We start from the raw sequence: 57,671 nt of genomic DNA on the forward strand, positions 1-57,671 counted from the left end.
CATCCGCTCGGTAAATGCCCCAACCTGTGCCAGAACCAGCGTGGCCCCACCGATTCCGGCGAGCACACCGCCAGTGACAACGGCTCCCGTCTGGCGCCAGCGAACCGACACGCCGGCGGCGCGCGCGGCCGACGCCTGCTCACCAACCGCGCGGAGTCGCAGCCCCGAGGTGGTTCGGAACAGGTACCACGTCATTGTCGCGGCGGCGAGCATGGCGAGATAGGTGAGCCACGGCTGCTGAAAGAGCGCCGGCCCGAGCCACGGAATCGACTCGAGCCCGGGAATGCTTGCCGGGGAGAAGGTTGGCACCGTGAGGCCGGCCGAGGTTCCGTGCGCCGCCTGACGGTACCACATGCCGGTCACCCCGATCGATGCCAGAGTCACTGCGGTACCGGCAATGATCTGATCGGTCCTGGCCCAGATCGCCGTTGCCGCAAAGACCGCCGCAACGGCGCCCCCGGCCAGCATCGCGGCCGCCACGCCAGCCCAGGGGCTGCCAGTGGTGGAGGCCACGGTCGCCGCCGCGAGACAGCCAGCGAGCATGGCGCCTTCGACAGACAGGTTGATCACGCCGGCGCGCTCGGCCAGCACCTCGCCCAGTGCCGCCCAGGTGAGCGGTGTGGCGATTCGAATCGCCGCGGCGACAAAGCCGATGATCGGATCCATTGCTTAGCCGCCCGTCTCTGCGCGCAGCAATCGAGTGCGACTGACGCTCAGCAGCGCCACCACGATGATCACTGCCTGAACCACATAGACCGCGACCGCCGGCACCCCTGCCTCACGCTGCATGCCCGCAGCGCCAGCCTCGAGTGCCCCGAACCCGAGCCCGGCCACGATGACACCCAGCGGATGCAACCGCGCAATCAGCGCGACGGCAATAGCCGTGAAGCCGTAACCGGGCGACAGGTTGGCATAGAGCGAATAGGTCACGCCCGACACCTCGAAGGCGCCCGCGAGGCCGGCCATCCCGCCGGCTATGGCCAGCGCGACAGCAAGCACCCTGGGCGAATCGATCCGGCCGGAAACCCACGACGCGCGGGGCGATTCACCAACGGCCCGAAGCCGGAAGCCCCAGGCGCTCCTGGTAAACAGGACCCAGAAGATGAGCCCCAGCGCCACCGCGACGAGCAGACCCAGGTGCAAACGCGAGCCCGGCAACACCGGCAGGCGCGCAGCGGCGGCGATCGGATCGCTCTGCGGGTACGTCCGGCTGGCCTCCTGGAGCGGCCCGTGCACCATGAAACTGACCACCGCCTCCGCCACGAAGTTGAGCAGCAGCGTGCTGATGACTTCGAGCACGCCGAACCGAAGCCGCAGCCAGATCGGCACCGCAATCCAGACCACCCCGGCCAGGCATCCGGTCAGCGCAACGGCAACGATCGCGAGCGGGCCAGGCCAGCTCGCCACCTGCACGGCCATCCAGGTGGCCCCGACTGCACCGACGGTGAACTGCCCTTCGGCGCCGATGTTGAGCCCGCCGGCGCGAAAGGCCACCGCCAGGCCCAGACCAATCAGGATCAGGGGAACCGCCCGCACCAGCGTTGCCGACCCGAAGGCATACCACGACCCGAACGCACTGCGCCAAAGCGCACCAAGCGCGAGTGGCGCGTCGTAGCCGAGTGCTGCCAATCCCACCGCCAGCAGCAGCAGCCCGGTAAGCACCGCAGCCACGGGAATCAGGAGCGGACGCAAGTAGCTCACTGAGCCCCCTGCAGCATCAGGCGTCCCAGCTCCGCGCGGCTAGCGCCTTGCGGGACCGGCAGCACGACGCCCCGGTGCACCACGACGACCCGGCTTGCCAGCTCGAGGATTTCGTCGAGATCGGCAGAGTAGACCAGGACACCAGCGCCTCCGGCGGCGGCGCTGCGCAGGCGGGCGTGCACCGCAGCCGTGGCCTGGAGATCGAGACCCCGGGTCGGATTCTCCGCCACCACGACGCGCGGAGCGAGGTCGAGCGCTCGAGCCAGGATCAGCTTCTGCTGATTGCCGCCCGACAGGGTTCGAGCCAAGGCGCCGGCGCCAGGCGCCCGTACGTCATGCTCGCCAAGCAGGCGACCGGTGCGGTCCGCCGCACCCCGCCAGTTGATCCAACCGCCGCGGCTCCAGCGGTCGAGCTGGCCGAGTACGAGATTCTCCGTCAGGCTGAAGCCCGGTATCAGACCCTCGGTAGTGCGATCACCCGGAATGAAGACCACGGGAGACGCCACGAGGCCATCGCTGGCCCGCGCCTCGACGCCCGCGATCGTCCGGAGCAATTCCCGCTCACCGTTGCCCTCGACCGCCGCAACCCCAACGATCTCTCCCGCGCGAACCACGAGCCCGGACACCTGGACCACGACGTCACCGGCGGGGCCGGGAGCCTGCGGTTGCTCCGACCGGTCGGTCCCAGCGCCAAGCATCGCGGCGGCCAGCGTGGTTGCGTTCTGGGCTGCGGCCGTTCCGCTCCACACGGTCTTGCCTCGGCGCAGCACGGTGACGCGGTCGGCCACCGCCAGTGCCTCCGCAAGCTTGTGGGTGATCAGGACGACCGCACCGCCCCGGTCGGCGAAAGCGCGGAGTAGTTGTAGTAACTCCGTCGTTTCATCCTGGGTGAGCAGCCCGGTGGGTTCATCGAGCAGCAGCACACTTGCGCCCGTGGCCAATGCCTGGAGTATCTCCAAACGCTGTTTGGCACCAACCCCCAAATCCTCCGCGCGAACCGACGGATCGAGCCCCTGCCAGAGTCGAGTTCGGGTTCCATCGAGTCGATCCGATACCGAACCCGGCGCAGGGGGGCTTCCTGCCGGGTGCCGGACCCTGCCGGCCGCGAGCCAGAGGTTTTCCCGCACCGTCATCGCGGGCACTGAGGTGAAGTGCTGATGCACCATGCCGAGCCCGCGCGCTTTGGCATCGCGCGGACCGGCGAGTCGCACGGCTTCGCCTCGGATTCGGATTGAACCCGTATCGGGCTCGACCAGGCCGAACGCCACCTGCATCAGGGTCGACTTGCCGGCGCCGTTTTCACCCAGGAGGGCGTGGACCTCACCCGGCGCCAGAACGAAATCGGCCCCGTCCAGAGCCTGAACGGAGCCGTACCGCTTGCCGATGCCGGCGAGTTCGAGGACGGGCGTCACAGTCCGGTAGGATGGTGATGGTACTCCCAGGGCAGCTCGAATCGTTCCGACAGCTGCGCAGCGAGGGCCTTCACCCCAACCTGTTCGGTGGCATAGTGTCCGGCAAAGATCACGTTCACCCCGAACTCGACCGCATCGAAGTAGGTGTAGTGCGCCCCCTCGCCGGTAATGAACAGGTCGAGCCCGGCGTCCCTGGCGGCGGCGATTCGCGCCCCGGCCCCACCGGTAATGATGCCGACCCGCCGAACTCGCTCGGGTCCGCCCGGAATGAGCCGGGCGTTGGTGTCGAGCAATCCGTTGAGCCGCACCACCATTTCCTCCCGCGCGGTCGGCTCAGCGAGAGAACCCTGCACCCCCATCGGGATTCCCTTGTAGCTGTCGAACGGATCGAGCTGTTCGACCCCGAGCAGGCGAGCCAGCACCGCGTTGTTGCCGACTTCGGCGTGCACGTCGAGCGGGATATGCGCCGAATACAGGGGAATGTCATGGCTCATGAGCGCGACCAGGCGGCGATACCGACGACCCGTGACGGGCTGGTTGCCGTCCCAGAACAGCCCGTGATGCACCAGGATAAGCGGCGGCGCCTCGAAACGAGCCGCTGCCGCAACGACGCCGTCGATAGTGGCCTGACTGGCATCGACAGCAGCCACGATGCCGCCGACCCAGCCGCGATTGGCGACCTGCAGACCGTTGACGGCACCGCTTTCATCGGGAACTTCTCGAATCCGCAGATAGCGGTCGAGGTAGTCGGTAACCGTCTCGAGAGCGACGCGCGGCATCTCAGTTGACCGGCACCGGCACCAGGGTGCCGGCCGCAATCGAGTCCGCTGCGGCTCGAACCCGCGCCTCCAACTCGGCGGGCACCGCGCCGGCCAGGGCCGGATTGGGCACGTAGCGGATTACCCCGCTCGCGATCCCGAACGATTCGACCTTCGGCACAAAGGTGCCGTCGGCAACTTCTCGCGCGACGGTGAGGAGTGCCCGCGGCAGATCGAGAATGACCGAGCCCTGGACCCGATCGGGCGCCAGCTCGGTCTGATCGGCGTTGGCGCCGAAGACGAAGATGCCGTTGCTTTCCCGCGCCGCCTGAAAGACCCCCTTGGCCGCTTCGTCGGCATTGTGGTGCAGCATATCGACGCCGAGTCGGATCATGGCCAGCGCGGCCTCACGACCGGCGGCCGCATCATCGAAGGTGTTGAGGTAGGTCAGCCGGGACTCTATTGCCGGGTTGATCCGCTGCGCACCATGCAGCCATCCGCGATAGCCGCGCTGAATCGGCGGCAGCTCGATCCCGCCGACGAAGCCGATCCGCCCGGTGCGGGACAGGCCGGCGGCGTACATCCCGGCCAGATAGGTCCCCTCCTCGATTCGGAACACCAGGGGCGCAACATTCCCCTCGACTCGCTCGCCAGAGGTCACGATGAAGATCGTCTCGGGGTACTCGCGGCTGACCCGTTCGGCCGGCTGCTGAAACTCGAAGCCGTGACCGAAGACGAGGCGGTACCCTGAGGCGGCGTAGGCCCGCAAGGCCTCTTCCTGCGCACCAGGCGTCCGCGCCTCCTGGTGACTGATCGACGCCTGGAGCGAGTCGCGAATCCACTGGAGGCCCTGGTACGCGCCGGCATTCCAGGAGGCGTCCGCCACTGAGCCGGGGGTGACCAGTGCTACCGTCAAACCGTCGCCGATTGCCGATCGGCCGCAGCCAGAGAGCAGCAGCGCAAGGGCGCCGAAGGCAAGGCTACGCATTGCTGCCGGCCGCCGCGGTTTCCATCTTGATGCCGCCATTGATGCACCCGCCCTCTTGGATTAGGAGTCGCGGCGCAACGATGTCGCCGTGGATCTGGGCGGTGGCCTGTACCTCGACTCGCTCGGTCGCGATGACCGGACCGAGGACCGTACCGGCAATGACCGCCTCACGGGTCTCGAGGCCACCTTCGACCACGCCCCCTTTGGACACCAGAATCTGCTGACCGGCCGCGACGTTGCCGGCGACTCGTCCTTCGACGCGAATCACGCCCTCGGAGCGCAGGTCGCCGGTAATGACGAGGTCGCTCGCGACAATGGAGAAGTTGGCAGATTCCGCGCGGCGACGCGAGGTGCCAGGGTCGGTTCCATTGGAGGAGAACATCCCCATGGTCAGCGTCCTTCCCGAATCAGAGTCAGCGGATCGACCGAGGTGCCGTCTCGGCGGATCTCGAGGTGGAGGTGCGGCGCCGAGGATCGGCCGGTGTTGCCGCTTCGGCCGATCACTTCACCCGCGGGAACCTCTCGACCGACGGTGGTAGTGATCCGCGACAGGTGACCGTACATGGATTCGTACCCGTTCGGATGCTCGAGCAGCACGAACAGGCCGTAGTGGGGGTCGTCGCCGGTTTGCCGAACGGTTCCCCCGCCGACGGCTCGCACCAGCGTCCCGACAGGCACAGCGAGATCGATGCCGGGATGCGCTTCGTCGGGGGCGCCGGTCGGTACCTGGCCGCGAGTCAGGTACCCTGCCTCGTCGAGCGGCCAGTGAGCCGGAACCGAGGGCCCGGGCTGGTACTGACGTTGGAGACCAGGGGGCACGACCTCGATGGCCGGTGCGACCGGGATTGCGCCAACGTAGCCGACCGGCTCGGGAACGAGGTCGGCGCCGACCATACTGCGAAGTCTCGAGTAGCTCGCCTCCATCGATTCGAGCGCCGCGGCCAGCTCGCGGATCCGCCCGGTTTCGAGCGTCAGGCGTCCGACCTCGCGTTCGAGGCCGGGGACCCGAGCCGCTTGGCGCGCAATTGGGGCGTAGAGTGCGATGCCGAGCACCAGCACGATCCCGATCGCAATGGCCCCGACCACGATGGCGCGAAATGCCAGCGCCGACAGGCGGTAGGTCGTGGAGGTGAGGTCGCCGTCGCGAACGACGTTGACCGTCACTCCACGGCGCGGCGGTTTCATCCGCCGAAGGGCTCGCCCAGAATCTTCTCGAGCACTCGTGCGAGATCGTCGTTGGAGAAGTAGCTGATCGTCACGAAGCCGCGGCCTTTGCGGCGTGCCGTGACCCGAACCTCCGTCTGCAATCGATCGCGGAGCGCTTCCTCGACGCGTCGCGTCTCAGCCGATTGGGTCCGCTCCGGCGTTTTGGACGCGCGCTTCCGTCCGCCCGGCACCTCGCCCCTGACTCGGCTCTCGAGGTCGCGGACCGACCAGCCGCCCTCGACCGCTGCCTGGCCCAGGCGAGCCATCTGGCGTTCGTCGGCCAGGCCGAGCAGCGCGCGGGCGTGCCCCTCGCTCAGCACCTTGCGCTGAACCAGAGCCTGGATGTCGGCGGGCAGCTTGAGGAGGCGGAGCGAGTTGGCAACGGTGGCCCGGTTCTTACCCACCAAGCGGGCAATCTCCGCCTGGCCGAGATCGAACTCGCGCACCAGGCGCTCATAGCCCACCGCTTCATCGATCGGCGACAGATCATCCCGTTGCAGGTTCTCGATCAGCGCGAGGGTCAGGAGCGCCTGGTTGTCGACCTCTTTGACGACGGCCGGCACCCGTTGCCAACCAAGTCGCTGCACCGCGCGCCACCGCCGTTCGCCGGCGATCAGCTCGAAGCGGCCGCCCGCCTTCGACCGCACCACGATCGGCTGCAGCAATCCTGATGCGGCAATCGAATCGGAGAGTTCCTGAATCGCTTCGGGTGCGAAGATCCGGCGTGGTTGGTACGGATTCGGCTCGATCACCCCGACGGGCAGCTCGCGCAAGGCGCCCTCCGCTTGCGCTTCTTCTTTCGAGATCGGGCCCAGCAGGGCCTCGAGCCCACGACCGAGACGACGGCCTGGCGTTTCGCTCATACGTCCTCCCGAGTGCCCGCCGCGCCGCGGGCCCGTTTGAGCAGCTCCTGCGCAACGGCGAGATAGCTCTTCGCACCGACCGACTGCACGTCGTACATCAGAATCGGCTTGCCAAAGCTGGGCGCTTCTGCGAGTCGGACGTTTCGTGGAATCACGGTCTTGAACATCTTGGCGCCAAAGTACTCTCGCGCCTCTTCTGCCACCTGGCGGCAGAGGTTGAGGCGGGCGTCGTACATCGTAAGCAGCACACCTTCGATGGCCAGGTCGGGATTGAAGTTCTGCTGCACCAGGCGCACCGTGTTGAGCAGTTGCGAGATTCCCTCCAGCGCGTAGTACTCGCACTGAATCGGGATCAGCACGCCATCTGCGGCCGTCAGCACGTTGAGGGTGATGAGCCCCAGTGACGGCGGACAGTCGATCAGTACGAAATCGAAGTCATCCGCTACCTGCGCAATGGCGCTGCGCAGTCGGGTTTCCCGGCGCGGCAAGCCGACCAGCTCCAGCTCGGCGCCAACCAGTTCCTGATTCGAGGGGATCGTGGCCAGATAGGGGAGTTCACCGTCGCGAGCGATGGCGTCGGCTGCCGGCCGTTCCTCGACCAGCAGGTCGTAGAGCGACGGCCGGTCGGCATTCTTGTCGAGACCGACCCCGCTGGTGGCATTGGCCTGCGGATCGGCGTCGATCAGCAGCGTCCGTTGCTCAGCAATCGCGAGAGAGGCTGCAAGATTGACGGCCGTGGTCGTCTTGCCGACGCCACCCTTCTGGTTCGCGACCGCGATGATCCTGGCCATACACCTCGCAAGTTATTGCAATCAAATCACTTACGGCAGAACACAACTGCCATGATCCCCGGGAGGGATACCGAATATACGACGCACCCGACCATCCGTAAATGCAGCAGGTACATGATGTTCCATCCGTCGTGCCTGGACACCTCGGAGCCGGACCGCAACCATACCAGCCCGGGCGTTCCTCCAGGCGTCCCGCGATGAGAAATGCAGGGATCGCCATGGTGCAAACGCGGGGAAAGAGAGCAGAACCGCAGGGCGGTGCTACGCGGGCAAGGGTATCGCGGACTGTGGAGCTCAAGGACAGGCCGAAACGATGCTTGGGGCAGAGCCGATCCATTTAGAGGACCGGGTTTCCGACAGAGGGGTGGAGGAACGAAGGGTAACATTGCGGGCCTATCAGGCCGCGGGGGGGGGCTTCGATCAGCGCAACACAACCCGCAACACCTTCCACAGTCGCGAGCGCCTCCACGCAGGGAAAGGCCATCCAACAGTGGAACCATGTCAACCAGCGGAATCGATGCTGCCCCTAAGCAAAGGACCCTCTACGCGACACCAGTCGCCCCGGCTTCGGCCAAGCACCAGGTTCGCACTCTTTCAATGGTGTCTGACTGACCACGCCGGAAGAGAGTCGCCGTCGGAGTTCGTGTCACGATGCCATCCCTGGGGACAGCGCTGTTTCACGTGAAACAGGGGGCAGAGTGGGCGCAGTGACGGCAACGGGGGGCAACGACAAAAGCGAGGGGGTGTTCTAGTGTTTCACGTGAAACAGGCGAGGCTGAGACGACGTGCTTTCCGATCGGAGACTATGCGTTCCGGCGACGCTTCGTCACCTCCATAGCCACAGAGTGAAGGTCGCTCGGCGAAACACCAGGAATCCGCGACGCCTGCCCCAAGGTAGAAGGACGACGGTCCGATAGCTTCTCCCGAGCCTCGTACGATACCGAAGCAAACGAACGATACTCGAGGTCGCCTGGCAGCTCGAACGACTCCAACTCTGACAGCCGACTCGCCATCTCACGCTCGCGCTCGAGGTATCCGCCGTACCGTAGCTCAATCTGAGCCCAACCCGCGTCATCTCCCTCAGGCCGCGCCCCAGCCGCGTCCAGGAGATCGACCAAAGATACCCCCGGACGCTTGACGAGATCCGAGATCCTCATCGCCTCCGCGATGGGACGCTCACCAGTCGCCTCAAGGACCGGATTTGCTCCACTCGGCTGGATCGTCGTCCCGAAGGCGCTCGCCAACACGCGCTCCTCGGCCTCGAGCCGAACCTCCGCGTTGCGACGCTCCTCGTCGGTCAGAAGGCCAAGACGAATCGCCGTCGGCAGAAGCCTCCGCAGGGCGTTGTCTTGCCGTAGCAGCAGACGGAACTCCGACCGCGAGGTAAAGAGCCGGTACGGCTCATCAACTCCTCGGGTCACGAGATCGTCGACGAGCACGCCGATGAACCCGTCCTGACGCCCGAAAATGACCGGATCGCGATCGAGCGCGTATAGCGCGGCATTGAGACCCGCCACGACACCCTGACCTGCCGCCTCCTCATACCCTGTCGTTCCGTTGATCTGTCCCGCGAAGTACAGCCCGGGAATCGACCGAACCGCCAAGGTCCGATCGAGCTGTGTCGGCGGGTAGTAGTCATACTCGATCGCGTAGCCCGGTCGAGTCATCTCGACCCGCTCGAGGCCCCGAATGCTCCGCAGAAACTCCAGTTGCACCGGCGCGGGCAACGAGGTCGAGAGGCCGTTGACGTACATCTCGTGGGTGTCGTGACCCTCGGGCTCCAGAAACACCTGATGCCGAGCAGCATCGGGGAAACGCTGAATCTTGTCTTCGATCGAGGGGCAGTACCGCGGCCCCCGACCGCTGATGGCTCCGCCATAGAGCGCAGACTGCATCAGCTGCGCAGTGATGATTTCCTTGAGCCTGTCACCCGTATGGGCCAGGTAACACGGCAGCTGCGCAGGATGGGGCTGCTGGACATGGTAGGAAAACCAGTACGGCGCCTGATCACTGTCCTGGCGCTCGAACGCACTGAGGTCAACCGACCGACCGTCGATCCTGGGCGGGGTTCCCGTTTTGAAGCGTTCGACGGTAAGTCCATGTGACTCAATATCTTGCGCTACATCAACCGCCGGGGGTTCCCCCGCCCTGCCCGCCGGAATCTGGGTCTCGAGACCCATGAATATCCGGCCCCGGAGAAAGGTGCCCGCTGTCAGGACGACCGCACGGGCCCGGTACTCACGGCCGTCCGTCGTCACCACACCCGTGACGGTACCCCGCGTGGTCAGGAGCCGGGCTACCGTGCCCTGGGCAAACCGCAGCCCCGGCAGGCGCTCGAGCTCGCTCCGCACGGCTCGCCGGTAGAGCCCCCGGTCGCACTGCGCCCGCGGCGACCAGACGGCCGGCCCTTTCGACTTGTTGAGCATCCGGAACTGAATCCGCGCCCGATCGGTCGCCCGACCCATCACGCCACCCAGGGCGTCGACCTCCCGAACCACCGTGCCCTTGGCAATCCCGCCGATGGCCGGGTTGCAGGACATCTGACCGATGGTCTCGAGATTCTGGGTCAGCAGTAGCGTCGGGGCGCCCAGGCGAGCCGCCATCGCAGCCGCCTCAGCCCCGGCATGACCCCCGCCAATGATCAGAACGTCGACCATATCCATGAGGGAAAAACTAGAGGCGCCCTCCCAAAACAGAAGGGCGCCCCAGACTTGTCCTGCTCCCGACCGGAATCCGGCCAGCCTTCCGTCCCGACCTTAGCTGGCGGGCTTGATCAACCGCTTGGCCAACCAGTCGGCCACGAGACCGAGCGCCCCTTTGTCCACCGCAAAGGAGGGCAGCTGGACATACCGCCCGGGGAACCCGTCCGGATCGTAGACAAAGAGATGGTTCAGATTCGGCAGGATTTTCGCTGTCACGTCTCGATTGCCCGCCGCTTTGAACGCCTTCTCGAGCAGCGGCACGTGATCGACCGTGACCTGCAGATCCGTTTCGCCGTTCAGAATCAGCACCGGCGTCGTAACTTTGCGGGCCGTCACACTCGGATCATAGTCGAGGAAGTACCGCATCCACGGCGACTGTGCCGCTCCGGCGTCAATCGTTGCGGGAAGCGCAGCCAGCGCAGAGTCGCGCTGCGTCGGCGTCAGCGACGTATCGTTCTTGATGGCGTTGGAGAGCTGAAACGTCAGGATCGGCCGGCCGGCGTAGGCCGTGCCGGCAAGCAACACGATGCCGGCAAGCTGTGGTTCTGCCAATGCCACCTTGGGCGCGATGATGCCACCCTCGCTGTGCCCGACCAGCGCCAGCTTGGCTGGATCGATCTCCGGTCGCGTGCGCAGATAGGCGAGACCGGCTTGGATGTCCTGCGCAAAGTCCGCACTGGTCGAACTCGCCGCATCGCCGCCAGACCCGCCAAAGCCACGGTCGTCCATGCGCAGAACGGCAATGCCCCGCCGGCCCAGCGTGTCCGCGATTTCGCGGAAGATGCGATACCCCTTGAAGAGAGGAATCGCTTCGTCCCGATCCTGCGACCCCGACCCCGTAATCGTGACAACGGCCGGAACCCGAGCCCGCGCGCTCGCACCCTTGGGAATCGTGATGGTCCCCGCCAGCGTGTGCCCCATTGGCGTCTGAATCACTACATCCTCCGCCGTGTACGGTGCGCCTGGCGGTGCTGAGTAGTCGGGCTTCTCCGCAACGAGCTGATCAGCCTGCGCCCGAACCCGCTCGATGGTCAGGCGCTGAACCGGAATCGTCCCGCCGAGAATCCGGCCCTCGGCGTCGACCCGCAGTCGCATGTCGCCCCCGGCCATCGACAGAATCACCGAGTCCGCCCCGACGCGCTTCGCGGTGATCGCGAGCGTCTGACCGCCCGCCACCATGAACCCCGGATACTCGGCCGAATCTGCCGCGGCGCGCCGAAAACGCTCGAGCAGCAACTCGAAGAGCGAGAAGGTCGGGTTGACCAGCGGCAGCGCGCCGGCACGGGTTCCCAGCCGCTGCTGCGTTTTCTGCTCCCCGGTGGTCAGGTCCGCGATGACCGAATCGCCCTGAAAGGTGAGCACCGCGACCTGGCGCGGAGGCGCATCCGCAGGGTCCGCCGCCATCCAGGCACGATTGGTCAGCGTCCGCACCAGTCCATCGGGCCCCACCACGGCCGACAATCCGATCCGGAGACCCATTACCTTGACCAGCGCCTCGGCGTCAACACCCTGCGCCGTCCGGGAGAATTGTTCGACTGCAATCGTGTCGGAGCCGCTCCGAAGCACGAAGGCATTGCGCTGCGCCGCTGCGGGCGACACCATCAGCACGAACAACAGGGAACTGCACAGCATGCGTGTCAACACGGCAACATCCTCACAAGAGCGTGAACCAACCCAGCCGCAGGGAGTCCGCCGAACCGGTGACTCCCTGCACCACAATCTTCATGTTTGCCTGACGCCAACCAGTCTCAGGCAGTCCGGATCCAGCGCCACATATCCTTGAACGAGGCCTGCTTCCCGTACATCAGGATGCCAACCCGATAGATCCGGGAGGTCAGCCACACGATCAGCACCAGCCCGGCAATCATCGTCAGGACGTACAGCAGCAACTCCGGCAGCGGAATCCGAGCGATCGAATAGCGCACCGGCACCACGAACGGTGCAAGCGGTGGAATCAGACTGGCCACCTGCGCATAGCTGCTCGTCGGATCCCGCAACAGGGCAAACCCGCTGAACCAGCCCGCGAGGGTCAGTACGATGACCGGCGTCTGGAGCTGCTGCGCCTCCTGAACCGTGTTGACCATCGAACCGATTGCGGCGTAGGCTGAGGAGTAGAACAGGAAGCCCAGCACGAAGAACATCAGGAACACCACGATGAGCAGCGGATCCATCGACGGCAGCAATGAGGCCATACCGCCCCCGGCCGCACCGACACCAACGAGACCGAGCAGCTGCCCCTGATACTTCTGGAAGAGAAAGAGAGCACTGACCCAGATCCCGAGTTGCAGCAAGCTGACGAGACCGACACCGAGCACCTTGCCAAGCATCATCTGGAACGGTGTCAGACTCGACACCAGCACTTCGACGATCCGGTTGGATTTCTCCTCGATCACCGAGGTCATGACCTGGGTACCGTAGAGCACGAGCGCCAGGTACAGGATGAAGCCCATGGCATACGCCAGGATGAAAGTGGACGCGCCGCTTTCCTCCGTCAGCCGACCCTCCGTCACCTTTCTCGTCTCGAGGTTGACGGGCGCCGAGGCCTTCATGGCGACCGCAGGATCGACCCCAACCGAACTGAGTCGTTCCGAAACCAGGACCGGTGTCAGGTTGCTGCGCAACTCACGCATGTCCTCCATGCTGCCGACGTTCTTGCCGAAATATCGGAGCCTGCCCGTCGTGACAGCCCCTTCATCGAGAATCAGCAGTCCGTCCAGCGCGTTGGCATTCTGCTTCTTCGACACACCGGTGAGCGGCACCAGCGAGTCGACCACGTCCTGGACACGACCGCCCGCCGGGATCCGGATCGGGGCGTAGGTCGCTTCCTGTGATTGCCGGTTCTGCACCGCACTCAGCGTCTGCTCGACCCGTGAGCCGAAGTCTCCGGACGCGCCGTCCACGATGACGATGCGCTGGCCGCTGCTCTGGCGACTGAGAATCAGCGACGGGAGGATCGCGAGGCCAGCGAAAAAGAGCGGCCCCAGGACGGTACCGAGAATGAACGCCTTGGTCCGGACTCGCTCCACGAACTCCCGGCGTACCACTGCGAGAATCTTTCCCATAATTCGAGTCCTCAGCCTTCCTCGGTGACGGCGTAGGGGCGGGCGCCCTCAACCCCGACCTTGGCAATGAAGATGGATTGCAGCGACGCCTCCGCGACCTCAAACTTGGAAAGTCCGACCCCGGCGCGAACCAGCGCCCCGAGCAGAGCATCCGGATCGCTCCCCGGGGCAAGCTCGACTTCCGCGCTCGCTCCCCGATCCTCCACGCGACTGACCAGGCTCCGATCAGCCAGCACCGGCACCGCACGATCCGCATCGCGGCTGAAGGTCAGGTTGATGTGTTTGCCACCAAACTCGCGCTTGATATCGGCGAGGGCGCCATCGACGACTTTTTTGCCGTGCGCGATGATCGCAATCCGATCGCACATCTGCTCCGCATGCTCCATGATGTGGGTCGAGAAAAGCACCGTGCGTCCCGTGCGGGCGACCTCGACGACGACCTCTCGCATGACCCGACTGTTGACCGGATCGAGCCCGCTGAACGGTTCGTCCAGAATGACGAGCTCGGGGTCGTGGAGCAGGGTGCCGATAAACTGGACCTTCTGCTGCATGCCCTTGGAAAGGTCTTCGACCTTCTTCTCGGTCCAATCAGCCAGGTCGAGCCGTCGAAGCCATTCGATCGACTTCTGACGCCCAACCCGTCGGGAAAGCCCCTTGGTCTCCGCCAGGAAGATCAGGTGATCGAGCACCTTCATCTTCTTATAGAGCCCTCGCTCCTCAGGCAAAAACCCGATTCGGCCCGATTGATCCCGGGCACCAGCCTTATTGCCAAACAGATCGATCCGACCCTCGTCTGGCACGATGATGTTCATCATCATCCGGATCGTGGTACTCTTGCCCGCTCCGTTCGGCCCGAGCAAACCGAAGATCCCGCCCTTCGGCACACTGAGCGAAAGGTTCTGAACCGCCACATGACCGGAAAACCTCTTGGTCACTCCGTTGACGGAAATCACCGTCTCGGCCATCGACCCGTCCTTCCCTGATAAGGTTCCAACCACACTACTCGGTGCTTGCACCATGATCCCCCAACGATCCGTTGCCGTTGGGGTCGAATATTTTCTCGATCGGCTGCCCGAAGACGCGGGCAATGCCAAACGCCAGCGGCAGGCTCGGATCGTACTTGCCGGTTTCGATGGCGTTGACCGTCTGCCGGGAAACGCCCAGCCGCTCCGCCAGCTCAGCCTGCGACCAGCCGCGTTCAGCGCGCAGCACCCGAAGACGGTTGATCACTGGTACTTGCGCCTCACGGCCCAAAGCCCAAAATGCCAAAAGACGAACATGCCGAGCCAGAGAAACGGAAAGACCTCCGTAAAACGGAAATCGGGCGCCACCCGGAGCCGAGCGAGCATGCCATAGGACATGATGAGCACACCCGTCAGCGCGAACTGCACCACCAGCGCCTCCAAGTGGATGGTCCGCTCGAGCTCATCGATCTCTTTGAGCCAGCGGCTAATCCGCAGGTACCAGAACACCAGCGGCACGCTGGGCACCAGACCAGCCACCAGTCGCAAGCTGGACGGAATCACACCAGCTCGGTCGAGGAGCGCGACGGCGACAATCAGGCCGGCTGACAGCAGGGCCAGGCCGATCATCCTGGCAGTGAAATCCGAGTTCCGCTGGCCCATGGCTTCAAGTCCAAGCGAGGATGTGTGCGTCAAGCATCATTTACGATATGTCAATCTTACTTGACACCCAGAACAGCGCAAGCCCCCTGTTTGGTCGTGGCAGAGTAGTTGTCATCAGGAATACCACGTGGTCGGGGTCAGACGGACCCAGCCGACGAATCCCAATATCACCCTGTCAGGCCGCTTGCCCTTTGGGAAGAGTGGAACTCTGGTGGGGCAGGCCGGCCCGTCAGTAGCGACGGACCGGTCAGATGGATCAGAGGTCGGAGAAGCGAGTGATCTCGCCAGCCTCACCCTCAGGAACGATCATGGTGCGCTGCTCGATCTGGATCCCGAACTTACGCTGCCGCTCGAGCCAAGCCTCGAGAGAGAGGTCAGAGGTCGCCGGATCGTGAACCCCGACATCCCGAAGCACCACTCCCTTGGGGCGCCGCTCATGGTAGCGACCCAGATAGGTTTTTCCCGACGCCCCGCCCACCAGGACGGTGACACCGTGGAGTTCCTCATGGCCGGGGTGAAAGACGTGCCCGGTCATCGTTACGAAGCGCAGTGCTGATCGAAGGCCGCCTTGAGGTCGGCCGCAATCGCGTCCGGGCCGCGCCCCTCGATCTGATAGCGGTGCATGAAGTAGACGACTTCACCATCCTTGAGCAACGCCATCGACGGCGAGCTCGGCTGGTAATCGGCAAAGTAGCTGCGCACCCGCGCCGTGGCGTCGAGGTCCTGGCCGGCAAAGACGGTCAGCGTCTCGGCGGGAAGCACCTCATGCTGAAGTGCTCGCGCCAGGCCCGGCCGCGCCGCACCGGCCGCGCAGCCGCAGACGGAGTTGACGAAGAGCAACTGGGTGCCCTTCGGATCGCCGAGCGCCGAGTCGACGTCTGCCACAGTGCGAAGTTCCCTCACATTGAGCCGAGTCACCTCGGCGCGCATCGGTGCCACCAAACGTTCATCGTACGGCATACTGGTTCAGATACCTTTCAGGTTCATTTGAGTCCCCTCACCGCTGGGACCCGGTCTCGTCGATTGCCTTGAGCATGGTGTGCCACGCCAGCGTCGCACACTTGACCCGGATCGGAAACGCGGCCACTCCCGCAAAGGCCCCCAAGCTTCCAAGGGGCGCGCGACCGCTGCTCCCCTCGACCGGCGGCGCGGCCGAACTGCCGGTCACCAACCCGTGAAACCGCTCGAAGAGGGCTTTCGCCTCCGTCACGCTCTTGCCCTTGATCGTCGTCGTCATCACGGAAGCCGATGCCTTCGAAATGGCACACCCCTGTCCCAGGAACGAGACGTCTGCCACCACCCCATCCTTGACGTCGACCCAGACTTCGAAGCTATCGCCACAGAGCGGGTTGCGGCCTTCGGCATGACCCGACGACGCGGTCAGAGCCCGAAAGTTCCGCGGCGAACGGTTATGATCGAGGATCACGCTCTGGTAGAGCTCGTCGAGTTCGCTCATTGTCCGAAGACCTGTCTCGCCCGTTCTACGCCCGCGATCAGCGCATCGACCTCGTCACGGGTATTGTACGGCGCAAACGACGCACGCACCGTGGCCGGTACACCCAGCCGAGCCATTAACGGCTGGGCACAATGGTGACCGGCGCGGACCGCAACACCGCCGGCATCGAGCGCCGTGCCAACATCGTGCGGGTGCACGCCGTCGACCGTGAACGTAACCAGGCCGACCTTGGTGCGACTCCGCCCATGGATCACGACACCCGGAATCGCCTCGAGCCGTTCCGTCGCGTAATGAACCAGCTCACGCTCGTGGCGCTCCGCCGCGCTCCGATCCCAGCCGCGCAGGTAGTCGATCACCGCGCCCAGACCAAAGACCTCCGCAATCGGCGGGGTACCCGCCTCGAACCGTGCCGGTGCTGGAAGGAAGGTCGAACGCTCGATCTCAACCTTGGCAATCATTCCGCCGCCGCCCATCCAGGGCGGCATCCGCTCTAACAAGGCGCGGCGCCCCCAGAGCACGCCGAGTCCGGTCGGCCCGAACAGCTTATGGACCGACAGCACGTAGAAGTCGCACCCCAGTGCGCGGACATCGACGGTCAGGTGCGGCGCTGCCTGCGCACCATCGACCACACAGACCGCCCCCATGGCATGCGCCAGCCTCGACACCTGGGCAATCGGCACCACGGTGCCCAGTACATTGGAAACGTGGCAGACCGCCACCACCTTGGTGCGATCGGTCAGGTGTCGCTCCAGCCACGCCAGGTCGAGGTCACCGGCGCCGGTAATCGGGATCCCTCGCACCCGGGCCCCGGTCCCCTCAGCGATCAGCTGCCACGGCACCAGATTGGAGTGGTGCTCCATCTCCGACACGAGAATCTCGTCGCCGGGCCGCAGCACCGAACGACCGTACGACTGCGCCACGAGATTGATGCCAGCGGTCGTCCCCGGCGTAAAGACGACTTCGTCGACGCTGGAATTGAGAAACGCGGCCGTCTGCTCCCGAACGGCTTCGAAGCGGGTCGTGGCTTCCTGACTGGCCGTGTGAACTCCGCGAGCAACGTTGGCTGTTACCTCGCGATAGTAGCGCGCCATCTCATCGATCACAGCCTGGGGCGTCAACCCGGTGGCCGCGTTGTCGAGATACGCCAACGGCGCCCCCCGGATCTGCCGTGCGAGCATCGGGAAATCCGGCCGGACCGCATCGGGGTTCCACCGCGCGGTTACAGGCACAAACGCCCCCGTCGAGTCGGGGGCGCCGTTGGCTATCGTCTCACTGGCCACGAATCCTCCTTCAGCGCACCGTGCCGAGCCTGGCGTGCACCAGGATATCGAGCGCGTTGCGCACCGGGGCGGATGAAATTTCTTCGAGCACTTCCGCGGCAAACGCGTAGGTCTGAATCCGCCTGGCCATCTCGGCGGGTACACCCCGACTCTGCAGGTAGAAACCCGAAAGCGGATCCAGGTTACCAACCGTGGCGCCGTGGGTGCACTTCACGTCGTCGGCAAAGATCTCGAGCTGCGGTTTGGTATCGATCTTGGCCGTATCCGACAGCAGCAGGGTCCGGTTGGTCTGCTTCGCATCGGTCTTCTGCGCAATCGGCTGCACGAAGATCTTGCCGTTGAACACGCCGTGTGACCGACCGTCGAGAATCGCCTTGTACACTTCCCAGCTCCGACAATCGGGCTGATCGTGGAACACGACCGTATGGTTGTCGATCAGCTGATCGCCGTGCGCCAGTGAGAGGCCGTACAGCAGGGCCTCCGTGTTCGGCGCGTTGAGGCGAGTGTGCAGGTTGTGGCGGGCAATGGCGCTGCCCATGGCAAGCGAGAAGGAGCGGTAGTGACTGTCCCGCCACTGATTGACTTGGGTAAAGGCGGTATGGTACGCCGCTTCACTCTCCCGCTGAATTCGGCTGTGCTCGATCCACGACCCTTCAGCCATCGAGATCTCGCAGACCGGATTGGTCCAGTAGCGCGCGCCCGGCGCGAGCGTCACATAACTCTCGACCAGCTGAGCCCGCGCCTCGCGTTCGACCAGCACCAGCGCCCGCGGGTGGATCGCCACACCGTCGGCCTCGGCGGTGCTGACGAACACCAGGTGAATCGGTGTCTCGATGACGGCGCGCGCTGCGATGCGCACCAGCGCTCCATCGCGGGACAAGGCCGTGTTGAGGGCAGTGAAGGGCGTTGCGTCCGGCGAGACATGCTGGCCGAGATGCCGCTCCAGAATCTCGGGCTCCGCGGCAAGCGCCACGGCCAGCGTCGTCGCCGTCAATCCCTCGGTGGCCGGACTGCTGGAGAGCTCAGGCGCAAACTGGCCGTTGACGAAGACCAGTCGAGTCCATTCCGGATGGCCAAACAGAAACGGCTCGAGGTCCTCGGCCCGGACGGTGGCCGCGCGACTCGCCGCGGCAAACTCCGCCCCTGCAATCGGGGCGACCGGCGTGAAGCGCCACTCTTCGTCCTTGGCCGTCGGGAAACCAGCCTGCTGGAAGCCGTCGATGGCCGAGCGGCGGAGCTGCTGAAGCCACGCTGGCAGCCCGGCGGTGCTGGCGCTCTGCGCCTCGTACTGCCGGAGGTACGTCTCGATCACGCGCTGGCCTCCACCACCCCGGTCAGCCACTCGTAGCCCTTGGCCTCGAGTTCGAGCGCCAGTTCCTTGCCACCGGAGCGAATGATCTGCCCGTCAGCCAGCACGTGCACGAAGTCGGGCACAATGTGATTGAGGAGACGCTGATAGTGCGTCACCACGATGTACGCGTTGTCGGGACGCCGGAGCGCGTTGACGCCGTTGGCCACGATGCGCAGCGCGTCGATATCGAGCCCGGAATCCGTTTCATCGAGCAGGGCCAGTTTCGGCTCGAGAACGGCCATCTGCAGGATTTCGTTCCGCTTCTTCTCACCGCCGGAAAACCCTGCGTTGACTGCCCGCTGCACGATCTCCGGGCCCCATTCGACCAGGTCCAGCTTCGACTCGAGCAGGTCGAGGAAATCGATCGGATCGAGTTCCTCCTCACCCCGCGCCTTGCGGATCTCGTTGTAGGCCGAGCGGAGGAAGTAGGCGTTGGTCACGCCGGGGATTTCGACCGGATACTGAAACGCCAGGAAGACGCCCGCCTGCGCCCGTTCCTCCGGCTCGAGCTCAGCCAGATCCTCACCCTGATAGAGGATTTCGCCGCCCGTGATCTCGTACGCGGGATGCCCGGCAATGACCTGAGCCAGAGTGCTCTTGCCCGAGCCATTCGGCCCCATGATGGCATGCACCTCGCCTGCGTTGACAGTCAGGGAGAGACCCTTGAGGATCTCTTTGTCGCCCGCGCGAGCGCGGAGGTCTTTGATTTCCAGTAACGGCGCCACGTGTCCACTTGCTCCGTAGTTATCCAACGCTGCCTTCGAGACTGATGCCCAGGAGCTTCTGCGCCTCGACCGCGAACTCCATCGGGAGCTCCCGGAAGACCTCCTTACAGAAGCCGTTGACGACGACCGAGATGGCGTGCTCCGTATTGAGACCACGTTGCTTCAAGTAGAAGATCTGATCCTCACCGATCTTCGAGGTCGACGCTTCGTGCTCCAGTGCGGCCGAGCGGTTCTGCACATCGATATATGGGAAGGTGTGGGCCCCGCACCGGTTCCCGATCAGCATCGAGTCGCACTGGGTGTAGTTCCGCGCGCGATGCGCCCGCGGCATGATTTTGACCTGACCGCGGTAGCTGTTCTGACCCTGGCCCGCTGAAATGCCCTTGGACACGATGGTGCTCTTCGTGTCCCGGCCAATATGGATCATCTTGGTGCCGGTGTCGGCCTGCTGCCGTCCGTTGGCCACGGCCACCGAGTAGAACTCGCCGATCGATTCGTCGCCCTGCAGGATGACGCTGGGGTACTTCCAGGTAATGGCGGATCCGGTCTCGACCTGGGTCCAGGAGATCTTGGAGCGGGCGCCGGCGCACTTGCCGCGCTTGGTCACGAAATTGAAGATCCCGCCCTTGCCCTCGTCGTCGCCGGCGTACCAGTTCTGCACCGTCGAGTACTTGATGGTTGCCCCTTCCAGGGCCACCAGCTCGACGACGGCGGCATGCAGCTGGTTTTCGTCGCGCTTGGGGGCGGTACATCCTTCGAGATAGCTCACCGTCGAGCCTTCATCCGCAATGATGAGGGTCCGCTCGAACTGCCCGGTGTTCTGGGCATTGATCCGGAAGTAGGTCGACAGATCCATCGGACAGCGCACGCCCTTCGGCACATACACGAAGGAGCCGTCGCTGAAGACCGCGGAATTGAGCGCCGCAAAGAAATTGTCGCTGGCGGGAACCACCGATCCCAGGTAGCGCTGAATCAGCTCGGGGTGCTCACGCACCGCCTCGGAGAAGGAGCAGAAGATGATGCCCATCTCGCCCAGCTGCTTCTTGTAGCTCGTCCCGACCGAGACGCTGTCGAAGACGGCGTCGACCGCGACACCGGAGAGGATCTTCTGCTCGGTCAGCGGAATGCCCAGCTTGGTATAGGTCTCGAGCAGTTTGGGATCGACTTCGTCGAGACTGCCGAGCGGCTTCTGGGTCTTCGGTGCGGAGTAATAGACGATCGACTGGTAGTCGATCGGCGCGTATTTGACGTTGGGCCAGTGTGGCTCGGTCATCTTGAGCCAGCTGCGATACGCCTTGAGCCGCCATTCGAGCAGAAACGCCGGCTCGCCCTTCTTTTCTGAAATGAAGCGCACAACGTCTTCGGACAGTCCCGGCGGAAGCGAATCCGCTTCGATGTCCGTAACGAAGCCCCATTTATACTCGCGGTTGACCAGCGTTTCGACTGAATCGCTCATTGCCGTCCTCGTTCGCTGCGCCGCATCCATGGACGCAACTCGCAATCCTAAGTGAAATAGTCGGGATTGTCAAATGAGAATGGAGCAAATGTAACCCGTTGTCCGGGCGGCACTTTGGCAAGACCGGTTGGGCCTGATTCTCATTTCCAAACCGACATCGCGATCAGAACATTTAGGAGTACTTAAGGATACTCCTATCTGCGCCTGCTCGACCACTTGGCCGCTGCACCGGAACATACAAGATTAGAAGGATGGCCGTCCATCGAATTCGCAGCCTCGGAGACCCTGTCCTCCGGACCAAATGTGAACCCGTTGCCAAGCCGGGCTCGGCTGCGGTTCGAATGGTGATCGACGACCTGCGCGAGACCCTGCGAGACTGGCAGTCACGTTTTGCAACCGGCCGGGCCATTGCGGCCCCCCAGATTGGTGCCCCGATCCGAATCGTCTACGTCGAGATGGACCGGCCCTGGGCCCTCGTCAACCCCGAAATCATCGACATCGGCACCGAGGATTTCACGGTCTGGGACGACTGCTTTTCCTTTCCCAACCTGATGGTTCGGGTCCAACGCGCCTATCGGATCCGGGTCCGGTATCAGGACACCAAAGGCGCCACCCACGAGGTCGAGCTCGAGGGCGACCGGGCCGAGCTGTTGCAGCACGAGATCGACCACCTGGACGGCGTCCTCTCGATCGATCGCGCGCACGGAGCGGACGCCTTCTGCCTTCGCGAAGAGTGGAGCCGCTGGTACACCTCGAACGACCGGTATGGCGAACCGGAGCCACGGCATATCCAGCTCGCTGCTCCGCTGCTCTAGCCCAGTCCCGCCGGTATCGCGAGCCAGAGAGCCCTCGGCTGGTAACCCGACGCGCTATGTTTCCTCCTCCGATCCCGGTATCACGGAGGACAGATGGGCACCATGGTGAGCTACCCGGCCAACGGGCACACGACCTCAGGTTATCTGGCGCTTCCGGAAGGGGGAACCGGCCCAGGACTGCTGGTCATTCAAGAGTGGTGGGGACTCGTCGACCACATCAAGGACCTGGCCGACCGCTTTGCTCGGGCCGGTTTCGTTGCGCTCGCCCCGGATTTCTACCATGGGGAGACAACCAAAAGTCCCGACGAGGCTGCCAAGCTCTTCATGGCAGTCAACATCGACCGCGTCGGCGCCGACCTCCATGGCTCGGCTGCGTACCTGCTGAGTCGCGCCGAGGTGAGCTCATCACGAGTGGGCGCGGTCGGGTTCTGCATGGGCGGCCAGCTCGCCCTCTTTGCGGGAATGCAGTATCCCCAGTCGATTGGTGCCGTGGTCGATTTCTACGGCATCCATCCGAAGGTCACGATCGACCCTGCTCGGGTTACCGTTCCTGTCTTGGGACATTTCGGCAAGCGCGACGGTTCGATTCCCGCAGCGACGGTTGAAGGCCTGGCCGACGGCGTCCGCAAAGCGGGCGGCACCTTCGAAGTGCATTGGTACGACGCCGATCACGCCTTCATCAACGACACCCGCCCCGCCGTATATCACCGGCCGAGCGCAGAGCAGGCGTGGGACCGGACTTTGCAGTTCTTCCAGCGGCACTTGACCTAAGGCGGGCAGCCGGGGGGCCCTTGCGCGGTTGTCGTCCCCCTCATACTGTGTCGGCTCGACCAATGCGGTTCATCTTGGAGGTTTTGTGGCGTACGTAATCACGGAAGCATGCATCGGCGTCAAGGACAGGGCCTGCGTCGACGTATGCCCGGTCGACTGCATCTACGAAGGCGCCGACCAGCTCTACATCCACCCGGACGAATGCATCGACTGCGGTGCCTGTGAGCCGGAATGCCCGGTCAGCGCGATTTACCCGGAAGAAGAAGTGCCCGAGAACCTGGCCACATATATTGCCAAGAATCGGGATTCGTTTTCGAGTGCCACTCCCCCCGGTCGGCCGCAGCGCTAGTTCTCCGGCAGTCGACAGTTCCGCGTCGGGCGGCTTCCTGCGGGAGGCCGCCTTCGTTGCGCTTGGGGTCGGCGGGGTCAGATGAGGCGAGCCCCAAGGGTGGAACCGCCACCCTTGGGGCCCGGGATTGGAGGAACTGCCAGACGGAGACTCGAGGGGAGAGTGAGTCAGGCCGCCTTACCAGATTAGACGCCTGAGCCCACCAGATGGTTTCACACCTCGTTTTCGGTCCTCCCCGCCAATCCGTTCAGGGGACGCCCGGCCCGACTGAAGGGCCCAACGTCGGTCGGCAGGGTCAGCGCAGCGTTTGTAGAAACTTGAGGATCCCGCGCGTCGTCGGTACCGGCTGCTCGACGCATGGCAGATGACCGGCGCCGGGCACTTCCACCAGCCGCGCATCGGGAATCGCCCCCGTCATGGCCTGCGAGATGGCGGGTGGCGTGATCACATCCTCATCGCCCACCATGACCAGGGTCGGCACCCCGACCAGCGTCGAGAGCAGCGGAGTGCTGTCGGGACGATCGCGCATCGAGGTCAGCGCACCCACGATGCCGGACACCGGGGTCCGAACGATCATGTCGCGCACCAACTGGATGATCTCCGGCGGCACGCTCGGCGTGAAGAAGCGCGGCAACATCGCCTCAGCGGCGGCGAGCGCTCCCTGATCCCGGACCCGGGTCACCAGCTGGTCGCGCGCCTTGCGTCCCTCGGCGCTGTCGGCCTCGGGTCGGGTGTCCATCAGCACCAGACCGCCAACGTGGCTCCGGTATCTCCGCAGAAACTCGAAGGCGATGTAGCCGCCCATCGAGTGCCCGATCAGAACCACCCGATCCTCGCCCAGCGCATCGATCAATGCGGCAAGATCATCGGCGTAGGTCGCCATCGAATAGCCCAGGTCGGGCGCATCCGACTGGCCCATGCCGCGCAGATCGGGCGCGATCCGGCGAAACCCGGTCAGCGAATCGATCTGATGGCGGAAGATGGTTCGGTCGAGCGGAAAGCCGTGTACGAAGACGAGCGCCGGACCTGAGCCTCGAATCTCGACGGCCAGACTGACTCCGTTGACGGTCAGACGATCAAGCATCTCGGCGCTCGGGCGGGCGTTGAAGAATCTGGCGACCTCGTCAGGAACCGGCTGCGGCAGGCCCTGACGATCCACACAAACAAAGACGAACTCCGCCGTCGCAATCGCACCGTCGTCGGCGGCCCGCCGCGCGTGCTGCCGGATTGTAAAGCTGGTGCGCCCGAGGTGGGTCAGGGTCTGGCCGAAGCGCACCACATCCCCGGCCCGAACCGGAGCATGGCAGTCGAGCACATTGCGGCGAACCACCGGCGCAAACCCATGTCGACCAAAAACGTCCACCCCTGGCCCACGCGCAAACTGATCCCACCGGGCTCGCTCGAACAGCCGCAGCAAGGCGGCGTGGCTGATCGAGCCAGCCGCATCACAATCGTCGGGAACCACGACGAACTCGACTTCGGCATCGCGCATCACGATTCGCTCGCTGGTTCGAACTGGTTGGCCGCCGCTCGGAAACTACGCCAGAGGGCCGTGCCGTCGCTACCTTTCGGGTCGTTCCTGACGACCCGCGACCCAACCCGGAGCAGGCACCATGCCGCCCCAGACCGACTATATCCGACACGCCGCCCGCCTGGCCCGGAAGGTTCATGCCGACGCCGCGCTTGGCGGCACCCCGCAGCCGGATGCCGACTTCTACAAGACCCTGGCAAAAGCGCTGGAGGAGATCGCTGTCGGCCTGGAGCAGTCGAGCCGACGCGAGTGACCCAAGACCCTGTTCGCCTGATTACCACGCCGGACGAGTTCAGTCGCCTGATCGAGCAGTGGGGGGACGAACCGGTCGTCGGAATCGACACCGAGGCCGCCAGCTTCCACAAGTACCGTGACCGCGTCTACCTGCTCCAGCTCTCGACCCCGACCGACACGGCAGTGGTCGACCCGCTCGGTACGCAGGGAATCACCCCCCTGCGCGACTGGCTCGCCGGCGGGAGAACCGAGTTCATCTTTCATGACGCCGACTACGACGTCCGTCTGATGCACCGTGAGGCGGGGTTGCGGGTGCAGCGACTCTTCGACACCCGCGTGGCCGCTCAGTTCCTCAACTTGCCCAACATCGGGCTCGCCGCCCTGCTCGCGCAGCGATTCGGCGTGGCAACCGACAAGCGCTTTCAGCGCGCCGATTGGTCCGCACGCCCGCTCTCCCCGGAAATGGTGGTCTACGCCGCCACCGATACCAGGTATCTGCCCCAGCTCCGCAGCCAACTGCTCGACGAGCTGACCCGGGCGGGGCGCGCGACCTGGGCGGCCGAGGAATGCGAGATCCTGGCTCGGGTCGAATGGCCCGCCCCCGACCCCCCGGAAGAGGCGTTCCTCCGGATGAAAGGGGCCCGCGATCTCGACCGACGGGGCCTGGCCGTGCTGCGCGAGCTCTTTGTCTGGCGGGACCGGACGGCCGCCCGACTCGACCGGGCTCTCTTCCGCGTGCTCGGCAACGAGCCGTTGCTCAAGCTGGCCGCGGCGCAGCCGCGTTCGATCGAGGAATTGGGCAAGATCCCCGGCGTTGGCGCCGAGAATGCGGCGCGACGGGGTCCGGAAATCCTCGAGGCGGTTGCGCGGGGCCTGGCCGTTCCGGAGCGGGAGCTGCCTGCCTTCGAGCGACGCCCGCGCCACCGTCCCGATCCGATCTTCGACACCCGAGTCGAGCGGCTCAAGGCGTGGCGGGTCGGCTTGGCCGAACGCTACCAGCTGCCGCCCGGACTCCTCGCACCGAACGGAATGCTGGAGGCGGTTGCCCGAGCCCTGCCGACAACGGTGGACAGCCTGAAAGCCGTTCCGGGGGTACGACGCTGGCAAGCGGATGAGTTTGGGACGGAGATGCTGCGGGTCCTCGCGGCGTAGCAACCACGGCTGCCGCCGTTCGATCGCCGAACGAGAGCGGGGTCGGCCCACCTCCGTGATGCCGACCCCGTCTCCGTTCAAGCGAGATGTTTGATCAGTTGTCGATCCGGGCCCCGGTCGTCGGGTGGTCGACCGAGTACTCCTTACCCGTCCCGCTGAAATAGTCCTTGGTGATCTTGCGCACCATGGGCAGCAGGATGGCCAAACCGATCAGGTTGGGGAACGCCATGAATGCGTTCAGCAGATTGCCGATTGCCCAGACAAGGGGAACCGAGATCACGGCACCAACCAGAATCAGCGCCGTAAAAACCAAGCGATAGAGCTTCGTATAGGCTGATCCGAAGATGTACTCGAAGCACTTCTCGCCGTAGTAGCACCAGCCGATCAGGGTCGAGAACCCGAACAGGAACGAGCAGATCGCGATGACGATCGGAGCAAACGGAATGGTCTGACTCATAGCCGCCGATGTCAGGTCCGCCGATTGGAACGTGCCTGCCGTCCAGAGACCGGACTCGAGGATGACGAACGCCGTCATCGAGCAGACCACGATGGTGTCGATGAAGACCTCGAACACGCCAACCACACCCTGCTCGGCCGGATGCCGGACGCTCGCGATGCCGTGGGCCATCGGCGCGCTGCCGAGACCGGCTTCATTCGACAGCACGCCGCGGCTCATGCCCATTGCGATTGCCTGAGCAACAGTGGCTCCGGCAAAGCCGCCGATGGCGGCAGTCGGTGAGAAGGCTTCCGAGAAGATCAGGGCAAAAACTTCGGGAAGCTTGTCGGCGTTCAGCACCACGTAGGTGAACGCGGCGCCGAGGTACAGCACGATCATCGACGGCACCAGCTTCTCAGCCGTCTTGGCGATCCGCTTGATGCCTCCCAGGAGGACGAGGCCAACCGCCACCATGATCAACAGCCCGGGAATCCAGGTGCCGATGGTGACCCCAGTCAGGCTGCGCACTGCGGCAACAAACGACACGGCCACGGTGTTGGACTGGGCCATGTTGCCCGTACCGAACATCGCAGTGGCCATACCGAAGAAGGCAAAGAGCCAGGCCAGCGTCTTGCCCAGCTTGCTGCCGCCGAGGCCGCGGGTGATGTAGTACATCGGACCGGAGGCGAGTTCGCCATTCTCGCGGGTCACGCGATAGTGAACGCCCAGGACGGCTTCGGCATACTTGGTGGCCATGCCCACCGTCGCGCAGACCCACATCCAGAAAATCGCGCCCGGGCCGCCGATCAGGATGGCGGTGGCGACGCCGCCAATGTTGCCGTTACCGACGGTCGAGGCCAGCGCGGTCGAGAGGGCCTGAAACGGCGTGATGGTATTGGAGTCCGCAGCCTCCTTCTTGAAGGCCCCCTTGAACACCGTGCGCAGGGCTGCGGGAAAGCGACGGATCTGAACGAAGCCGGTGGCGACGGTCAGAATACCACCGACAACCACCAGAACCAGCGGCATGAACTTCCAATGCCAGACGGTAGCCTCAATCGATTCGAACCAAGCGGTCAGACTTGCTGCGTCCATCGGTGCTCCTGCGGGAACGGCGGAAGTGAAGGGCGCTCGCCATCGAGCGTCCGGCGGTTACGGGTTGTCGAGTCCTTAATGGGAATCAGGCAGGCGCCACACCGCACCAATGGTGGGTGGACGCCAAGGTCGATCCGCGGCTAGCCCAGAAAGGCGCGAACGCGAGGGTCCATCTTGTCCGGGGTCCAGTATGGCTCCCAGACCAGTTCGATCGAAGCACTGTTGACGCCCTCCATCCCCTCGGCAACCAGGCGGGCGTCTTCCAGCATCTCCGGTCCCGACGGACAGCCGGGAGACGTGAGCGTCATCTTGATGTGGACGTCGTTGGCCTCGGAGACCTCGACATCGTAGATCAGACCGATGTCGACGATGTTGAGCCCGAGCTCTGGGTCCTTGACGGCCCGGAGGGCCTTTTTCACGGAATCCGACGTCACCATCACGATGCCTCCAACTCGAACGACCGGGAAGTTACCGGGAGGCCGGAAGCCGGGTCAACCAACCCGGCCGAATTCAGGGGAAACGAAGCGGACCTGGAGGCAGCTGGTAGAGCAACCGAACCGTGGCGCGGTCGCGGCCAGACGGACCGGGAACCTGGACCGTAGGGTACATCACGTCCCGCGGATCAGGCGAATGGGGCAGGCCAAGCACGTGCCCGAGCTCGTGCACGGCAACGGCCCGGAGCTCCTCGGGCTCCAGCACGCGGGTCTCATGCAGTCGCGCGAGCGTCACGACCGCCTTTACAATGACGCCGTGCCCGTCACCCTGCATCTCCGCCCAGCCGGTGCGGGATCCGCCGGCGCGGGCACTGTCACCGGCCTCCGGCTCGAAGCGCTCGACCCATCGGACCTGGACATCGGCCGTCGCAGTGTCAGCCACGGTCACAAATCGGACGCCCGCGCCCAGCGCCTCCCAGGTGCGCATGGCGGCATCAACCGCAGCCACCTGCTCCGACCGCGCACTGTCTCGCACGAGCGCGACTCGGATGGTGGCGTCGTCGGGCCACCGTCGAATCACCGAGTCGGGCGAGGTGAAGACTGAATCCAGGTAGGTTGCCCGCACCGAGTACTGGAAGCGACGGCGGGCTTCGAGCAGGGCACGCTGAGCCAATACCGGAGTGCGAGCCGCTGACCCGATCGTGTCGGGCCCCGGCCACGCCATGCGAACCGGCTGGTTGATTGGCAGGGGCCCCGAGAGGCCAGCCGAAGCCTTGGACGCGGTAGTATCAGCAACTACGATTGATCCGTTCGTTGGAACGACGGACTCGTTACCGGACCAGCGAGCATTGGCCAGCAGCGCGAAACAGACTGCCGCGAGCACCAGGAAAACCCGACTCATTGGCCTGGCAAGCCGCAAGATGGACGCCCGTCCCGACCGCGCTGGCCAGCATCCAACCCCTCCCTTACATTTGCCCCGGTTCGATTCCGTCAGGACAGAGGCTAACTAGTTGTCGCACGAACAGATGGAGCGTTGGTGATCCTGGCGTCCCTGACTCGAGCCCTGGTTCGGTGGCGCGCCTTTGTCATCGCCATCTGGGTCATCCTGGGCGCCTTTGCCTTCACCCAAGCCCCCAAGACGCCTGAACGCCTGGCGCTTCGAGGCGGCAGCGCGCAGCCGTCCGAAGCCCGCCTTGCCGACCGAATGCTCACCGAGCGGTTTGCCCGCCCCTTCGGTGAGTTCTTTGCGGTCACGATCGAAGGACCCAGTTCGTTCCGGGACGGCTCGGCCCGCGATGCGCTCGATTCTCTGACCAAAGCCGCCGCCCGCCTTCCCTACGTTCAGAGCGTCGTCTCATACCTGACCCAGGCCGATTCGACGTTCCTGTCGGCCGACGAGCGATCGACCTTCTTTCTCGTCTCCTTCACGGCCAACATCGACAGCATCGGCAACCTGGTGGAGCCGTTCCGTGCCGAGATGCATCGGGTGCTCGATCATACACCCAACCGACCGGCGTATACGCTCCTCGTCACGGGCCGATCGGCGCTCGACCTCGACATTCGGAATGTCAGCGCTGCGGACGGCAAGCGGTTCGAGCTGATGCTGATGCCGATCACGCTGGTGATCCTGGTCCTGGCCTTCGGCGCGCTGGTGGCTGCGCTCTTACCGCTGGCGATCGGCGTCCTTGCCATTGCCGTATCTCTGACGGCTATCGGGATCATGACCGAGTTCACCCCGATGTCGGTCTTCGTGCTCAATCTCACCACGATGATCGGATTGGGTGTCGGGATCGACTACTCGCTGCTGATGGTGACCCGGTTCCGCGAGGAAATGGCCCGCGGCCTGCGTCGACGTGAAGCCGCGGAACGCACCGTTCTGACCGCCGGCGTGGCGGTCTTCCACTCGGGTGTCACGGTGGTGGTGGGGTTTGGGGCGCTGCTGCTGACCCCGATGGTGGAGACTCGGAGCGTGGGCATCGGCGGACTGCTGGTGGTCAGTACCGCCGTACTCCTCTGCCTGACCCTCCTGCCAGCCCTGCTCGCGACGCTGGGCCAGAGCATCGACCGCCCCCGCTGGCTGGCGCGCCGGCTGAGCTGGTACCATGCTCCGCAGATCTGGGAAAAGTGGGCCAGGTCGCTCGCTCGGCATCCGGTGCGCGCGCTGATCCTGGGCGGTGCCACCATGGCCGTGCTCACCTTGCCGCTTCTCTGGATCAAGATTGGGCTGCCGGCGCGCCACTGGTGGCCCAGCGCCACGGAGGCCGGCGCAGGTGTCGACGCACTCGCGCGGATGGGTGTGTCGGGCTACATCACGCCGGTACGAATCCTGGTCGAGTTTCCCGAGGATCAGCCGGCCACGCAGGCGGTGTCGCTCCGCGGACTCCGGGCCCTGTCCGACTCGATGCGGGCCGATCCTCGGGTGCGCGACGTGCGCAGCATGGTCGACCTGCAGCCTGGGACATCGATCCTGGCGTACTCACTGCTCTATGCAGACCTGGATTCCGCACGCGCCAGCCAGCGCGAGTTTCTCGACGCTTATCTGAGCCGCGACAGCCGAGTTGCCCTGGTCGACGTGGTGCTGCAGGATACCACCTCGCTGACCTCGGCCATGGACGTAGTGGCCCGCGCCCGGACCCTGGCGGCCTCCGACAGCATACGTCAGCTGCGCATGCGGAGATCCGGGTCGGCGGTTACATCGCCGGCAGCGTCGACCTGCAGGAAGAGATGCTCGACATCTTCCCGCGGTTGATCGTGCTGGTGCTGACCGCAACTGCCGTGATGCTGGCGCTGGCGTTCCGATCGATCCTGGTGCCGCTCAAGGCGGTCCTGATGAACTCGCTCTCGGTGGCGGCCACCTTCGGGCTGATCGTGCTGGTCTTCCAGAAGGGGTACGGCGCCGGCCTCTTTCATCTGACCGGACCAACCGAAGCGATCTTCGTGCTGATTCCGGTGCTCGTCTTTGCCGTGGTGTTCGGGCTCAGTATGGACTACGAAGTCTTCCTGCTGAGCCGGATCAAAGAGGCGTTCGACCGGACCGGTCGCAACGGCGAAGCGACCATGGAGGGCCTGAGCGCCACCGCGTCGGTGATTACTTCCGCCGCGCTGATCATGATCTTTGTCTTTGGGGCGTTTGCCTTTGCGCGGGTCATCGTGATGCAAATGCTCGGTTTCGGACTGGCCGTGGCGGTCCTGCTCGACGCCACCATCATCCGCATGGTCCTGGTACCAGCCTTCATGCACCTGATGGGCCGCTGGAACTGGTGGCCGGGGTCGCGCCGAATCGCCCCTCCGGCCCGCTGAGCTGCCTATTGCTTGGCGTCGAGCCAGTTCACGCCAACGCCAATGTCGACCACGAGCGGCACCGACAACTCCGCGACCCCTTCCATGCACGACCGAACCAACTCCCGGACCGGCTCGACTTCACCGGCCGGCGCCTCGACCACCAGCTCGTCGTGAACCTGCAGCAGCAGGCGTGCCTGGTAGCCGCCTTGGCGCAGCGCATCGTGCAAACGGACCATGGCAATCTTGATCAGGTCGGCGGCCGAACCCTGCAGCGGCGAGTTCTGACTCAACCGCTCTCCGAAAGCCCGAGTGTTGAAGTTGCGGTCCTTGATCTCGGGGATGTAGCGTCGTCGCTTGAAGAGCGTCTCGACATAGCCCTGCGACCGCGCCAGCTCCACCTGACGATCGAGATAGGCGCGCACGCCGGCAAACCGGGTAAAGTACGACTCGATGAAGCCACGGGCCTCTTCCATCGAGATCTTGAGCTGTTTGCTGAGGGCAAAGGCGCCCTGTCCGTAGATGGTGCCGAAGTTGATCGTCTTGGCACGCGACCGCATCTCACTGCTGACCAGGTCGGGCGACACGCCGAAGATCAGTGAGGCCGTCTGCCGATGGATGTCCTCGCCGCTCCGAAAGGCGGCCACAAAGGCGGGGTCGGCCGAGAAGTGCGCCATCAGCCGCAGCTCGATCTGGGAATAGTCGGCGACGACGAACTGCCATCCGTCGGTCGGCACGAAGCCGCGACGGATCTCCTCACCGCGCTTGGTCCGGATCGGAATGTTCTGGAGATTGGGATCCGACGACGACAAGCGCCCGGTCGCGGCGCCGGTCTGATTATACCGCGTGTGGATTCGACCGGTCTGCCGATTGACCCGTGCGGGCAGCACATCGACATAGGTGGACTTGAGCTTCTGAAGCTCACGATACTCGAGCAACAGACGGGGTACCTCGTGTCCCTGCTCCGCCAGCTGTTCGAGCACATCCGCGTCGGTCGACGGGCCGGTCTTCGTCTTCTTGAGCACGGGCAGGCCGAGCTTCTCGAACAAAACTGCAGCGAGCTGCTTGGGGCTGTTGAGGTTGAGCGTGGCTCCCGCGGATTGGGCAATGGCCGCTTCGAGCCGAACGAGATCGGCCGTCAGTTCCCGTGAGAGCCGCTCGAACACCGTCGCATCGATGGCAATACCGGTCCATTCCATGTCGGTCAGGACTTCGACGAGCGGCATCTCGATGGTGTCGAGAAGCGGCAGCAGCGACGCCTCCGTCAGGCGCGGGACGAAGTTGGCCTCGAGCGCAAGCACGGCCGAAACCGTGGCCGCGCCATGTCGCGCTGCGGCGTCGACCTCGACCTCGGCCATCGGGATCTGACGCCGGCCGTTCCCCGTCAGATCCGTGACCGACGACAGCGGGCGATCGAGATAATCGAGGCAGAGTACGTCGAGCGCCGTGGAACGCCGTCCCGGGTCGATCACGAAGCTCGCGATCATAGGGTCGAACCGTCCACCCGCGAGCTCCGCCCCGGCGCGGCGGAGCAACTGCCACTGGAGCTTGAGATCGTGCGCAGCCTTCGGCACCGTGGCATCCTCGATCAGGGCAACCAGGTCGGCACACGCCGGGTCGGCTAGCGGGGGCAGGTTCTCAACCGGCGCGGGCGCTGCGAGCGCACCATCCGCCGGCCGATGACCAAACGGCAGGTACCAGGCCTCGTTTGGAGCCAGGGCCAGGCTGATCCCGATCAGCTCGGCGTCATGGGGTTCGGCGCCGTCGCCGCGAACCTCGAGCGCCACGAGCGGTGCCTGGCGAAGTCGCGCGACCAGGCCGGCAAGCTCGCCCGCCGCCGACACCACGACGGGCGCTGCAGCCGCTATCGCAGTTACCGACGCAGTCGGGTTCGAGGCAGCCTCGGTCGGCTCCCCGAGGTCGAGGCGATTGACCAGCGAATGAAACTCGAGCCGGGTCAGGATCTTGCGCAGCTGCTCGGGGTCGGGGTCTGCGGCGACAGCCGTCGTGAGGTCGAGCGTCACGGGAACATCGGTCTGGATCGTGACCAGCCGGCGGGAAAGCCGCGCCGCCTCGGCCTCGGCGAGCAGCGCCTCCCGGGGCCGCTTGGCCTTGATCTCGCCGGCCTTGGCCAGAATCGTGTCGAGCGTACCGTACTCCTGCAGCAGCTGGGCCGCGGTCTTGTCACCAACGCCACGGACCCCAGGCACGTTGTCCGAAGAATCACCAACCATGGCGAGGTAGTCGATGACCTGGTGCGGCGGAACGCCGAGCCGTTCGGCGGCGTTGCGCTCGTCGACCCAGAGCTCATCAACCCCGGCCGGTCCGCCGCGACCGGGATTGAGCAGGGCCACCTGCGGACCAATCAACTGGTAGAAGTCCTTGTCGCCCGAGACGATTACGACCTGAAGCCCCTGCTCCGCCTCGCGCCGCGCCAGCGTGCCGATCACGTCGTCGGCCTCATAGCCATCGAGTGCGACCCGCGGGATGCGAAAGGCGTCGAGAATGTCGCGAACATGCTCCAGCGCCAGGTCGAAATCCTGTTGCAGCTCCACGTCGAGCTTCTGACGGGTCGACTTGTATTCGGGAAAGAGCTGGGAGCGGAAGGAGTCGCCCTTGTCGAGGACCCAGACGAGGTAGTCGGGCTGGTACTTGGACCTGAGCCGGAGCAGGAAGTTGACCACACCCCAGGCGGCCGAGGTGTTCTCACCGCGAGAGGTCCGAAGCGGGCGACTGATCAGCGCGAAGAACGCGCGGTAGATCAGCGCGTGGCCGTCGACCAGAAACAGTTGTGGCGGATCATGATGAGCCATGCCGGTAACTTAGCTGCACCGACGGCCCCGCGGGTGCGGCCAGGAATCAGCGACCGGCCCGCGGGTTGCGCGGAATCATCGCACGGGCGCGGCTGAACTCCGAGCGCGACTGCTGAGTAAGGCGGAGTCGGGAAAAGCCCAGCGTTCCCTCGAAGTCGATCACCGCGCGATACTCATTGTACACCCAGCGGACGTAGCGGCGGTCAGCGGCCATCGAGTTCTCATACACCTGGTCCGGCTCACCGAGCGTGATGAACACTTCTCCGCGATCGGTGCGCCAGCCTTCCCCGCCCTCTTCACGGAACCGCTCGTTGGCAATTGCCAGGCGAGTGAAATAGCGATCGAGCGCCTCGTTTTCCGGCGTGGCCGGGTTGGGGTCGGTCGCCACCCAGAACTTCCGCCACAACTGGGCCCGATCGGCCGGTCTCGCGTTGCGGAGGTCGTTGAGCATGCCCGGCTCATACGGGAAGTACCGCATCAGACTGAGCAGGTTCTCATAGTTGGTGACCACCCAGCCGCGGGCAAACGACACCAGCGCCTGGACCTTTTGCGCCGACGGTCCCTCGCCCACTTCGATGGTCAACTCACCAAGCGGCGGCGTGTCTGAACTGAGTCGAACGATGCGGCCTTCGGCGCTGCGCCCGCCCGCAAACCGGACCTCGCTGCGATAGACCACGCTGTCGCGATCGTCGCGAACAACGACCGGCACGGTGGCCGGCCCGGAGAATCGGTAGCCCTCGACGTAGATGAAGAGCGTGTCGCTGCCGCCGTGCGCCACCGTCCCCCGGGAGTTGAGCACGATGTCGATCGGGTCGTCGACCGAGGTCCGGGTACGCACCTCGTAGACCAGCACCGGGGGCGCGATCGATCCCGCGCCGAATCGCGGCACCACCAGCGATCGCTCGGCTCGGCTGGCGCCGTTCGACGAGGGATCCCGCACGACGACCGATACCGTGTAGGTCCCCGGACGCATCAGAAAACCCTGCTGGAAGAAAATGCTTTCGTCGCTCCGCTGGGTTTCAGCAAAGGTGTTGACCCGGACGACTTTTGTTTCACTGACGGAGATCGGCTCCCCGCCGCCCTCGGGCGTCAGCGTCAGGTCCACCCGATAGCGACCTGCGAAGCTGCCCTGATCGCGCTGAAAGGAAATGGAGCGGTTGCCGAAGGAGAGGCCGATGTCGACGAGCGTCGAGTCACCGCGACCGGCGAGGGTGGCCACCGTGCCCACGAACGGCACCTGTCCGCCGGCGGCGATGCGACCGAGACGCTGGTAGACGGAGGTGAGACTGAACAGCTCACTGAGCGTCTGATCGGTCATGGTCGACGGAGCGCCGGGGCGGGGACCGCGACCCGACGAACAGGCGCCAAGCAACCCGATGATGGGAATCAGCGTGAGAGCAAAACGCCCAAAGATTCCGCGCATGCTGCTTCCTCGCACAACGTGGAAAGCCCGCGACCGTCAGCGAAGCGTGCTATCTTGCTTAAGCTCGGCTGCGGCGTGTAGCTTGAACCGATCCCATGAGCCAAGATAACCTCGTCGGTCGCACGGTGGCCGGGTACACGCTCCTCGAGTACGTCGGCGAGGGCGGCACCGCTACCGTTTATCGCGCAACCCACCCGGAGCGGGGGGTTGCTGCGGTCAAGATCCTGCGCATCCGCATGGCGCAGGATCCGGTTGCCGTCAAGCGATTTCTCCGCGAGGCCGAGTTCGGAGCCCGCCTCGATCATCCCAATATCGTCCGCACCTATGAGTACGGCGAGGCCGAGGATATGTACTTCCTCGCGCTCGAGTGGGCCGCTGGAGAACCGCTTGCCAATTTTCTGACAGCCTCAGGGCCGTTAGCCCCTGACGTGGTGGCCAAGATCGTCGCTCAACTCGCTGCCGCACTGACGGTCGCTCATCGGGCTGGCATCATTCATCGCGACCTCAAGCCCGCCAACATCATGTACGATCCCGCCACGCAGACCGCGCGTCTGCTGGACTTCGGGATTGCCCGTGACCAGGAGGACGACCCGAACCAGCGGCTCACCAAGGCAGGATTCTTTGTCGGCACCCTCCAGTACGTCGCGCCCGAGGCACTGAGCGGCGAGCTGGTCAAGGAACAGGCCGATGTTTACAGCCTGGCCACCATCGCGTACCACCTGCTGACCGGGCAGCTGCCGTACCCAGGCAAGAGCCCGCGGGAGTTGTTTCAACAACTCCTCTCAAAACCGCCAATCCCGCTCAACCAGGCCGCCCGGAACCTCAAGTTCTCGGCTGATCTCGAGGCCGCTGTCATGCGGGGACTCAGTCGGGACCTGGCCGAGCGCTGGAAGACCGTCAGCGATTTTTCCGCCGCGTTCAGTGCCGCCGCCACACAGGAAGAGAAGGGCAAGGGTGGGTTTCTGGCCTCGCTGTTCAGAAAGCGGCAGCCGTGAACGACCTTCAGGCCCTGGAATCCCTGCTTCTGGCCCGCTCGCTCGCCTTCGGCGACTTCACGCTGTCATCCGGGCAACGCTCGTCGTACTACATCGACGCCCGCAAGACGACCATGTCGGCCGAGGGGCTGGATTTGATTGGTCGGTTGGGGCTGGGCTTGATTCGAGAGCGAGGCTGGGCGCCGCGCTCGGTTGGTGGTCTCACCATGGGCGCAGACCCGGTGGCGTATGCGATCGCGCTCGCCAGTCGCGGTCAGGGACCTGCGGTCGATGGGTTCAGCGTTCGGAAAGCCACCAAAGACCACGGTACCAAGCGACGGGTCGAAGGCAACTTCGAAGCGGGCGACTCCGTGGTCATTGTGGAGGACGTGTTGACCTCGGGCGGATCGGCCATTCAGGCGGTGGAAGCCGTGCAAGCCGAGGGCGGCACGGTGCTCGGTGTGGTGGCGGTTGTTGATCGTGAACAGGGCGGTCGACAGGCAATCGAGCTGAAGGGGCTAGAAGTTGCAGCCATTACTACCATCTCCCGCCTTGGAATTGACCCCGCCTCGGGACAGCGAATCGGCTGATCCGTTCCACCCTTTCCAACAATGCGAATCACTCTGACTCCGGGCCGTTCAGCCTGGCGGGGTACTGGTGCGTCCCTCGGCCGGGCGGCGGCGATCAAGCAACCTGGCCCAGGCCTCGTGCGTAGAACTCTGGGACGGTGAGTCGGCGACTGGCTCAGCTCGGGTAACCGAGGCCACGCCGTCTCGAGGCGGGCGCCCCGGCCGGCCGGCGATCAGCGGATGGAAAGCCATCCACTGTCGGGCAAAAGGGAAGATCAGCAGGGCAACGAAACGGTCGATCGCGCTGTCGAACGTAAAGCGCCGGCGGAACTCGCCTGCCGTGATCCCCAGCATGGCGCGAAGGTGGCGGCCCAGACTCTGGGGTGATGAATAGACCAGGCGGTAGGCAACATCCGCCACCGACAGGGCTTCATTCTCGAAATACTGCGCTGCGTACAGCAGCCGGATGGCAGCCATGTAGGTCTTGGGCGAGGGCAGGTGAGCACGCTGAAAGCGGGACATCAACGTGCTGGGACGCATCCGCGTCTGGCCGGCAAGGTGACGGGCCACCGGGGTGGTCGGAGCAACCCGAATCATGATTTCGAGGAAGAGCCTGGTATCCGGGGGCAGGTCCGGAAGTGCCGACAGCACTCGCGCCGTAATCCGGGCCGCAGCGCGCGATGCCGGCTCTGCCACGATCCGGCGGAGCCGGGCCCAGCCGGCCGGCCCGGTCACGTCGACCACGTGCCGTACGCCGGTTGCTCCCAGTCGGAGCAGGGCCTCCGGCGCATTGGGATCCTGCCGGGTCAGGAGCGCGACGGTCGGGATGTCGGGGAATCGGCGGACCAGCTTGTCGATCTCTTGGACCTCCGTTCCCTGGCAATCGTGAATCGAGAAGACGATGGCGTCGACCGGCCGTTCGCGCACCGCACGCAGGGCGTCAGGCAGGGACGGTCGATGAACCACGGCAAAGCAGCCCACACCAGCCGCTTCGAGGCTGGCACGCTCCTGGACCGATACGACCGCGGCCACGGTAACCGTTGTCTGGTGCAGCAAACTCATGAAACGCCCGGCGTCGATGTGCCGGGACAACGTCGCGTCGGCGGCTCAACTTGGTGTCAACGGGTGACCGGGACCGAAGCAACGCGAATGGGCCGGTCGCGACGCTTTGACTGCGTCCGACATCCTGCAAGACACCAGCAGTAGTTTGACCGCGTCGCGATCAGGAACGTTTTCAAGGATGCTGGAATCACGATCATGAGCGCGGAACCACCCACACCCCCTCCAGGTTTCGGCGACGCGTTCGAGCGTGCCCTGGGCCATCAGTACCGGATCGAGCGTGAGGTCGGGCGGGGTGGCATGGGCATCGTCTATCGGGCCCGCGATCTCACCCTCGATCGTCCGGTCGCGATCAAGGTGGTGCATCCGGAGCTGGCGGCGAACCCGACGATCGCGAGCCGCTTTCTTACCGAAGCCCGGACCGTCGCCAAGCTGCGCCACCCGCACATCGTGACCATCCACGCCGCCGGCAACGTCGACGGCTACCTGTACTACGTGATGGACTATCACGACGGCGAGACCCTGCGCCAGCGCTTGGTGCGGGAAGGGCGGCTGGCGCCGGACCTGGCCATCCGGATCGCCGCCGACGTTGCTGCGGCACTGGATGCCGCCAGCGGCGCGGGCGTGGTCCACCGCGACCTCAAGCCCGAAAACATTCTGCTCGAAGGCCCTCGCGACGAGCCGCACGCGCTGCTGGCCGATTTCGGGATTGCCCACCTGGTGGACGGCAGCCCGCGCGACACCGCACCGGGGGGTGTCATGGGCACGCCCTCGTACATGAGTCCGGAGCAGGCAGCCGGCGAGGCCCTCGACGGACGGAGTGATCTCTACTCGCTCGGCATCGTGACCTATGAGATGCTGACGGGCAAACCGCCGTTCGTCGGCAGCCACCGAGTGGTGCTCTCGAAGCAAATCCTCGACCAGCCCGCGCCGATCGACGAGGTGCGCACCGACCTCCCGGTCGGACTGGGCCCGGTCGTGATGCGGGCGCTCGAGAAGATCCCAGACGCTCGGTGGGCAAGCGGGAAGACCTTCCGCCGGGCGCTGACCGGCGAAGAGGCGACCCCAACGCCGGTGCCGCAGCTGCTGACGCGGCCTCGGCGCCGCCGGTGGATCGCCATCGCAGCCGCCGCTCTCGTGCTCATGCTCGGGGTCCGGGCCTGGCTGCCCGGCGCATCAGGTCCGCCGCCCGGCGTCAACCCGCACCATTCGGTCCTGGTCCTGCCGTTCGAGAACACGCGCGCCGAGCCCGGGTACGACTGGCTGCGCGATGGCAGCGTCAGCATGCTGTCGCTGACCTTGTCGCAATGGCACGACCTGACGGTGATCGACCAGGACCGGGTCCACGACCTGCTCGCCCGGGTTGGCCACACGGAGGGTCCGATCGGCCTCGACCTGGCGCGCCGGCTGGCCCGGCAGAGCGGCGTCTGGACGGTCGTCCTGGGCGACTACGCTCGAGTCGGTGACTCGCTCCATCTGATCGCGCGACGGTACGATGTGGCCACCGGTCGGCGGGTCGACGTGATCGAAGTCGCCGGACCGGCAACCGACGACGTCCGGCCGCTCTTCGACGAACTGGCCGCGCGGTTGCTCGACCTCACCGGGGCCCCCAAGGAAGACCGCGCCAGTCTCGCCGCGTTCACCACCAGCTCGCTCGAAGCGTACCGCAGCTACCTGCGCGGCATCGAGGCGCTCAACCAATGGCGCCTCACCGAAGCAAGCGAGGCACTCATCGCCGCGGTCCAGACCGACAGCACCTTTGCCCTGGCCAACTATCGGCTGGCGATCGCGCGCGGCTGGATCAGCCCGGAGGACACCGTCGGGATGGCGGCCATCCGGCGGGCAGCGCGCAGCGCCAGTCGCCTGCCGCCGCGGAAACGGGCGCTGATCGAGGGGTATCGCGCCCTGATCGAGGGGGACTACGACCGTGCGCTCGAGACGTATGCCGTGCTGCTCGGCAGCGATTCTCTCGACATCGAGGCCTGGTACGGCAGCGCCGACGCCGCCTTTCACGCCGGGTACGAACGGGACGACCTGGGACTGCTCAATCGATCGCTGCGCGGCTTCCGGCGTGTGATTGCGCTCGACTCTGCCTTTGGCCTGGCCTACGAGCACATGGGCTCGACCCTGATCGACGCGGGGCGAGCCGGCAACCGGATGATCCTCGATGCCGGCGACACCCTCGCTCCGCGCAGGCCCGAGGTCGACTCGACGGCCGTGCGGCGGGCTCGGACGCGCGCCATCGACCACGCCATTGCGCTGGCCGAAGCCTGGACTCGGCGCCAGCCGAACACCGCCCGGTCTCACTACAACCTCTACCGATCCTACCTGGCGGGAAACCGGACCATCGAGGCCCGCCGAACCTTGATGCGTCTGCGGCAGATGCACCCCGATTCGTCGCAGGGATTCTTTGGCCTGCTCGAAGCCCGGGCCCAATTCGTCGCCGGCGACATCCGAGGCTCCGCTCAGACGATGCGCCGCACCATGCCGCAACTTCGGCCCGACGCGATCGGCGATCTCGACCTCGATCTGACCTCTCTGCTCGAGATCATGACAGGGATCGAGCCGCTCGGATACGTCGGGGATCTCGAGGGGGCAGCCGAAATGATCCGGCTGGGCCGTGGTTTGCGGAGCGAGCGGATCGACCATCGCGACTCGGCTGAGCGGGTCCGCAACGACGACCTCTGGGAAATGTCACGGCTGGGCATGCTCTATGCCGCCAGCGGGAGCCGTCCGGAGCGCCTCCGCAGCCTGTGGACCCGCAGCCTGTCGCTGGTACGACGATCGAGTGACGAAGAGTCGACGACCGATCTGACCATCATCACACCGATTGCGGTGGCCATGCTGACCGGTCCGACCAGCGACCCATCGGGTGTGCTCGAGTTGGAGCGGCTGACCGGCCGTAAGAGTCCGCCGGTGCTCCGGGCCCTGATCGCGGCGAGGGCAGGGGACAGTGCCGCCGCCGCAGCGCTGCTGGCACAGCCACCGGCCCATGAGGCATCGGCGCGGGGTGCCTTCAACTGGCGCCGCGCCATGGGCGACCCGCGCCCGATTGCCGCTGAGACCTACTTCGAGCTGGGCGACGCCGCAGCGGTCGTCCAGACCCTGCACACCTTCCAGCCCAACCAGTTCTCGACCGGGTCCTTCGATCCGCGCTGGATCCTGCTGCCCCGGATTCGCCTGCTGCGCGGACAGGCTTTGGAGCAGCTCGGCAGGACCGCCGAAGCGGGCGCCGAATACGAGGCCGTCGTGGCGCAATGGGGAGGAGCCGATGTGGAGTTGCTCCCCACGGTCCAGCTGGCGCGAAATCGGCTGGCCCGCCTGGCTGGTGCGCGCGAGGGCGCCTGATCCCATTAAATTGGTAGCGTTGGGGTAGGGCGGGATGGTCGCGGGCCGGGCAACCGGTCCGAGGAAAGTCCGAGCTCCGCCGGGTAGACTGCCAGGTAACGCCTGGGCGCCGCAAGGCGACGGACAGGGCCACAGAAAAGACACCGCCAGCCAGGTTCGCCTGGTCGGTAAGGGTGAAATGGTGGGGTAAGAGCCCACCGCGCTGGCGGCAACGTCAGCGGCACGGCAACCCCCAGTCGGAGCAAGGCCAAATAGGCGGCAAGGTGCGACCCGCACCGACCACGTCCTTCGGGACGAAGCCGCGGGTAGGCTGCTCGAGGTGGTTGGTGACAACCATCCCAGAGAGATGACCATCCGGGTCGCTTCGGCGATCCGAACAGAACTCGGCTTACGGCCCCACCTCACCCCCCGGCGTCCCTTCGGCATGCCGGGGGTGATTTGTCCCGGCCACGATGGTGGTCGGCTCGGCTCTGCTACGAGGAGGTACCATGCGATCGTTCGGTTGGTTTGCTGCAATGGGTCCGCTTGCCGTGCTCGGTCTCCTGGCAGCGGAGCAGAGCGGGCCCTCCACCACGCGGTATCGGATCGAGTCCAAAACGCAGCAGACCGTCGACCTGAGCAGCGTCCAGCAGCCGAATCAGGTCACCAACACGGTCCAGGTTGCCATTATTTCGGTCACGCTCGCTGATACGGTGGGCGGCAAAACCCTCCACGCCGTGATCGACAGCCTGAGCACCGATCTGCCGATTCCCGGCGCCGCCGAAGCAGCCCAGAGCGCCAAAAACGCCTGGCTCCACGGTCTCGTCGACAACTGGGGCCGGGTCAAGATCGTCAAGACCTCGGCGGACTCGAACGAGATGGTCGGTCAGCTGAAGGCCTCGTTGCAGCGTTTTTTCCCGGTCGTGAAACCGGGTGGCAAGCAGGGCGACAGTTGGATCGACACGACGCACGTCGATTCCCGGACGCCCGCGCAGGCCGTCAAGTCGACGACAGTCACCACCTATACGCTGGGCGGGGGCGCCCAGTACGGCGGCGCGACAGCTACCAAGATTGACGCCGTGTCGACCACGACCGGGGCCGGGACGATCGAGAATCCGATGGCCGGGCCGATGGAGCTGTCCCTGACCGACCAGTCCACCGAGGTCTTCTACGTGGGCAGCAACGGTCTCTACCTGGGGGGAACCACCCAGTCCTCCGTCAAGAGTTTCGTCACGATGGCGATGGTACCGAATCCCATCCCGGTCACCGCCACTCGCAGCACCACGGTGACCGTTCATAAGTGACGCTGCCTTCGACATCGCCGGCGGCACCGAGCCCGAAGAAGCGCTCGTTGCTGCGCTGGATTCTGCTCGGAACGTCGGCGGTCGTCGGGGTCGTCCTGCTGTGGCTGGTTGCGGTCTGGCCGCCGCCCCTCTGGTATCGCTGGTTCTGGCCGCGCGAAACCGCGTTCATGGCCATGCGCGCCAAGCAAGCAGACAGCCTGGCCAATCACGTCCAGCGACGGCGACAGGTGGAAGACGGCGTTTTGCCGCGGTTGTATCAACCGGTTCCGTTCGAGCAGATTGCCCCGAGCATGGGCCGAGCCGTGATCATAGCCGAAGACCATCGGTTCCTCGACCACGGTGGCCTGGACTATCAGGCCATTCGCGAGGCGATGGGATATCGGCGTGAGGGCTTCGATTGGGGCAACGAACGCGACCGCGCCGAACTGCGCCGGGTCCTGGGTGAGGCGTGGCAGCGGCGCGATCGGATTCGCGGGGCGAGCACCATTACGCAGCAACTCGCCAAGAACCTCTACCTCTCGCCCTCTCGGAATCCGCTCAGAAAGGTCAAAGAAGCCGTCACGGCCTATCGGATCGAAGCGGCGATGGACAAAACCCGAATTCTCGAGCTCTACCTCAACGTCGTGGAGTTCGGGCCTGAGATCTGGGGTGTGGAAGCAGCCTCGCAGGCCTACTTCCGGCGGCCCGCAGCGCGCTTGACGACCGAACAGGCCGCCCAGCTTGCCGGGACCCTCCCATTTCCGCTTCGTTCAAACCCGGCATATCGACCGGGGCGGATGCGCTGGCGGCAGCAATGGGTGCTGCGACGGATGGGTGGTGAGCGGGTCAGGATTCCGGCTGCCGAGGACACCACGGAAGCGCCGGATTCTGTACCGCCTCCAACGCCGTGAGGCGGGCACGGCGATGAGGGTCGAGCGCCGTTGCCACACCATCAGCGAAAGCGGCCGGCTGGGATCATCCCGGCCGGCCGCTGATGCATCGCGACGGGGCGTTGGTCAGTCGAGCAGGCGGAGTGGCATGACCAGCGTCAGATAGCTTGCCGGATCATCCCAGCCAACCGGCTCACAGGTCGTTGCTCGCTCGGGTGTCTTGAAGCTCATCCTGACCTCGTCGGTCGGCATGTACTTGAGCACCTCGAGCAGGTACGACGCATTGAACGCAATCTCGAGCGGATCGCCGTCATAGGCGACGGTGATTTCTTCCTGTGCCTCGCCAAGGTCGGGCGTGGTAACGGAGAGTTTGCACCCGCCGTTGGCAAAGGCAAGCCGGATCCGGTGAGTCTGGTCGCTCGCCACGATGCTCATCCGCCGGATGGCAGAGGACAGGGCGGCCTTATCGGCCGTCATCAGCTTGTCATTCTCGCGCGGAATGACCTGTTCGTAGTTCGGATATGGCCCTTCGATCAGCCGCGTGAAGACCTGGGTTCCGGCTGACCGGAAGCCCAGGTGGTTCTCACTTCTGGCAATCTCGATTTCATCGTCGGGATTGTAGAGCCGGCGAATCTGTTCGAGGGCTTTGGGCGGGACGATCAGATCTGCCTGGCCACCCGAACCGGTCAGCGGCACATCCATCCGAGCCAACCGGTGGCCGTTGGTAGCCACCATCCGCATCCTGTCGCTCCTGAGTTCCCACAGGACGCCGTTCAGAATGGGGCGGCTCTCTTCGGTGCTGGCAGCGAACGCAACGTGGCTAATGAGCTTCTGGAGGTCTTTGGCAGCCACTTTCCAGGCACCATCAAACTTGACGGCAGGGAATGCCGGAAACTCATCGCGAGACAGGCCCAGCAGCTTAAACCGGGACCGGCCGCACTCGATCTGGACTCGTTGTTCGCCGGAACCCGTGAAGCGAATCGCCGCGCTGGGCAGCTCGCGAACGATTTCCACGAGTTTCCGAGCTGGCAGCGTCGTCGCACCTTCCTGGTCGACCTGAGCCGGGATGATGGTACTGACCGCGATGTCGAGATCGGTTCCGGAAAGCCGGAGTCCGTCCTTGGTTGCTTCGACGAGGATGTTCGACAGCACGGGCAGCGTCGTCTTTGACGGAACGCTCGCGGCCACGGCGCCAAGTCCTTCGTGAAGCTTTTCTCGCGTTATGGTGAACTTCATCGGATCACTCTCCCGACCAACACCAGGTTTTCACCACGGGATATTAGAAAACTATCCTGTATTTAGAAAACAAGTAGTCGTAGTAGAGAGGCGGTGATGTGGATGTTGCCACCAAACGGCGACACCGCATCATGTTCCACTCCTCATCGACGCCACCTGCGATGTGTACGGTGCGGATTGTGGGGTAAAGTCCCAACGAATATCCCCGCCCGTCCACACACCACACACAGTACCCACACTACGATGCGGTTAACTCTGCTCGCGCCGAGTCGACCCGTTCACGGAAGCCGCGATCGCGCGCCAGCTGCCGTTGCACCTTGTCCACGCTGTGAATCACCGTCGAATGATCACGACCGCCGAAGGCCTGGCCGATCTCGACGAGCTGCATGTTGAGCACTTCGCGGGCCAGGAACATCGCAATCTGGCGCGGTACCGTCAGGCTCTTGATGCGCGCCTTGGAGCGAAGCCCCTCTGGTGTGACTCCCCAGCGGCGCGCCACTACATCCTGGACCCGGTCGATCGACGGCAGTGCCTTGGGGCGCTCGGTCGTGGCCGACTGGCTCGGCCGAATCCGGTCGGCCAGGGCCTCGCGGGCCAGATCGACCGAGATCTCGCGATGCCGCAACGACGCGTACAGCAACAACTTGATAATCGATCCCTCGAGCTCGCGCACGTTGGAATAGACATGCTCGGCAATGAAGGTGAGCACGTCATCCGGAATCGTCGTTTCCAAGTGGTCCTGTTGTTGCTTCTTGCGCAGGATCGCGATGCGATGCTCCAGATCGGGTAGTCCGACGTCGACCACCATACCCCAGCTGAACCGACTGACCAGGCGATCTTCGAGTCCCGGCATTTCCTTGGGCGGTCGGTCAGACGTCAGGACGATCTGCTTCTGCGCGTCGAACAGGGCATTGAAGGTATGGAAGAACTCTTCCTGGGTCGCTTCCTTGCCCTCGAGGAAATGCACATCGTCGACCAGGAACAGGTCGATCCCGGTACGGTAGCGGCGGCGCAGCTCGGGCATGGTCCGGCCGTGGATGCCCTCGATGACCTCGTTGATGAAATGCTCGGCGCCCATGTAGGCCACCCGGGTGGCCGGGTTCTTCCGGAGCACCGAATGGGCAACAGCCTGCATCAGATGGGTCTTGCCGAGTCCGGTGCCGCCATAGATGAACAGCGGGTTGTAGGTCCGCCCGGGCGCCTCGGCCACAGCGTACGTTGCCGCGGCGGCCAGCTCGTTCGACTTGCCGATCACGAAGGCGTCGAAGGTATACCGCTCGTTGAGTGGCAGGTGCGAGGGTGTCGCGTCACGATTGGTGACTACTGCCGAGGCCGCTGGTTCCGCCGCCGCCACCGGCTCGGTGGCGAAGATATCCATCTGGGGGCGCTGAAGCCGCTCCTCGGGTACCCGGAAGACCACTTCGGTGTCGGTCCCGAGTGTCTGAGAGGCGAGCCGAGACAAAACCTTGGCGTGTTTTGCCTGATTCCACTTCACGGCAAACTCGTCCGGGAGACCGAGAATCAGTCTCCCGTCCTCCAGGTCAAGCGCTTCTGCCGGGGCGAGCCACGTTTTGACGGCTTGTTCCGTCAGTTCCTGGCGCGCCGCGTCGAGAATCCGCTTCCAAGCGTCCTTAGGGGACCACTGCTGCATCTCGCCTCGATAATGCGATGGGGCGTCTCGAAGGGGCGACGATACTACGCCCCGGATGTGGAAAAGTCAACCTTGACCGAATCAGCCCCTGGCAAGTAGCTTTCTGGGCTTACTTTGGCACTAGCTTTTGGTTCAAGGATTGGCTTCAGATGCAACCGACATATCGCCCGCGGAACCGGAAACGGGTCAATAAGCATGGCTTCCGTGCCCGGATGGCCACCCGCTGGGGGCGGGAAACGCTGGCGCGCCGGCGCAAGAAGGGCCGCAAGCAGCTGACGGTTCGGATCGCCTCGAAGCACGGGGGACGCTGACGTCATCCGAGCGGCTCGGTCGGGCACAGCGCCTGACGGCAGCGGATGAAATACGGCGGGTGCTGGGCCGGGGTGTGCGACATCGATCGCCTCACCTCGAGATAGCGTGGCTGATCAACGACGTGGGTCGCCCCCGACTGGGCGTGATCGTTCCGAAGCGCCAGTCGACTGCGGTGGCCCGCAATCGTTTGCGGCGGCAGGTCAAGGAATGGATGCGGCGGGTGGGTTTGCCGCGGCTCCGTGCGGTCGATGTCGTGATCCGGACGAAGCCCCAGGCAAACGAGGTCGATTTCAGCGTGCTCCGGTCGGAGCTGGGCGATTGGCTCGCCGAGCGGGCGCCGACCGCCGGATGACCGGCGTACGGCAGTGGCCGCGACGGGTGGGGATTGGCCTGATTCGCGGGTATCAGCGGTACATCTCCCCGGCTTTCCCGCCGCGCTGTCGATTCTCTCCCAGTTGCTCGCAATACACATTGGAGGCGGTGGATCGGTATGGCCTGGTACGCGGTAGCTGGATGGGTCTCAAGCGTATTGCCCGGTGCCACCCGTTCCATCCCGGTGGCTACGATCCCGTTCCATAACGTCTGACGGACACAAGCCTCATCATGGATCGTCGATTCATTCTGGCCATCCTGTTGATGATGGTCGTGCTGGTGGTCCCGTCCTTCTTCCTGAAGAAGCCGGCGACCCCCGTTTCGCAGGCCGCAGCGCCGGCCGTACCGGTCGACTCACTGCAAACCCCCGCGGTCATCGATGCGCCGCCCGGCAGCATGCCGAGCCCGCTGACGGTCGAATCGGACGCGCCAGCTGCGGACGACTCGGTCACCGTGGTGTCGCCCCTGTACCGTTATACCTTTTCGACTCGCGGTGGCCGGATGGTCGCAGCCGAACTGTCCAGCTACCGGTCGATGCGCCGGGACGAGCCTGGTCAGCGCGCCCAGATCTTCGCGCCCGACGGTGACTTCCTGACGCTTGGCCTTCTGGTCGGGCGCGACACCATTCCGCTCCGCAACCTCGCCTTCCGTCCGACCACGACTTCGCTCGATGTGGCGGGTGGTCCGACTCGGCTGGGCTTTACCGCGGCGCTGGACTCCGCGGTCGGTGTCGATCTCGAGTACACCTTCCTCCCTGATGATTACCGAATCGGGGTAACCGGTCGAGTTCGTGGCCTTGGGCCGGCCGGCGCGACCGTGCTCATCGGCTTGGGGCCCGGCCTGCGCAACACCGAGTCGGACAGCGTTGAACACGGTCGCGAGCTCGGGGTCGTGACCAAGCACACCAAATCGAGCCTGAAGCGCTTTTCCGACCTCGATGTGGGGCTGACGGAAACGTTGCCGGGTCCGTTCGAGTGGGTTGGCATCAAGTCGAAGTATTTCGTTGCGGCGGTGCTGGCGCTCGACAGCGCGCGGGTTGGTCAGGGTCGACTGGGTGGGGTCCAGGCCACCGCGACGGATCGATTGCATCGCACGCCGGAGCGGGCCGATGTCTGGACCAGCTTGAGTGTCGGCGCAGACGGCGCCATGGCGTTTACGCTCTATGTCGGGCCCATGGAGTACCCGAGGCTTCGGAGCATAGGTCACGATTTCGACGACATCAATCCGTATGGATGGGCCTGGCTTCGGCCAGTGATTCGCCCCGTTGCCGTCGGTGCCCGGGCCTTGCTCGTCTGGATGCACGAGAGTCTCGGTCTGGCATACGGACTCGGACTGGTGGCCTTCGGCATTCTGATTCGCATCGTTCTTTGGCCGCTCAATCAGAAGGCCATGCGGGCCGGGATGGCGATGCAGGCGGTCCAGCCGATCCTCAAGGACATCCAGGAGCGCTACAAGAACGATCCGCAGAAGCTGCAGCAGGAAACCTTCCGGATCTATCGCGAGCACAAGGTCAATCCGTTCGGCGGCTGCTGGCCGATTCTATTGCCCTGGCCTGTCCTGATCGCTTTGTTCTTTGTGTTCCAGAACACGATCGAGTTGCGGGGTCAGTCGTTCCTTTGGGTGCCCGATCTCTCCAGGGCAGACCCGACCTTCATCATCCCCGTCGTCATGGCGGTCTCGATGTTCGGGGTCACCAAAGTCGGGCAGATGGGTCTGCCGCCCAACCCGCAGATGAAGATGATGCTGTACATCATGCCGGTCATGATGCTGGTGCTCTTCTTCAATTTTGCGTCCGGTCTCAACCTCTACTATGCGGTGCAGAACATCGCGAGCATTCCGCAGCAGTGGTTGATTGCCAAAGAGCGGTTGCGAAACGCGCCCGCGGTGACACCGGCGCCGATTCCGCCGGCGCCTCCGCCTAAGAAGGCCAAGAAGAAGCAGCAGGGATAAACGGTCCCGCGCCTGGCGGCGGGCCAGGAGATCTCGCCATGCTGTCCGATCTGATCACCGCGATTGCCACGGCGCCCGGCCGAGGGGCGCTCGCGGTGGTTCGCGTCTCGGGCCAGGGGGCCTTTGAGGCGGTGCGGCGATTGCTCGGCTGGGCAGACAGCCTCCCGGTCGTTCCGCGTCAGGCCATTCTCGCCACCTTTCACGAGTCCGACGGCACGCCTTTCGATCGTGGCCTGGTGACGTTTTTCCCCGCGCCTGCGAGCTACACCGGTGAGGATGTGGTCGAACTGTCGTGCCACGGTGGCGCGCTGGTTCCCGCTCAGCTGCTGGCCGCGCTCCAGGCGCTCGGTGCCCGGCTGGCATGGCCCGGCGAATTCACTCGGCGCGCAGTTCAGAACGGCAAGCTCGACCTGTTGCAGGCGGAAGCGGTTGGCGACCTGATCGATGCGACGACGCGCGCTCAGGGTCGAGGCGCCCTACGGCAACTCGACGGTGGTCTCTCGCGTCGGCTCGACGAATTGCGGTATGAGCTGCTCGAGCTCACGGCCCTGCTCAGCTACGAAATCGACTTTCCTGAAGAAGACGACGGACCGATCAGCCCCGAGACGATTCGGGCCGGCCTCGAGTCGAGTCGGGGTGCTGTCTCGGCGCTGCTGCGCACCGCGCCGGTGGGCGAACGGGTTCGTCGGGGCGCGCTGGTGGTGCTCGCGGGCCGTCCGAACGCCGGCAAGTCCTCCCTGTTCAACGCCTTGCTCGGTATCGACCGGGCGCTCGTGACCGAGATACCGGGTACCACACGCGACGCCATCGAGGCTGAACTCGATCTCGATGGCTGGCCGGTCCGGTTGGCCGACACGGCAGGTCTCCGCGACGCGACCGATCGAATCGAGCGTCTTGGCATCGAAGTGAGCCAGCGGTATCTCGCGGCGGCAGATCTGACCATCTTATGTGTTGAAGCAGGGGCTCGCCTGACCGATGAGGAACATGCCATGGTCCGGGAGCGGGCCACGGTGCTGGTGCGCACCAAGTCTGATCTGGGGGCGGTCGGTGACGATGGGGGATTGCCAGTGTCGGCCGTCACCGGCGACGGCCTGCCACTGCTGGCCACCACACTGGTCGACCGCCTCTTCGGCGAGGTGGAGCAGTTTGCGGACGTCGAGCCGCTCCTGACGCGTGAACGGCACCGGCTCGCCCTCGAGCGCGCCGAGGCTGCGCTGGTGGATGCCGAGCCGCACATCGGTGCGCGAGGGGATGCGGTGCTGGCAGCTCATCACGTCCGGCGTGCCATCACGGCGCTCGACGAACTGATCGGTGCCGTCGACGTCGAAGACGTGCTGGGGGCGATCTTCGAGCGGTTTTGTGTTGGGAAGTAAGCGATCCGACCGGTGGGTCTACGCGGTTCGGATATCCTGGGTGGTGTCGGCCAGCGCTTCGAATTCTGCTGCGGAGGCGCGCAGTGCTGCCGGGAGCCCCTGTTCGGCAACGAGCCCCTCGACCATCCGATAGCCAAGGTAGTACCCGGAGCGTTCGGGCAGGACGCGACCGAGCGCGAGGCGGGACGAGGGGCTCAGGCCCGCTGACAGAAAACGGAGTCGGAGGCCGATGCCGGACCGTTCGAGGTCGTGGTGCGCTGCGCGGCGGAGGAACGCTTCTGATTCCCGCATCCGCTGAAAGACCCGCTTCGGATACCCGAAGTAGTCGGCAATCTCGTGCCCCGGGGCCACCAGCTGGGCGGCGTGAACCGCCAGGCCTTCGTTGACGAGGAGTTCCCGGAGCGGCGCACGAGCGGCCGTTGTCCAGTAGTTGTAATTCCCGCCGTTTTCGTCCACCAGCCGACGGAGGTCGCTCCGGCTGTCTGGGGAGGTGTAGCGCACCGTGTGCGCAAGCTCATGCGCCACCCAGAGCGGGATCAGGTCCGGCGAGAGGCCGAGTCCATAGGTGGTCGGGTTGACCTTGCCGGTAAAGTGCTCGATACAGATGAAGCCGACGCCGCGTCCGTTGACGACGAGTTCGCCGGCGTTGGCCGCCCCGACGCCAGCCATGAGATAGATATCGGTCGGCCGGTCGATCTGGAGCAGGTCGGTGGCGCGGGTGATTGCGTCCTCAACCAGCTCCGACACGCGAACATTCTGAAGCAGGGCCTTCAGGTCGCTCCGGTCGGCGCGGAGCGTGGTTGCAATGACCTCGGCGGCGTGCGGGCTCTCGAGATCCAGGACATAGTTGCCCCAGTACTGCTCGAGCACGGCGCGATGTGCTTCGAGATACCGGTAGTACGCGGCTTCCCGATTAGCTGAACCGAGGATGTCGAGGAATTCCGGGAGCAGATTGATGAGCACGGGACAAAATGCGGCTGTCCTGTGATGAAAAGCAAGATGTCGATTCTTTGCGGGACCTTTCTCAGGTCTGTTCGCGGCGCTTGCGCTCCGAGGCCTCGCTCAAGACGCGACGTTCGTGCAGGCTCAAGCTTTCGATTCCGAACTGCGCGATCTTGTCCAGCACCCGGTCGACTTCGGCGTTGGTTGCCTCGGGCGGCAGCTCGGTATGCGGGACCACCGTCTGTTTGGGTTCGAGCGCGGCTTCTTGGGCGCGCATCGGCGTGACCACAGGGCGGCGGATCGGCGGCACAGGTCGGATCGGTTGCTCGCGCGTCGTCAATGATTGCGCACGGAAGTAGAGGTAGCCGGACAGGATGCCCCCGAGCGGGACGAGGCGCACCAGCCCCTCGCCGGCCCAGAGGCCGAGCCCCAAGTCGAGCGCCACGAAGGCAACGAACAGAGACCGCGCACTGAGGCCGCCCTCAGCCCCGGTATGCAGCTCGATCGGCGCGCGGGTCAGGACGTAGGCGAGGCCGAGCCCGTAGATCGCGCCAGCGGGTCCGTGGAAGGTCCCGAGGTTGAGAATCGATCCGAAGCCCAGGCCGATCAGGGCCGCGCCGATACCGCAGTAAGCGTAATACAGCAGGAATCGCTTGCTGCCCATTCGTCGCTCGACGGTGGGTCCGAAGAACGCGAGCATGGCCGAGTAGAACGCCAAGGCCAGGAGATTGGCAGGAACGAACATAGCCGTCAGTATGGCCCATGGTCGCTTGCCGAACTGCGTGGGGTCGAGAATCAGTGATTCAACGAACCGCGGCGCCGTGAACACGGTTGCAAGCAACAGCAGAACCACCCCGTTGATCACGATCAACCGGATGACCCACGGGGTCAGTTGCGGTGCACGACGAGTGGCGGCCATATCGCGTCAATACCTACCCTATACCTTACCACCGGTCCGAGCCGTCAGGCAAATCCGTTCGCACAACTCAGGGAACTCGATTCCCGCGGCCTGCGCTGACTGCGGGAGCAGGCTGGTCGAAGTCAATCCAGGCAACGTGTTGACCTCGAGACAACTCAACTCGCCAGTCGGGGTCAGTCGAAAATCCACCCGGCTGTAGCCGCCAAGCTTAAGGGCCTGGTGCGCCTTTTGTGCCAGATCGCGACACGCGGTCGTGACGGCCTCCGGAAGCTCGGCTGGGAAAATCTCAACCGCCATACCCGGGGTGTACTTGCATTCGTAGTCGAAAATCTCGTGCCGAGGGATAATCTCACCGACTGCGAGAGCTGCGCCGTCGAGGATCCCGACGGTCAACTCGCGACCGGGAACGAATCCTTCGACCATGATCTCATCATCGAACCCGGCCGCGTAGCGAATTGCGTCACCGAGATCCGCCTGCGACCGAACCAGTCGCAACCCCACCGTCGACCCTTGTTTGCTCGGCTTGACGATGACCGGGAACTCCCGCAGGGTCGGAACTTCACCGTCGCGGGTGACCATGGTCCAGTCGGGGGTTGGAACGCCGGCGGCCCGGAACAGGTGTTTCGACACATCCTTGTCCATGGCCAGTCCGCTGCCGAGTGCACCGCTGCCGGTGTACGGAATGTGAAGCAGGTCGAGCACGGCTTGCAGAGTGCCATCCTCGCCGCGCCCGCCGTGCAGGGCAAGGAAAAGCGCATCGGCCTGGATAACGTCCGGCACGGCGGCGAGCCCGGTCAGCAGGAAATCACGCTCGCGGTCGACCAGGTGATCGATCGCCGGCGGCGTGGTGCCGACCGCCACGCCGATCAGCTCGGCTTCCCGATCTCGGGGAACCGGTCCACCGGCGATGTCGACAACCGAAACCGAATGGCCGCGAGACCGCAGGGCCGCGACCACCTGGCCTGCCGAGGCCAGGGCCACGTCTCGTTCTGCGGAGCTACCCCCGGTCAGGACCGCGATCTTCATCGGGTGCCGATCAGCTGCTGCAGCAAATCGTAGCGACTCACGATGCCGACCAGCTTGCCGTCTCGCTGAACCAGCGTTGCCGGGTTTTCCCGGGTCAGCATCGGTGGGAGCCGATCGACCGGGAAGTTCGCGTCGACCACCGGAAAGGGCGGATCCATGACCTCACGGACCGGTCGATCGAGGAGTGACGGCTGGCTCAGTGCCCGGGTCATCAGGGTCGGCTCGATCAGGCCGCCGATGCACTCGTCGTTTTCGACCACCGGAATCTGACTCACGCCCCAGGTGCTCATCAGGTTGAGGGCCTGCCGCACCTGTGCGGCCCCAGTCAGGCTGACCAGCTCCGGCGCGCCCTTGCTCCGCCGGGCGATCAGCTCGGCCACCGTCAGGCGTGGCACATCGAGCAGTTGGTTCTCCTGCATCCACTCGTCGTTGAACACCTTGGACAGGTAGCGCTCGCCGGTATCGCACAGAATGGTGACGATGCAGGCCTCCGGATCATCCACTTCGCGGGCCAGTTCGAGCGCGAGCTGAACGTTGAGGCCCGCGCTGCCGCCAACCAGCATCCCCTCCTCGCGCGCCAGGCGCCGCGCCATGCCGAGTGCGTCCCGATCGGACGCCTGCCGGAACTCGTCGATATAGTCCCACCAGATCGTGGTCGGGATCTTGTCGCCCCCAATTCCTTCGACCTTGTAGGGACGCCCCTCGACCTTGGCGCCGGTTTTGTGTCCCGTATAGATGGAGCCAATCGGATCGCCGGCGATGATGCGGATGGCGGGGTTCTTCTCTTTGAGGTACTTGCCGACGCCACTGACCGTCCCCCCGGTACCTGCGCCGGCGACGAAGTGGGTGACGCGCCCCGCCGTCTGCTCCCAGATCTCGGGGCCGGTGGTGCGGTAGTGGGACTCGGGATTGCTCTGGTTGTAGAACTGATTGGCCAGGATAGCGCCCGGCGTATCGCGGGTGATCTGCTTGGCCTTGTTGATGTAGTGATCCGGGTGATCGGGCGGCACAGCCGTTGGTGTAATGACGACTTCGGCGCCAAACGCCTTGAGCAGCCGGACCTTTTCCTGCGACATCTTGTCGGGCATGGTGAAGATGCAGTGATACCCTTTGAGCGCAGCCGCGATGGCAAGTCCGACACCGGTGTTGCCGGAGGTACCCTCCACCACGGTGCCTCCAGGTCTGAGCTCGCCGTTGACTTCGGCCGCCGTGATGATGTCGAGACCGATGCGATCCTTGACCGACCCGCCCGGGTTGGCGTATTCCGCCTTGCCGTAAATGGGGGTTCGGATGCCGTGACCAATCCGGCCCAGCCGGATCAGGGGCGTCCATCCGATGGTGTCGATGACCGATTCATAGGGGGTGCGATGTTGGGGCGAACTCATGGAACGGGGCCTCCGGTCGGGGGCGCTCGGAAATTGATCGGCTGGAGAAAGCGGGTGGCTGTCGGAGTCCCGTCGCGCAGCGCCGGGGCAAAGCGCAGCTTGCTGGCAGACTCGAGCGCGGCGGAGTCGAGCGCGGGATACCCGCTCGATTCGTAGATCGCGGTCGATTCAGGCACGATTCGGCCCGCCGTATCAGCAAACAGCCGCAGCATCACGGTGCCACCGATGCGCTGGGCGGCCGGGCCCTCGGGATAGACGATGGCCGGATTGGCATCGAGGGCCACCGGAGTCTCGTCGCGCCGGATGGCACTTGGCCGATCCGCAGGAAGCGTAAGTCCGGGTGCCGCCTCGCGCTGGCACCCGACCGCGACCGCGAGCAGCGCGATACCGAGCCAGCGCATGACTAGGAGGTCTCCGAGCCGAGCTGCCGCTTCAGATCGGCGAGCCGATTGAGCGCCTCGAGCGGCGTCAGCGAATCGAGATCGAGCGTTTCAATGGCGCGTCGAATCGGATCCGGGGGAGCCGGCGCTCCAGGCTTCGCAGGTCTTTGCTTCCGGTGTGCTCCCGGATCGCCGAACAGGCCAAGCTGACCCTCATCGATTCGGGCGGCTTCACCGGGGACCATCCGGTGTTCGCTTTCGAGCGTGAGGAGCACCTCGCCGGCCCGGGCTACCACAGTGCCGGGGAGCCCGGCAAGCTGGGCAACATGGATGCCGTACGAGCGATCGGTTCCACCCGCCACAAGCCGGTGCAGGAAGACCACGGTATCGCCCGTTTCCTTGACGGCAACGTTCATGTTACGGGCGTGGGCCAGTCGTTCCGGGAGCTGCATCAGCTCGTGGTAATGAGTCGCGAACATGGTTTTGCAGCCGACCCGGTCGTGCAGGTGCTCAGTGACAGCCCAGGCAATCGCCACCCCGTCATAGGTCGAGGTGCCCCGGCCGATTTCGTCGAGCAGGACGAGACTCCGGGCAGTGGCGCTGTGCAGGATGGCGCTGGTTTCGCTCATCTCGACCATGAAGGTCGACTGACCGCGCGCCAGGTTATCGCTGGCTCCGAGCCGGGTGAACAGTCGGTCGACCGTCCCGATGCTTGCTGCGGTGGCCGGGAGGAAGGAGCCAAGCTGGGCCATCACGACCACCAGACCGATCTGGCGCAGAATGGTCGACTTGCCTGCCATGTTGGGACCGGTCACGAGCTGGACTCGACTGGCGGCATCCAGGTGAACATCGTTCGGGATAAACGACTCCCGAGGCATCAGGCGCTCGATGACCGGGTGCCGACAAGCGGTCAGGGTCAGATCGAATCCTTCGTCGACCGTGGGGCGGACGTAGCGATACTGCACCGCCAGCTCGGCCAGCCCAGTCCAGACATCGAGGTGGGCGAGAACTGCGGCGCTTCGCTGGATCCGCGCGATGGCCGCGCCGACCTGACTCCGGAGAGCGCCGAACAGCTCCGCTTCGCGAGCCACCATCCGCTCCTCCGCACCGAGCACCTTGGCCTCGTACTGCTTGAGCTCCGGGGTAACGTAGCGCTCAGCGGTGGCCAGGGTCTGGCGCCGTTCGTAGTCGGGCGGAATCCGGGCCGAGTGGGTTCGGGTGACCTCGATGAAATAGCCGAAGACCTTGTTGTAGCCGATCTTGAGCGAGGCGATTCCGGTGCGCTCCCGCTCGCGCTGCTGGATCGAGGCGATGTACTGTTTGCCGCCGTCCCGGAGCTCGCGCGACTCATCCAACTCGGTGTCGAACCCGGCCCGGATCACCCCTCCATCGGCAGGATTGACGGGTGGACGGTCTTCCAGCGCGGCCTCGAGTTCGGTGGTGAGATCCTCGAGCAGGTCGAGCTCGGCGGACAGGCTGGCAAACGGGTGCGTTGCGGCGCTGCCGGGTGGAGTCAGCCCTGCCAGCGCGGCGGCAATACGCGGCAAGCGCTTGAAGGAATCTCGCAAGGCGCCGAGTTCGCGGGGGTTGGCTCGCCCGGCTGCGGCCCGTCCGGCGAGCCGTTCCAGGTCGCGGACCCCGTCGAGGGCTTCGCGGGCATCGGCACGGGCGTTGGGGAGCCGGACGCCGCTGGCCACCGCATCGAGCCGGCGATTGATCTCGGCACCGTCCCGCAGCGGTGAAAGAATCCACTGGCGCAGCAACCGGGCGCCCATCGGTGTCATGGTTGCGTCGAGCGTCTCGAGCAGGGTGACGCCCTTGGTGCCAGCGCGCAGCGGCTCAACCAACTCCAGATTGCGCCGGGTCATCTCATCGAGCCAGAGATAACGGTCGGAGCGGCGGATGGTCGGACGTCGCAGGTGGGCAATGCCGCCGGGCTGGAGTTCGCTCAGATAGCGCAGCAGGGCACCCGAGGCGCCGACGGCCGGGCCGTCGTCCGCCTCGATGCCCAAGCCATCGAGGGAGGCCAGGCCAAAGCGTCGGGTCAGCTCCTCACTTGCCAGCTCCGCATCGAACTCCCAGGCGTCGCGGAGCGTCTGCATAACATCGGTTGCGGTCAGCGCGTCGGCCACCGTCACGACTTCGGCTGGGGCCAGCCGACCGAGGGCTTCGTCGATCCGGGCTCGGGGCGTCGTTTCGAGCAGGAACTCACCGGTCGACAAGTCGATCGCGGCCAGGCCGGCCGGACCGTCGGGCCGGTGCCGGTCGCCCGGGTGCAGTGCGACCAGGAAGTTGTTGCGTCCGCCGGGAAGCCAGTC

Annotated in this window: 54 protein-coding genes and 1 other RNA gene (1 of these 55 running past the window's edge); 17 read left to right on the forward strand and 38 right to left on the reverse strand. The window is 65.0% G+C overall.

Going from position 1 to position 57,671, the window contains the following annotated elements:
* From KF785_00005 to sufB, 22 genes are all read right to left on the reverse strand, one after another.
* Positions 1-666: ABC transporter permease (locus KF785_00005; protein ID MBX3145121.1), on the reverse strand; the 666-nt coding region annotated here is incomplete at its 3' end.
* 3 nt (positions 667-669) lie between these two features.
* Positions 670-1,701, reverse strand: coding sequence for an ABC transporter permease (locus KF785_00010; protein ID MBX3145122.1), 1,032 nt, complete (start codon positions 1,699-1,701; stop codon positions 670-672).
* A complete protein-coding gene (locus KF785_00015; GenBank protein ID MBX3145123.1) occupies positions 1,698-3,113 on the reverse strand; it encodes an ATP-binding cassette domain-containing protein in 1,416 nt (471 codons plus the stop codon). The genes KF785_00010 and KF785_00015 overlap by 4 nt, the downstream gene beginning before the upstream one ends.
* Positions 3,110-3,892 carry a Nif3-like dinuclear metal center hexameric protein gene (locus tag KF785_00020; GenBank protein ID MBX3145124.1) on the reverse strand — a complete coding sequence of 261 codons (783 nt, stop codon included), beginning with the start codon at positions 3,890-3,892 and terminating at the stop codon, positions 3,110-3,112. The genes KF785_00015 and KF785_00020 overlap by 4 nt, the downstream gene beginning before the upstream one ends.
* 1 nt (position 3,893) lies before the next feature.
* Entirely contained in the window at positions 3,894-4,859 is a 966-nt protein-coding gene (locus KF785_00025; GenBank protein MBX3145125.1) for a BMP family protein, read from the reverse strand.
* Positions 4,852-5,247, reverse strand: coding sequence for a polymer-forming cytoskeletal protein (locus tag KF785_00030; protein ID MBX3145126.1), 396 nt, complete (start codon positions 5,245-5,247; stop codon positions 4,852-4,854). The genes KF785_00025 and KF785_00030 overlap by 8 nt, the downstream gene beginning before the upstream one ends.
* 2 nt (positions 5,248-5,249) lie before the next feature.
* On the reverse strand, positions 5,250-6,044 hold the full coding sequence (locus tag KF785_00035) for a M23 family metallopeptidase (protein MBX3145127.1): 795 nt from the start codon (positions 6,042-6,044) through the stop codon (positions 5,250-5,252).
* Positions 6,041-6,928, reverse strand: coding sequence for a ParB/RepB/Spo0J family partition protein (locus tag KF785_00040; GenBank protein ID MBX3145128.1), 888 nt, complete (start codon positions 6,926-6,928; stop codon positions 6,041-6,043). Before KF785_00040 ends, KF785_00035 begins: the two co-directional genes overlap by 4 nt.
* Positions 6,925-7,719, reverse strand: coding sequence for a ParA family protein (locus KF785_00045; protein MBX3145129.1), 795 nt, complete (start codon positions 7,717-7,719; stop codon positions 6,925-6,927). The genes KF785_00040 and KF785_00045 overlap by 4 nt, the downstream gene beginning before the upstream one ends.
* An 803-nt stretch (positions 7,720-8,522) precedes the next feature.
* On the reverse strand, positions 8,523-10,382 hold the full coding sequence (gene mnmG, locus KF785_00050; GenBank protein ID MBX3145130.1) for a tRNA uridine-5-carboxymethylaminomethyl(34) synthesis enzyme MnmG: 1,860 nt from the start codon (positions 10,380-10,382) through the stop codon (positions 8,523-8,525).
* A gap of 93 nt (positions 10,383-10,475) precedes the next feature.
* On the reverse strand, positions 10,476-12,053 hold the full coding sequence (locus tag KF785_00055; GenBank protein MBX3145131.1) for an alpha/beta fold hydrolase: 1,578 nt from the start codon (positions 12,051-12,053) through the stop codon (positions 10,476-10,478).
* Positions 12,054-12,169: 116 nt separating this feature from the next.
* Positions 12,170-13,483 carry an ABC transporter permease gene (locus KF785_00060; GenBank protein ID MBX3145132.1) on the reverse strand — a complete coding sequence of 438 codons (1,314 nt, stop codon included), beginning with the start codon at positions 13,481-13,483 and terminating at the stop codon, positions 12,170-12,172.
* Between the two features lie 11 nt (positions 13,484-13,494).
* Positions 13,495-14,448, reverse strand: coding sequence for an ATP-binding cassette domain-containing protein (locus tag KF785_00065; protein ID MBX3145133.1), 954 nt, complete (start codon positions 14,446-14,448; stop codon positions 13,495-13,497).
* Positions 14,449-14,482: 34 nt separating this feature from the next.
* Positions 14,483-14,713, reverse strand: coding sequence for a helix-turn-helix transcriptional regulator (locus KF785_00070; protein ID MBX3145134.1), 231 nt, complete (start codon positions 14,711-14,713; stop codon positions 14,483-14,485).
* On the reverse strand, positions 14,710-15,108 hold the full coding sequence (locus KF785_00075) for a hypothetical protein (protein MBX3145135.1): 399 nt from the start codon (positions 15,106-15,108) through the stop codon (positions 14,710-14,712). Before KF785_00075 ends, KF785_00070 begins: the two co-directional genes overlap by 4 nt.
* Before the next feature lie 256 nt (positions 15,109-15,364).
* On the reverse strand, positions 15,365-15,643 hold the full coding sequence (locus KF785_00080) for a hypothetical protein (GenBank protein ID MBX3145136.1): 279 nt from the start codon (positions 15,641-15,643) through the stop codon (positions 15,365-15,367).
* A gap of 2 nt (positions 15,644-15,645) precedes the next feature.
* A complete protein-coding gene (locus KF785_00085; protein ID MBX3145137.1) occupies positions 15,646-16,068 on the reverse strand; it encodes a BrxA/BrxB family bacilliredoxin in 423 nt (140 codons plus the stop codon).
* A gap of 37 nt (positions 16,069-16,105) precedes the next feature.
* A complete protein-coding gene (locus KF785_00090) occupies positions 16,106-16,564 on the reverse strand; it encodes an SUF system NifU family Fe-S cluster assembly protein (GenBank protein ID MBX3145138.1) in 459 nt (152 codons plus the stop codon).
* The gene (locus KF785_00095) at positions 16,561-17,742 is read right to left on the reverse strand and encodes a SufS family cysteine desulfurase (protein MBX3145139.1); all 1,182 of its coding nucleotides are present in this window, start codon (positions 17,740-17,742) and stop codon (positions 16,561-16,563) included. Before KF785_00095 ends, KF785_00090 begins: the two co-directional genes overlap by 4 nt.
* 112 nt (positions 17,743-17,854) lie before the next feature.
* The gene (gene sufD, locus KF785_00100) at positions 17,855-19,156 is read right to left on the reverse strand and encodes a Fe-S cluster assembly protein SufD (GenBank protein ID MBX3145140.1); all 1,302 of its coding nucleotides are present in this window, start codon (positions 19,154-19,156) and stop codon (positions 17,855-17,857) included.
* Positions 19,153-19,920, reverse strand: a complete 768-nt coding sequence (gene sufC, locus KF785_00105) for a Fe-S cluster assembly ATPase SufC (protein ID MBX3145141.1) — start codon at positions 19,918-19,920, stop codon at positions 19,153-19,155. Before sufC ends, sufD begins: the two co-directional genes overlap by 4 nt.
* 19 nt (positions 19,921-19,939) lie before the next feature.
* Positions 19,940-21,376 (reverse strand): Fe-S cluster assembly protein SufB, encoded by a 1,437-nt coding sequence (gene sufB / locus KF785_00110; GenBank protein MBX3145142.1) that lies wholly within the window; start codon positions 21,374-21,376, stop codon positions 19,940-19,942.
* 251 nt (positions 21,377-21,627) lie between these two features.
* Between sufB and KF785_00115 the strand changes: the two genes are divergently transcribed.
* From KF785_00115 to KF785_00125, 3 genes are all read left to right on the forward strand, one after another.
* A complete protein-coding gene (locus KF785_00115; GenBank protein MBX3145143.1) occupies positions 21,628-22,191 on the forward strand; it encodes a peptide deformylase in 564 nt (187 codons plus the stop codon).
* Between the two features lie 93 nt (positions 22,192-22,284).
* A complete protein-coding gene (locus KF785_00120; GenBank protein MBX3145144.1) occupies positions 22,285-22,962 on the forward strand; it encodes a dienelactone hydrolase family protein in 678 nt (225 codons plus the stop codon).
* 85 nt (positions 22,963-23,047) lie between these two features.
* Positions 23,048-23,311 (forward strand): ferredoxin family protein, encoded by a 264-nt coding sequence (locus KF785_00125; protein MBX3145145.1) that lies wholly within the window; start codon positions 23,048-23,050, stop codon positions 23,309-23,311.
* 295 nt (positions 23,312-23,606) lie between these two features.
* Here the strand turns inward: KF785_00125 and KF785_00130 are convergent, their stop codons facing one another.
* Positions 23,607-24,803: an alpha/beta fold hydrolase gene (locus KF785_00130; GenBank protein ID MBX3145146.1), complete on the reverse strand. Its 1,197-nt coding sequence runs from the start codon at positions 24,801-24,803 to the stop codon at positions 23,607-23,609.
* Positions 24,804-24,924: 121 nt separating this feature from the next.
* Between KF785_00130 and KF785_00135 the strand changes: the two genes are divergently transcribed.
* A complete protein-coding gene (locus tag KF785_00135) occupies positions 24,925-25,095 on the forward strand; it encodes a hypothetical protein (GenBank protein ID MBX3145147.1) in 171 nt (56 codons plus the stop codon).
* Positions 25,092-26,228, forward strand: coding sequence for a ribonuclease D (locus KF785_00140; GenBank protein MBX3145148.1), 1,137 nt, complete (start codon positions 25,092-25,094; stop codon positions 26,226-26,228). Before KF785_00135 ends, KF785_00140 begins: the two co-directional genes overlap by 4 nt.
* 94 nt (positions 26,229-26,322) lie before the next feature.
* Here the strand turns inward: KF785_00140 and KF785_00145 are convergent, their stop codons facing one another.
* The 3 genes from KF785_00145 to KF785_00155 all read right to left on the reverse strand — a co-directional run bounded on the left by KF785_00145 (position 26,323) and on the right by KF785_00155 (position 29,091).
* Complete coding sequence (locus tag KF785_00145) at positions 26,323-27,756, reverse strand: sodium:alanine symporter family protein (protein MBX3145149.1); 1,434 nt, start codon at positions 27,754-27,756, stop codon at positions 26,323-26,325.
* 140 nt (positions 27,757-27,896) lie between these two features.
* Entirely contained in the window at positions 27,897-28,193 is a 297-nt protein-coding gene (locus tag KF785_00150; protein ID MBX3145150.1) for a metal-sulfur cluster assembly factor, read from the reverse strand.
* A gap of 73 nt (positions 28,194-28,266) precedes the next feature.
* The gene (locus tag KF785_00155; GenBank protein MBX3145151.1) at positions 28,267-29,091 is read right to left on the reverse strand and encodes a matrixin family metalloprotease; all 825 of its coding nucleotides are present in this window, start codon (positions 29,089-29,091) and stop codon (positions 28,267-28,269) included.
* A 135-nt stretch (positions 29,092-29,226) separates the two neighbouring features.
* Here KF785_00155 and KF785_00160 point away from each other — a divergent pair, with 135 nt between their 5' ends.
* Positions 29,227-30,939, forward strand: coding sequence for an MMPL family transporter (locus KF785_00160; GenBank protein ID MBX3145152.1), 1,713 nt, complete (start codon positions 29,227-29,229; stop codon positions 30,937-30,939).
* On the opposite strand, the gene KF785_00165 is transcribed toward KF785_00160, so the two are convergent.
* From KF785_00165 to KF785_00175, 3 genes are all read right to left on the reverse strand, one after another.
* A complete protein-coding gene (locus KF785_00165; GenBank protein MBX3145153.1) occupies positions 30,849-31,430 on the reverse strand; it encodes a hypothetical protein in 582 nt (193 codons plus the stop codon). The genes KF785_00160 and KF785_00165 overlap by 91 nt on opposite strands.
* 65 nt (positions 31,431-31,495) lie before the next feature.
* Positions 31,496-34,282, reverse strand: coding sequence for a DNA polymerase I (polA, locus tag KF785_00170; GenBank protein MBX3145154.1), 2,787 nt, complete (start codon positions 34,280-34,282; stop codon positions 31,496-31,498).
* Positions 34,283-34,328: 46 nt separating this feature from the next.
* Positions 34,329-35,705, reverse strand: coding sequence for a GWxTD domain-containing protein (locus tag KF785_00175; GenBank protein ID MBX3145155.1), 1,377 nt, complete (start codon positions 35,703-35,705; stop codon positions 34,329-34,331).
* Between the two features lie 95 nt (positions 35,706-35,800).
* Between KF785_00175 and KF785_00180 the strand changes: the two genes are divergently transcribed.
* Positions 35,801-36,700: a serine/threonine protein kinase gene (locus KF785_00180; protein ID MBX3145156.1), complete on the forward strand. Its 900-nt coding sequence runs from the start codon at positions 35,801-35,803 to the stop codon at positions 36,698-36,700.
* Positions 36,697-37,269, forward strand: coding sequence for an orotate phosphoribosyltransferase (gene pyrE, locus KF785_00185; protein ID MBX3145157.1), 573 nt, complete (start codon positions 36,697-36,699; stop codon positions 37,267-37,269). The genes KF785_00180 and pyrE overlap by 4 nt, the downstream gene beginning before the upstream one ends.
* A gap of 48 nt (positions 37,270-37,317) precedes the next feature.
* On the opposite strand, the gene KF785_00190 is transcribed toward pyrE, so the two are convergent.
* A complete protein-coding gene (locus KF785_00190; protein MBX3145158.1) occupies positions 37,318-38,310 on the reverse strand; it encodes a helix-turn-helix domain-containing protein in 993 nt (330 codons plus the stop codon).
* A gap of 195 nt (positions 38,311-38,505) precedes the next feature.
* On the opposite strand from KF785_00190, the gene KF785_00195 reads away from it, so the two are divergent.
* The 4 genes from KF785_00195 (at position 38,506) to KF785_00210 (ending at position 43,828) form a co-directional block, all read left to right on the forward strand.
* Positions 38,506-41,655, forward strand: coding sequence for a protein kinase (locus KF785_00195; GenBank protein MBX3145159.1), 3,150 nt, complete (start codon positions 38,506-38,508; stop codon positions 41,653-41,655).
* Between the two features lie 21 nt (positions 41,656-41,676).
* An RNA gene (rnpB, locus tag KF785_00200) (RNase P RNA component class A) lies at positions 41,677-42,062 on the forward strand.
* Positions 42,063-42,143: 81 nt separating this feature from the next.
* Complete coding sequence (locus KF785_00205) at positions 42,144-42,938, forward strand: hypothetical protein (GenBank protein ID MBX3145160.1); 795 nt, start codon at positions 42,144-42,146, stop codon at positions 42,936-42,938.
* The gene (locus tag KF785_00210; protein MBX3145161.1) at positions 42,935-43,828 is read left to right on the forward strand and encodes a transglycosylase domain-containing protein; all 894 of its coding nucleotides are present in this window, start codon (positions 42,935-42,937) and stop codon (positions 43,826-43,828) included. Before KF785_00205 ends, KF785_00210 begins: the two co-directional genes overlap by 4 nt.
* 105 nt (positions 43,829-43,933) lie before the next feature.
* Here the strand turns inward: KF785_00210 and dnaN are convergent, their stop codons facing one another.
* Both dnaN and dnaA read right to left on the reverse strand, forming a co-directional pair.
* Positions 43,934-45,043, reverse strand: coding sequence for a DNA polymerase III subunit beta (gene dnaN, locus KF785_00215; protein MBX3145162.1), 1,110 nt, complete (start codon positions 45,041-45,043; stop codon positions 43,934-43,936).
* Between the two features lie 238 nt (positions 45,044-45,281).
* Positions 45,282-46,694: a chromosomal replication initiator protein DnaA gene (gene dnaA, locus KF785_00220; GenBank protein MBX3145163.1), complete on the reverse strand. Its 1,413-nt coding sequence runs from the start codon at positions 46,692-46,694 to the stop codon at positions 45,282-45,284.
* Positions 46,695-46,843: 149 nt separating this feature from the next.
* Between dnaA and rpmH the strand changes: the two genes are divergently transcribed.
* From rpmH to mnmE, 5 genes are all read left to right on the forward strand, one after another.
* A complete protein-coding gene (rpmH, locus tag KF785_00225; protein ID MBX3145164.1) occupies positions 46,844-47,005 on the forward strand; it encodes a 50S ribosomal protein L34 in 162 nt (53 codons plus the stop codon).
* Positions 47,006-47,079: 74 nt separating this feature from the next.
* Positions 47,080-47,358 (forward strand): ribonuclease P protein component, encoded by a 279-nt coding sequence (gene rnpA / locus KF785_00230; protein MBX3145165.1) that lies wholly within the window; start codon positions 47,080-47,082, stop codon positions 47,356-47,358.
* Complete coding sequence (gene yidD / locus KF785_00235; protein MBX3145166.1) at positions 47,355-47,585, forward strand: membrane protein insertion efficiency factor YidD; 231 nt, start codon at positions 47,355-47,357, stop codon at positions 47,583-47,585. The genes rnpA and yidD overlap by 4 nt, the downstream gene beginning before the upstream one ends.
* Positions 47,586-47,609: 24 nt before the next feature.
* Positions 47,610-49,328 (forward strand): membrane protein insertase YidC, encoded by a 1,719-nt coding sequence (yidC, locus tag KF785_00240; protein MBX3145167.1) that lies wholly within the window; start codon positions 47,610-47,612, stop codon positions 49,326-49,328.
* 38 nt (positions 49,329-49,366) lie between these two features.
* Positions 49,367-50,701: a tRNA uridine-5-carboxymethylaminomethyl(34) synthesis GTPase MnmE gene (gene mnmE, locus KF785_00245; GenBank protein ID MBX3145168.1), complete on the forward strand. Its 1,335-nt coding sequence runs from the start codon at positions 49,367-49,369 to the stop codon at positions 50,699-50,701.
* Positions 50,702-50,719: 18 nt separating this feature from the next.
* Here mnmE and KF785_00250 read toward each other — a convergent pair whose 3' ends face one another.
* The 6 genes from KF785_00250 to mutS form a co-directional block, all read right to left on the reverse strand.
* Positions 50,720-51,664, reverse strand: a complete 945-nt coding sequence (locus tag KF785_00250; GenBank protein MBX3145169.1) for a hypothetical protein — start codon at positions 51,662-51,664, stop codon at positions 50,720-50,722.
* A gap of 61 nt (positions 51,665-51,725) precedes the next feature.
* On the reverse strand, positions 51,726-52,562 hold the full coding sequence (locus tag KF785_00255) for a rhomboid family intramembrane serine protease (GenBank protein MBX3145170.1): 837 nt from the start codon (positions 52,560-52,562) through the stop codon (positions 51,726-51,728).
* Between the two features lie 18 nt (positions 52,563-52,580).
* On the reverse strand, positions 52,581-53,588 hold the full coding sequence (locus KF785_00260) for a D-alanine--D-alanine ligase (protein MBX3145171.1): 1,008 nt from the start codon (positions 53,586-53,588) through the stop codon (positions 52,581-52,583).
* Complete coding sequence (locus KF785_00265) at positions 53,585-54,973, reverse strand: pyridoxal-phosphate dependent enzyme (GenBank protein MBX3145172.1); 1,389 nt, start codon at positions 54,971-54,973, stop codon at positions 53,585-53,587. The genes KF785_00260 and KF785_00265 overlap by 4 nt, the downstream gene beginning before the upstream one ends.
* Complete coding sequence (locus tag KF785_00270; GenBank protein MBX3145173.1) at positions 54,970-55,374, reverse strand: energy transducer TonB; 405 nt, start codon at positions 55,372-55,374, stop codon at positions 54,970-54,972. Before KF785_00270 ends, KF785_00265 begins: the two co-directional genes overlap by 4 nt.
* A 2-nt stretch (positions 55,375-55,376) precedes the next feature.
* A protein-coding gene (gene mutS, locus KF785_00275) for a DNA mismatch repair protein MutS (protein ID MBX3145174.1) crosses the window boundary here: on the reverse strand, positions 55,377-57,671 show its 3' portion. The gene runs 348 nt beyond the window's last position; only the last 2,295 of its 2,643 coding nucleotides appear in the window; the start codon falls outside the window, past its right edge — the gene reads right to left on this strand; the stop codon is at positions 55,377-55,379.

The organism is Gemmatimonadales bacterium (assembly GCA_019637315.1).
In the GTDB taxonomy this organism is placed as follows: Bacteria; Gemmatimonadota; Gemmatimonadetes; order Gemmatimonadales; family GWC2-71-9; genus SHZU01.

Bases quoted from the DNA above. Each gene is read 5' to 3' on its own strand.
- KF785_00155 (MBX3145151.1), bottom strand. From the start codon at position 29,091: ATGAGTCGGGTTTTCCTGGTGCTCGCGGCAGTCTGTTTCGCGCTGCTG.
- KF785_00035 (MBX3145127.1), bottom strand. From the start codon at position 6,044: ATGAAACCGCCGCGCCGTGGAGTGACGGTCAACGTCGTTCGCGACGGC.
- rpmH (MBX3145164.1), top strand. From the start codon at position 46,844: ATGCAACCGACATATCGCCCGCGGAACCGGAAACGGGTCAATAAGCAT.
- KF785_00205 (MBX3145160.1), top strand. From the start codon at position 42,144: ATGCGATCGTTCGGTTGGTTTGCTGCAATGGGTCCGCTTGCCGTGCTC.
- mnmE (MBX3145168.1), top strand. From the start codon at position 49,367: ATGCTGTCCGATCTGATCACCGCGATTGCCACGGCGCCCGGCCGAGGG.
- KF785_00085 (MBX3145137.1), bottom strand. From the start codon at position 16,068: ATGCCGTACGATGAACGTTTGGTGGCACCGATGCGCGCCGAGGTGACT.
- KF785_00065 (MBX3145133.1), bottom strand. From the start codon at position 14,448: ATGGCCGAGACGGTGATTTCCGTCAACGGAGTGACCAAGAGGTTTTCC.
- KF785_00055 (MBX3145131.1), bottom strand. From the start codon at position 12,053: ATGCTGTGCAGTTCCCTGTTGTTCGTGCTGATGGTGTCGCCCGCAGCG.
- KF785_00120 (MBX3145144.1), top strand. From the start codon at position 22,285: ATGGGCACCATGGTGAGCTACCCGGCCAACGGGCACACGACCTCAGGT.
- KF785_00075 (MBX3145135.1), bottom strand. From the start codon at position 15,108: ATGGGCCAGCGGAACTCGGATTTCACTGCCAGGATGATCGGCCTGGCC.
- KF785_00175 (MBX3145155.1), bottom strand. From the start codon at position 35,705: ATGCGCGGAATCTTTGGGCGTTTTGCTCTCACGCTGATTCCCATCATC.
- KF785_00020 (MBX3145124.1), bottom strand. From the start codon at position 3,892: ATGCCGCGCGTCGCTCTCGAGACGGTTACCGACTACCTCGACCGCTAT.
- mnmG (MBX3145130.1), bottom strand. From the start codon at position 10,382: ATGGATATGGTCGACGTTCTGATCATTGGCGGGGGTCATGCCGGGGCT.
- KF785_00130 (MBX3145146.1), bottom strand. From the start codon at position 24,803: ATGCGCGATGCCGAAGTCGAGTTCGTCGTGGTTCCCGACGATTGTGAT.
- KF785_00150 (MBX3145150.1), bottom strand. From the start codon at position 28,193: ATGGTGACGTCGGATTCCGTGAAAAAGGCCCTCCGGGCCGTCAAGGAC.
- dnaN (MBX3145162.1), bottom strand. From the start codon at position 45,043: ATGAAGTTCACCATAACGCGAGAAAAGCTTCACGAAGGACTTGGCGCC.
- KF785_00030 (MBX3145126.1), bottom strand. From the start codon at position 5,247: ATGGGGATGTTCTCCTCCAATGGAACCGACCCTGGCACCTCGCGTCGC.
- KF785_00145 (MBX3145149.1), bottom strand. From the start codon at position 27,756: ATGGACGCAGCAAGTCTGACCGCTTGGTTCGAATCGATTGAGGCTACC.
- KF785_00080 (MBX3145136.1), bottom strand. From the start codon at position 15,643: ATGACCGGGCACGTCTTTCACCCCGGCCATGAGGAACTCCACGGTGTC.
- KF785_00040 (MBX3145128.1), bottom strand. From the start codon at position 6,928: ATGAGCGAAACGCCAGGCCGTCGTCTCGGTCGTGGGCTCGAGGCCCTG.
- KF785_00260 (MBX3145171.1), bottom strand. From the start codon at position 53,588: ATGAAGATCGCGGTCCTGACCGGGGGTAGCTCCGCAGAACGAGACGTG.
- KF785_00190 (MBX3145158.1), bottom strand. From the start codon at position 38,310: ATGAGTTTGCTGCACCAGACAACGGTTACCGTGGCCGCGGTCGTATCG.
- KF785_00180 (MBX3145156.1), top strand. From the start codon at position 35,801: ATGAGCCAAGATAACCTCGTCGGTCGCACGGTGGCCGGGTACACGCTC.
- KF785_00095 (MBX3145139.1), bottom strand. From the start codon at position 17,742: ATGCTCGCACGGCAGATCCGGGGGGCGCCGTTGGCGTATCTCGACAAC.
- KF785_00265 (MBX3145172.1), bottom strand. From the start codon at position 54,973: ATGAGTTCGCCCCAACATCGCACCCCCTATGAATCGGTCATCGACACC.
- yidC (MBX3145167.1), top strand. From the start codon at position 47,610: ATGGATCGTCGATTCATTCTGGCCATCCTGTTGATGATGGTCGTGCTG.
- KF785_00255 (MBX3145170.1), bottom strand. From the start codon at position 52,562: ATGGCCGCCACTCGTCGTGCACCGCAACTGACCCCGTGGGTCATCCGG.
- dnaA (MBX3145163.1), bottom strand. From the start codon at position 46,694: ATGCAGCAGTGGTCCCCTAAGGACGCTTGGAAGCGGATTCTCGACGCG.
- KF785_00025 (MBX3145125.1), bottom strand. From the start codon at position 4,859: ATGCGTAGCCTTGCCTTCGGCGCCCTTGCGCTGCTGCTCTCTGGCTGC.
- KF785_00135 (MBX3145147.1), top strand. From the start codon at position 24,925: ATGCCGCCCCAGACCGACTATATCCGACACGCCGCCCGCCTGGCCCGG.
- polA (MBX3145154.1), bottom strand. From the start codon at position 34,282: ATGGCTCATCATGATCCGCCACAACTGTTTCTGGTCGACGGCCACGCG.
- KF785_00060 (MBX3145132.1), bottom strand. From the start codon at position 13,483: ATGGGAAAGATTCTCGCAGTGGTACGCCGGGAGTTCGTGGAGCGAGTC.
- KF785_00270 (MBX3145173.1), bottom strand. From the start codon at position 55,374: ATGCGCTGGCTCGGTATCGCGCTGCTCGCGGTCGCGGTCGGGTGCCAG.
- yidD (MBX3145166.1), top strand. From the start codon at position 47,355: ATGACCGGCGTACGGCAGTGGCCGCGACGGGTGGGGATTGGCCTGATT.
- KF785_00090 (MBX3145138.1), bottom strand. From the start codon at position 16,564: ATGAGCGAACTCGACGAGCTCTACCAGAGCGTGATCCTCGATCATAAC.
- KF785_00195 (MBX3145159.1), top strand. From the start codon at position 38,506: ATGAGCGCGGAACCACCCACACCCCCTCCAGGTTTCGGCGACGCGTTC.
- KF785_00115 (MBX3145143.1), top strand. From the start codon at position 21,628: ATGGCCGTCCATCGAATTCGCAGCCTCGGAGACCCTGTCCTCCGGACC.
- sufB (MBX3145142.1), bottom strand. From the start codon at position 21,376: ATGAGCGATTCAGTCGAAACGCTGGTCAACCGCGAGTATAAATGGGGC.
- KF785_00045 (MBX3145129.1), bottom strand. From the start codon at position 7,719: ATGGCCAGGATCATCGCGGTCGCGAACCAGAAGGGTGGCGTCGGCAAG.